Here is a 55,266-nt window from a genome sequence, read left to right as displayed (position 1 = left end):
TCAACGTGAGCTTTGCCGCCATGGACCCCTTCTTTGCCATGGTGCGCTTCGTCAGCACCAAGACCTTCCCGCCGGTGTCCAACAACTGGGGCTATTTCGGCAATGCCGAGATCGACAAGCTGGTGGCCGATGCCCGCACCAGCTTTGACGACAAGGCCCGCGACGCCGCCCTGGCCAAGCTGCATGCCCGCATCGTCGACGAAGCCCCGTTCGTGTGGATCGCCCATGACGTGGGCCCGCGCGCCCTGTCGGCCAAGGTGAAGAACGTGGTGCAGCCGCGCAGCTGGTTCATCGACATCGCCACCATGACGATGGACTGAGCCCCACCCACGCAAACACAGCCCACGCCACCAGAGCCCCGCCATGTTCACCTACCTGCTGCGTCGCCTGAGCTACGCCCTGCCCATCATGCTGGGCGTGTCCCTGGTGTGTTTTGCCCTGGTGCACCTGGCGCCGGGCGATCCGCTGGTGTCCATCCTGCCGCCCGACGCCTCGGCCGAGCTGGCGGCGCAGATGCGCCAGCTCTACGGCTTCGACCGCAGCTACCCCGAGCAGTTCGGGCTGTGGCTGTGGCGCGCCGCCCAGGGTGACCTGGGCACCTCGATCGAAACCGGCCGGCCGGTGGCGGCCGAGGTGATGAAGGCCGTGGGCAACACCTTGCGCCTGGCCGTCGTGGCCACCGCCATCGGCTTTGTGCTGGGCAGCCTGTTCGGCTTTGTGGCGGGCTTCTTCCGCAACTCCTGGGTCGACAAGCTGGCCTCGCTGCTGTCGGTGCTGGGCGTGAGCGTGCCGCACTACTGGCTGGGCATGGTGATGGTGATCATCTTCTCGTCGAGCCTGATGTGGCTGCCCGCCACCGGCGCCGGCCCCTCGGGCTCGGAGGGCTGGGCCTGGGACTGGGAGCACCTGCAGTTCCTGGTGCTGCCGGCCGTGACCATGTCGGTGATCCCGATGGGCATCATCTCGCGCACCGTGCGCGCCCTGGTGGCCGAGATCCTGGAGCAGGAGTTCATCGTCGGCCTGCGCGCCCGCGGCCTGACCCAGCTGGGCGTGTTCCGCCACCTGCTGAAGAACGCCGCCCCCACCGCGCTGGCGGTGATGGGCCTGCAACTGGGCTACCTGCTGGGCGGCTCGATCCTGATCGAGACCGTGTTCTCCTGGCCCGGCACGGGCTTTCTGCTGAACTCTGCCATCTTCCAGCGCGACCTGCCGCTGCTGCAGGGAACCATTCTGGTGCTGGCCCTGTTCTTCGTGCTGCTGAACCTGATCGTGGACCTGCTGCAAACCCTGCTCGACCCGCGCATTGCGCGGGCCTGATCCCTTGCCCCCCAGCCTCTGAAGGAAGCCCCATGTCTTCGACCCTGGCCCCCCGCCGGCGCGCGCTGCCCGTGACCGTGCAGCAATCCCCGGGCTACTGGCAATCGGTGCTGCACCGGCTGCTGCGCGACCGCGTGGCCATGGCCGCCGGTGCGGTCGTACTGCTGCTGTTGCTGATGGCCGCCCTGGGCCCCTGGATCACCCCGGCCGACCCCTATGCGGCCTCGATGCTCAAACGGCTCAAGCCCATGGGCACCCCGGGCTTTGTGCTGGGCACCGACGAGCTGGGGCGCGACCTGATGTCACGCCTGATGATCGGCGCGCGCCTGTCGCTGTTCATGGGCCTGGCCCCGGTGTTGTGCGCCTTTGTGTTCGGCTCGCTGATCGGGCTGGTGGCGGGCTATGCCGGCGGGCCGCTGAACACCGTGATCATGCGCACCATCGACGTGTTCTATGCCTTCCCCTCGGTGCTGCTGGCGATTGCGCTGTCGGGTGCGCTGGGCGCGGGCATCCTGAACTCGCTGGTGGCCCTGACCGTGGTCTTCGTGCCCCAGATCGCCCGCGTGGCCGAGGCCGTGACCACCCAGGTGCGCAACCGCGACTACGTGGACGCGGCCCGCGCCTCGGGGGCCAGCGCCTTCACCATCGTGCGTGTGCACGTGCTGGGCAATGTGCTGGGGCCGATCTTCGTGTACTCGACCAGCCTGATCTCGGTGTCGATGATCCTGGCCAGCGGCCTGAGCTTTCTGGGCCTGGGCGTGAAGCCGCCCGAGCCCGAGTGGGGCCTGATGCTGAACACCCTGCGCACCGCCATCTACACCCAGCCCGCCGTGGCGGCGCTGCCGGGGGTGATGATCTTCATCACCTCGGTGAGCTTCAACCTGCTGTCGGACGGCCTGCGTTCGGCCATGGACAACAAGGGGGCCGCATGAGCACCTGGCATTCACTCCCCAAGACCGGGGCTGAAGCCCCGCTGAGCGTCGTGGACGTGGGCGGCCCGGCCCAGCCGCTGCTGACCATCCGCGGCCTGGTCAAGCACTTTCCCCTCCAGGGCGGCCTGCTGGGACGCCGGCGCGGCGAGGTGCGCGCCGTCGACGGCGTGAGCTTCGAGGTGCTCAAGGGCGAGACCCTGGGCGTGGTGGGCGAATCGGGCTGCGGCAAGTCGACCACCGCCCGGCTGCTGATGCAGTTGCTTGAACCCACGGCCGGCCAGATCGTGTTCGATGGCCGCACCGTGGGCAGCCGCGACCTGCCGCTCAAGGAGTTCCGCCGCCAGGTGCAGATGGTGTTCCAGGACAGCTATGCCTCGCTCAACCCGCGCCTGACCCTGGAAGACTCGATCGCCTTCGGGCCCCGGGTGCACGGCGTGCCGGCCGCCGAAGCCATGAGCCGGGCACACGACCTGCTGGCCCGCGTGGGCCTGGAGCCGGCGCGCTTTGCCGGGCGCTACCCGCATGAGCTCTCGGGTGGCCAGCGCCAGCGCGTCAACATCGCGCGCGCCCTGGCGCTGCGCCCGCGCCTGCTGATCCTGGACGAGGCCGTGTCGGCCCTGGACAAGTCGGTGGAAAGCCAGGTGCTCAACCTGCTGCTGGACCTGAAGGCCGAGTTCGGCCTGACCTATGTCTTCATCAGCCACGACCTGAACGTGGTGCGCTACATGAGCGACCGGGTGCTGGTGATGTACCTGGGCGAGGTGGTGGAAGTGGGCCCGGCCGGCGCCCTGTTCGACAACCCGGCCCACCCCTACACCCGGGCCCTGCTGTCGTCCGTGCCCTCGATGGACCCGGACCACCGCACCGAGGCCCCGGCCCTGAGCGGCGACCCACCCAACCCGATCGACCCACCGGGCGGCTGCCGCTTTCACCCGCGCTGCCCGATGGCCGCGCCGGCCTGCGCCCGCCAGGTGCCCGAACGCAGCAACGTGAGCCCGCTGCACGAGGTGCGCTGCCTGGTGCATGAACGCGGCAGCGAGCACCCCAAAGCCTTGAACCGCTCGCTGCACGACCCGAGCAATCTGCTGCGCCCCCAAAACGCCCAGGAGGCCCTGGCATGAACAGCCCCCAACCTGCTTCCGCGCCGCTGGTGCAGATCGAAGACCTGTGCGTGACCTTCACCGGCGGCAAGCTGCCGGTGCAGGCCGTCAGCGGCGTGACGCTGAACGTGGCCCGCGGCCAGGTGATGGCCTTGATCGGCGAGTCGGGCTCGGGCAAGAGCGTGACCCTGCGCACCCTGCTGCGCCTGCACCCCGAGCGGCGCACCCAGATGCGCGGCAAGGTGCTGGTGGACGGGCGCGATGTGCTGGCGCTGAGCCCGCGCGAGCTCAACGACTACCGCGGCAAGACCACCTCGATGATCTTTCAGGAGCCGCTGCTGGCGCTCGACCCGGTGTACCCCCTGGGCCAGCAGATCGTGGAGGCCATCCGCCGCCACGAGCCGGTGAGCCGCGCCGAGGCCGAGCGCCGCGCCCTGGCCCTGTTCGAGCAGGTGCGCATCCCCAGCCCGGCACGCCGCCTGCTGGCCTACCCGCACGAGATGTCGGGCGGCATGCGCCAGCGCGCCATGATCGCCCTGGCCCTGGCCTGCAAGCCCCAGGTGCTGCTGGCCGACGAACCCACCACCGCACTCGATGCCACGGTGCAGATCCAGATCCTGCTGCTGCTGCGCGAGCTGCAGCGCGAACTGGGCCTGTCGGTGATCTTCGTCACCCACGACATCGGCGCGGCCGTCGAGGTGGCCGACCGCGTGGCCGTGATGTATGGCGGGCGCATTGTCGAAGAGGGCTCGGTGCGCGAGCTGATCCGCGCCCCCCGCCACCCCTACACCCAAGCCCTGCTGGGCAGCCGCTCGCACGGGGCCATGGTGCCCGGCCAGCGCCTGCAGACCATCAGCGGCTCCCCCCCCGACCTGGCCCGCCTGCCCCCGGGCTGCTCGTTTGCCGAGCGCTGCCCGCGCGCCAGCGACCTGTGCCGCAGCAGCCAGCCCCCGGTGGAGGCGGTGAGTGCCGACCATGCGGTACGCTGCTTCCAGTGGCAGGTGCCCGAGCGTGACACGGCCCCATCCGAACAACCCGTTGGAGACACCCATGCCCCTGCATGACCCCGCGCACGCCTTTGTGCCCTACCCCGACGCCCCCGTGCCGCATGCCGGCACCGGGCCCCTGTCGGGCCTGCGCTTTGGCGTGAAAGACCTGTTCGACGTGGCCGGCTACCCCACCGGCGGCGGCAACCCCATCGTGCTGGCCCTGTCGGGCCTGAAGACCCGCACGGCGCCCACGGTGCAGCGCCTGCTGGACGCCGGGGCCGCCTTTGCCGGCAAGACCGTCACCGACGAACTGGCCTTCTCCATGAACGGCAACAACGCGCACTTTGGCGCGCCCATCAACGGCGCGGCGCCGGATCGCATCACCGGCGGCTCGTCCTCGGGCTCGGCCTCGGCCGTGTCTTCGCGCCTGGTCGACTTTGCCCTGGGCACCGACACCGGTGGCTCGGTGCGCGCCCCGGCCAGCCACTGCGGGCTGTACGGCCTGCGCCCCAGCCATGGCCGCATCTCGCTGGCCAGCGCCCTGGACCTGGCGCCCAGCTTCGACACCTGCGGCTTCTTTGCGCGCGACGCACTGACCTTCTCGCGCGTGGCCGAGGTGCTGCTGGGCGAGGACCGTGTGGCCCTGCCCGACCGCCCCCGCCTGCTGCAACCCACCGACCTGTGGGCCTTTGCCCAGCCGGCCGCCGTGGCCGCCGTGCAACCGGTGCTGGCGCAGGCCGAGGGCCTGTGGGGGCCGGCGGCGGCTTGCACGGTGATGCTGGACTCGTTCGAGGCCATGTACTGGAACTTCCGCTATATCCAGGGCCGCGAGGCCTGGATGACCGATGGCCCGCTGATCGAACGCTACGCCCCGCCCCTGGGCCCGGGCGTGGCCGAGCGTTTTGCCTGGTCGCGCCAGGTGACAGATGCCCAGGTGGCGCAGGCCGAGAGCTTCCGCCGCCGCTTCCAGGCCCACATGCAAGCCCTGCTGGGGAGCGACGGCGTGCTGCTGCTGCCCACCATGCCCGACGTGGCCCCCCTGCGCAGCGAGCCCGAGTCGGCCCTGGAGGACTACCGCAACCGCGCCATCCACATGCTGTGCGTGGCCGGCCTGGGTGGCCTGCCCCAGGTCTCGCTGCCGCTGGCCCGCCAGACCCAGGCCGACGCCCCGCTGGGCGTGTCGCTGATCGGGCCGGTGGGCTCGGACGCCTCGCTGATCAGGCTGGGGGTGGCGCTGGCGGGGTGAGCTGGGCGAGCAGGCCGTCGCAAGCCTCTTCGATCAGGTCGAGCACCTGCTCGAAACCCGCGGCACCACCCTCATAGGGGTCAGGCACTTCAACCCGCCCCTGCTGCGGCCCGTACTCGGTCAGCAGGTGCAGCTTGGCCTGATGTTGCGCCGGACAGGCCTGGCGCAGGCGCGCCAGATTGGCCCGGTCCATGGCCAGAATCAGATCGTGACGGGCAAAGTCGGCCGGGGCGACCTGGCGGGCGCGCTGCCCGGCCATGTCGTATCCACGCCGGGCGGCATGCGCCTGTGAGCGAGGATCCGGCGCACTGCCCACGTGGTAGGCGTGGGTGCCTGCAGAATCCACCTGAACCTGCGACGCCAGGCCCAGGGCCTGCACCTTGTGGCGCATCACGCTCTCCGCCGTCGGGCTGCGGCAGATGTTGCCCATGCAGACAAAAAGAAGTGACAGGGGGTGGTTTTGGCTTGGCATGCAGCGAATTGTGCCGTGGCCTGCGCTCACCCCAGGGTCTGACAGGGGCATCCTGGATTCCGTGAAGTTTGTCACACACTGCCCGTATCATCGCGCGCTTGTTGACCGCCCGCGCCATGAACACCCGCCCTGCCCACCCCCTCCCGAACAACGCCCTGCCCCCCGCCCTGAGCCGCCGCGCCACCCTGGCGCTGCTGCTGGCCACGCCCTGGGGCCTGGCCCGGGCTGGTGAGACCCTGACGGGGGCCGGCTCCTCGGCCGCGGCACCGCTGTACCGCGCCTGGGCCGCGGCCTATGGCAAGACCCAGGACGTGCAACTGCAGTACGAGGCCAGTGGCTCGTCGGCCGGGCTGAAGAAGATCCGCGCCCAAGAGGTGGCCTTTGGCGCCTCGGATGTGGCGCCCACCGAGGCCGAACTGGGCCGTGACCAGCTGCTGCTGGTGCCCACCTTTGTGACCGGCGCGGTGCCGGTGGTGAACCTGCCGCGCGTGCCCCGGGGCCGGCTGCGCCTGACCGGCGAGGTGCTGGCGCAGATCTTCCTGGGCAGCATCACGCGCTGGTCGGCCCCCGAGATCGCGGCCCTGAACCCCGAGCTCAGCCTGCCCGACCTGGCCATCCGCCCGGTGGGCCGCAGCGACGGCTCGGGCACCACCTGGTACGTGGCCGACTACCTGGCCCGCCTGAGCCCGACCTGGAAGGAACGCCTGGGCGCCAAGACCAGCCTGGCCTGGGGTGAGCACGTGCTGGGCGCCAAGGGCAGCGACGGCGTGGTGCGCGCGGTGCAGGACACGGCGGGCGCCATTGGCTATGTCGACTTCAACTACGTAGGCGCGAACAGCCTGAGCCCCGTGCAACTGCGCAACGCCGCCGGTGAATTTGCCACGGCCGGCGTGGCCGGCTTCAAGGCCGCCCTGCGCGCCAGCGACTGGGCCGCCAAGGGCAACTTCCACGCCAGCCTGGCCAACCTGCCCGGGCCCGGGGTGTGGCCGATCACCATGGGCACCTTTGTGCTGCTGCCACGCGTGAGCAGCCAGCCGGCCGAGACGACACGGGCCCTGCGCTTTCTGATGTGGGCCCTGCTCAAGGGCGACTCGGTGGTCGAAGGCCTGAGCTTTGTGCGCCTGCCGGACGCACTGCAGGCCAGCGCCTTCAAGGCCCTGAGCAGCGTGGTCGACAAGCAGGGCCGCAAGCTGGGCACCGAGGCCTTCTCGGCGGTGGCCCAGGCCGGCTGAACCTGGGCGACAGCGCCCCGCGCCGGCGGGCTCCAAAATCGCGGCCTTTGTGCTGCGCCTCTGCGCAACAACGGTTTTTCTAGGAGCCCTCATGAGCAAACCCTTTGACATCGTGGTGCACGGCGCCACGGGTTTCACCGGCCGCCTGGTGGTCGAATACCTGCTGCGCCAATACCCGAACTCGAACCCGGCCGGCAGTGGCCTGCGTTGGGCCATGGGCGGGCGCAGCGCCGCCAAGCTGGCCGCCGTGCGCGACGAGCTGGGCGCCCCGGCCGACACCCCCCCTGGTGGTGACCGACAGCAGCGACCCGGCCAGCCTGCAGGCGCTGATGGCGCAAACCCGCCTGGTGCTGACCACGGTCGGCCCCTACCAGCTGTATGGCAACGAACTGGTGGCCGCCTGCGCCCAGGCCGGTGTGGACTACGTGGACCTGTGCGGCGAGCCCGCCTGGATGCGCCACATGATCGATGCCCACGAGGCCCAGGCGCGCGCCAGCGGCGCCCGCATCGTGTTCTCCTGCGGCTTCGACTCCATCCCCTTCGACCTGGGTGTGCTGCTGCTGCAGACCGAGATGAAGGCCCGCTTCGGCCAGCCCGCCCAGCGCGTGCGCGGCAGGGTGCGCAAGATGAAGGGCACCTTCTCGGGCGGCACGGCCGCCAGCCTGAAGGCCACCATGGCCGCCGCTGCCAGCGACCCCGGCGTGCTGGCCCTGCTGCGCAACCCCTTCTCGCTGACACCGGGCTTTGAAGGCCCGCGCCAGCCCTCGGGCAACAAGCCCGAACTCGACGAGGCCCTGGGCCTGTGGGTGGCCCCCTTTGTGATGGCGGCCATCAACACCCGCAATGTGCACCGCTCCAACTTTTTGCTGCAACAGGCCTACGGGGCCGATTTCGTGTACGACGAGATGCTGGTCACCGGCGCGGGCGAGAAAGGCCAGGCCATCGCCCAGGCCGTGGCCAATGACAAGTCCATGGGCTCGGACGCCGGCCCCCAACCGGGCGAAGGCCCCTCACGCGAAGAGCGTGAGGCGGGCTACTACGACGTGCTGTTCCTGGGCCACGACAGCGCCGGCCACAGCCTGAAAGTGGGCGTGACGGGCGACCGCGACCCGGGCTATGGCTCCACCTCCAAGATGATCAGCGAAGCCGCCGCCTGCCTGCTGCTCGACAGCGCCGCCACCCCGGGCGGCATCTGGACCCCGGCCTCGGCCATGGGTGACAGGCTCATCGCCCGCCTGCAGGCCCACGCGGGCCTGAGTTTCAAGGTGGAAGACTGAGATCGGGTGCTGGGGACTGAGCTCAGTCTCCGCGCGCCAGCAGCACCGCCACCTGCTCGCGCAGGCTCTCGGGGCTGAGGCCGGCCGGTGCCATCGGGGCCCCCACCTCCAAGCCCACGCGGTTGAACAGGCCGCGCCGGAACGGGCGCACCATGGCGTCGCCCTGCTCGATGCGGCTGAAGAACGAGCCCCACAGATGGGTCAGCGCCAGGGGCACCACCGGCACGCTCAGACCGTCGGCCTGGGCGCGCTGCAGGATCTTCACGATGCCGCCCTTGAAGGGCTGGAGCTGCCCGTCGCGGGTGATGCCGCCTTCGGGGAAGATGGCCAGCAGGTCGCCCTCGCGCAGCACCTGGGCGGCGCGCTCGAAGGCCGCCTCGTAGGCCGCGGGGTCTTCCTTCTGCGGCGCGATCGGGATCGCCTTGGCCAGGCGGAACAGCGTGCCCAGCAGCGGCGCACGGAAGATGCGGTGGTCCATCAGGAAGTAGATCGGGCGCGGGCTGGCCGCCATCAGCAGCACCGCATCGACAAAGCTCACGTGGTTGCAGGCCAGCACGGCGGCCCCCGTCACCGGCAGGTGCTCGTCGCCGCGCACCTTGAACCGGTACACAAAGCGTGACATCACCCAGGCCACGAAGCGCAGCAGATACTCGGGCACCAGCAGGAAGATGTAGCCGGCCACCACCGCATTGGCCAGGCCCACGAACAGGAACACCTGCGGGATGCTGAAGCCCGCGCCCAGCAGGGCGCCGGCGATCACCGAGCTGCCGATCATGAACAGCGCGTTGAGGATGTTGTTGGCCGCGATGATGCGGGCCCGGTGGGTGGGCTGGCTGCGCATCTGGATCAGGGCGTACATGGGCACGCTGTACAGGCCGGCGAACAGGCTCAGCAGCAGCAGGTCGGCCATCACATGCCAGTGCGCCGGCTGGGCCACGAAGGCGGCCAGGCCCATCTGCTCGGCCGGCGGCAGGCCGCGCGAGGCGAAGTACAGGTCGATGGCAAACACGCTCATGCCAATGGCGCCCAGCGGCACCAGGCCGATCTCGACATGGCGGCGCGACAGCACCTCGCACAGCAGCGAACCGATGCCGATGCCCACCGAGAACACCACCAGCAGCAGCGAGGCCACCTTTTCATCGCCGTGCAGCACCTCCTTGGCAAAGCTGGGGAACTGGCTCAGGAACACCGCGCCGAAGAACCACATCCAGCTGATGCCCAGCAGCGAGCGGAACACCACCACGTTCTCGCGCGCCAGGCGCAGGTTGCGCCAGGTTTCGCTGACCGGGTTCCAGTTGATCTTCAGCCCCGGGTCGGTGGCCGGCGTGGCCGGGATCGCCTGCGCCACGCCGCGCCCCAGCAGGGCCAGCAGCACGCAGGCCACGGCCACCTCGGCATGCCCCACGGCGGGCACGGCCACCAGCAGCCCGCCCGCCACCTGGCCCAGCAGAATGGCCACAAAGGTGCCCATCTCGACCATGCCATTGCCCCCAGTGAGCTCGCGCTCACTCAGCACCTGGGGCATGTAGGCAAACTTGACCGGCCCGAACAGGGTGCTGTGCAGCCCCATCAGGAAGGTGCACAGCAACAGCACCGGCACCAGGCCACTGACAAAGCCCCAGGCCGCGATCAGCATGATGGCGATCTCGAGCGACTTGACCAGGCGGATCAGCCGCGTCTTGTCCCACTTGTCGGCCAGCTGGCCCGAGGTGGCCGAGAACAGCACATAGGGCAGGATGAACAGCGCCCCGATCACCAGCCCGGCCAGCGAAGCCGGCAGCCAGCTGACCTGCAGCTGGTAGGTGACCATCACCGTGAAGGCAAACTTGAACAGGTTGTCGTTGGCCGCACCACAGAACTGGGTCCAGAAGAACGGTGCAAACCGACGCTGGCGCAGCAGGGCGAACTGGTTGGGGTGCTCGGAATGAGCGTCCTGGACGGAGGGGTTCATGGTGTGACAGAAATCGACGGTGGGCCGAGTTTAGAGGCAGGCGGGCCCGGTGACCTGAGCCCCGAGTGTCTGCAACCCCCTCGTGCAGCGACACGTTTTTGGCACCAGAATGCTCAAAATCACCTTTTAGTAGCCCAATCCGATACCCAACCCGCCGACAGCCCCCATGAGCAGCACCGCCGACCTGATCCGCATCCTCAAGCAGGAACTGAAATCCGCCCAGATGACCTATGCCGACCTGGCGCGTGCCCTGGGCATGGCCGAGTCCAGCGTCAAGCGCATGCTGGCCAAGGGTGATCTGTCGCTGTCGCGCATCGACGCCATCTGCCGCGCCCTGCGGCTCGACTTTGCCGACCTGGCGCGCCGGGTGGCCGATGCCCAGCCCCTGCTGGCCCAGCTGACCGAGGCGCAGGAGCGCGCCGTGGTGGCCGACAAGAAGCTGCTGCTGTGCGCCATCTGCGTGCTGAGCCAGTGGACGCTGGAGCAGATCACTCAGACCTACCGACTGAGCGAGGCCGAGGCGGTGAAGGCCCTGCTGCAACTGGACCGGGTCGGCATCATCGAGCTGCGCCCGCAGAACCGCTACCGGCTCAAGCTGGCCAAGACCTTTCGCTGGCGCCCGCACGGGCCGGTGATGAACTTCTTCCGCGAACACGCCTTGCTGGACTATTTTTCAGGGGCCTTCTCGGGCCCGGACGAAGGCCTGCTGCTGGTGCATGGCAGCATCAGCCGCAGCCTGGCGCCCATGTTCATGGAGCGACTGCAGCGCGTGGCGCAGGATTTTGCCCAGCAGCACCTGGCCGACCAGAAGCTGCCCGAAAGCCAGCGCGAGGGCTACACCCTGCTGCTGGCCCAGCGCAGCTGGGAGTTCGAGGCCTTCAGCGCCTTGCGGCGCATCCAGCTTAGGCCACCTGCACCTTGATGGCGTGGTCGAGCCAGCTGTTGTTGGCAAAACCGCCGGCATTGTCGGTGCGCAGGCGCGGCTGCTCGCGGCCCTCGGCATCGGTGACGCGGCAGGCCAGCACGTGGCTGCCGGTGCGCAGCTCGGTCTCGAAGACGAACTGGCGCCAGGCGAAGCGGCCCAGGTCGGGGCCGGAGAACTGGGCCACGCCCCAGCGCTGGCCGCCATCGACCGAGACCTCGACCTGGCGCACGGCGCGGGTGCCGCCAAAGGCCACGCCCAGCACGCGCACCAGCCCGGGCTTGAGCGCTCGCCCGCCCGGGGCGGGGCTGTTGATCCAGGATTTGAGGTCCATCTCCCACAGCGGAGCATCGCCCGGCCCGGGCTCGGCCCCCATGGGGGTGAGGCGGTAATCGCGGGCCATCATGCGGGCCGCGCTCTCCTGCTCGGTGAAGGCCAGGCGGCGGATGTACTTGATCTGGTTCTCGGCGTAGTAGCCGGGCACGATCAGGCGCAAGGGGCCACCATGGGCCAGCGGCAGCGGCTCGCCATTCATCTCCCAGGCCAACAGGGCGTCATCCAGGGCGAGCAAAGGCACAGAGCGCTCGGGCAGCAGGCTCAGCGGGTCGATGCCCTCGGGCAGCACCTCGGCACCGGTGGCGGTGATGAAGCGCGCCGCAGGGTCCAGCCCGCCCAGCGCGCTGACCACGCGGCGCAGCGGCACGCCGCTCCAGACCACGCAGCCGGCCGCGCCCACACCCCAGGGCAGGCCGTTGACCTTGCCCGGGATGAAGGCCCGGCCATTGCCCGCCGATTGCAGCACCGTGGCCACGGTCTCCAGGCCCAGATCGCGCAGTTCGCCCAGGGTGATGTCACGGGCCTGCTTCAGGCCGGCCGTCTGCAGCACCCAGGCGTCGCGGTCACTGAGGATGCGGGCCTCGGGTGGCGGCAGGTGGCTGCGCACGAACAACTGGCTGGCCGGGGTGATGACGCTGCTGCCCACGGCACTGCGCCGGGTTTCCAGGGCCAGGTGGCTGTGCTCTTCCAGGGCCGAGGCGTCTTTCCAGGCCACATAGCCGGGCAACACACGAGGCTCGGCAAACACCGGGGATTGCCAGCCTCCGAGCAGGCACAGGCCGGCCGCCCCCCCGAGCCAATGCCGGCGTGAGAGGTCAGAACGAGAGGCTGTCGGGAGGGATTCGGACATGGAACACCAGCAAGGAACAGGCCGCCGGACACGCCCGCACACAGGCGGGCGCATCGACGGGCCATGGAAGGTCTGCCCACGATTGTGGACCAAAGCCAGGGCCTGCCCGGGCTTGGCCGTGGGTAGACTTACCCCTATGGCGAACACCCTCTCCCACTCCATCACAGCGCAGCGCGAGACCGTGCCGGCGATGCCACTGGAGCGCACCCTGACCTACCGGCTGCACCTGCTGCACAAGCTGACCGACCTGGAAAGCCAGCGCGCCTACCCGGCCGAGGCGGGCCTGCCGATGAGCGACGGGCGCTGCCTGGCCTCGATCGGCGCCTTCGAGCCACTGTCGGTGAACGACCTGGCGCACCGGGCCAACCTGAACAAGGGCCAGGCCAGCCGGGCCGCGCAGTCGCTGGTCGATCAAGGCCTGGTGCTCAAGCAGGCCAGCCCCACCGATGGCCGGGGCGTGGTGCTGAGCCTGACCGAGGCCGGCCGCAGCCAGTGGCGCCGCACCATGGAAGTGATCGAGCGGCGCAACCAGGCCATCTTTGGCGCCTTGTCCGATTCAGACCAGGCCCGGCTCGGCGAGCTGTTCGACCAACTGATTGCCCATGCCCGCGGCCAGGATGGGCGCGAAGCCCAGGACGGCAGCTCGGGCGAGACGGCGGCAGCCGATCAATCCTCAGTGGTGAACACCGTCAGCACGCCGGTGTAGCCATACAGGTGGTGGCGGGCAATCTCGCCACCCGCAAAAAAGCCCACCAGGGGCACGTCTCCGAGCGCGTGGCGCACGATCTGCAGCTCGGCACTGGGCCCGCCGAAATGCGGGCCGCCGCGCCCCGAGCAACTCACGTACACCGCCCCGGCCATGCGGCGCCCGGCCACGGGGCCGGCCTCGGGCAAGCCCGCCGACAGGGCCGTGGCCTGGTCGACGGAGAGCATCTCGGGCTCCAGCTCTTCGCGGATCTCGGCGCAGATGCGCATCAGGTCGGCACGGGCGGCCTGCACATCGCGGCGGCAGAACGCCAGGCGCATGCCCACCTGCAGCGGGTGCGCCACGGCCACGCCCTGGCGCGCCGGGTCGAGCCCGATGATGTGGCGAACCAGCACATCGGCGCCGAAGCGGCCGTGCCGGTCCAGGCTGTCGTCGCCCGCCGCACTCAGGCCCACCAGGGTGGAGCGCAACACCTCCAGGGCCTGCTGCAAGGCGGGGCTGCGCTGGGGGCCGTCGAGGTCGAGCGTGACGCGCAGGTCGCGCAGCAGCACGGCCAGCGCCGGCTCGCCGTCCAGGGCCAGCACCACATGGCCGTCGGCGGCCGTCACCTCGTGCACCGGCGCCACCGGCAGGCAGCCCTGGGTCACGCGCGAGATCAGCGACACCTCTTCGGTGAAGGCCACCCCGCTCAGCCCGCCGCGGAACACGCCGCGCGCCGCGCCGTGGCCGCGGATGTTGCCATCCCCCCCGATGGCGAACTGCACGCTGCCGTGGCGGCTGGCGGCCAGGCCGCCAAACAGGTAGCCCGTGTCGGTGCGGGCAGCCATCTCGGCAATCAGCTCCGCCACATCGGGCGTGCCGGCATCGGCGTGCACCAGCGCGGCATGGGCCTGAAAACCCAGGCCCAGCGGTGCCACGCCCGAGAACACCCGGTACTGGTGTGCCGGGATGTCGCACAGCATCAGCGACAGGGCGGGTTCGTCAAAGTACTCGGCGTTGTTGGCGGCCACCCCGATGCCCACGGTGCCCGCCCAGTCGTTGATCTCGGGCAGCTCGGCCGACAGGAAGTCGAGCAGGTCCTGGGCCTCGGCGGCGTAATGGTCGGTGATGTAGAGCAGGCCCAGCGTGGGGTTGTGCGCATAGCCGGGCAAGGCCATCTGGGCCCGCAACTGGGCCAGCACCAGGCCGGCTGCCATGCGCCACTGGGGATGGGTGGCGTGGCCGTGAGGAAAAAGTGACATGAGGACTCCGCGATGGCGTGCCCCCATTCTGCCGCGTCAAAACCCCTTCAGAGGGAATCTGGCCCGCTGGAACCTGGGCCAGCCTGACTTCAGGAGGCGCGGCGCGGCGCCGCTTTCTTGGCCGGGGCGGCCTTCTTGGCCGCCGGGGCTTTGCGCGCGGCAGGCGCCTTCTTGACGGCGGCCTTTGCGGGAGCAGGCGCTTTGACTTCGGGGGTCGCCCTGGCCTTGGCGGCCTTGGCCACCTTGACGCCGGCCGTCACGGCTTCGGCCGTGGTCTTGAGGGCCTCGCGCGCCAGGCCGGTGGCCAGGTTGCGCGTGCTGTCCAGGGCCTGGGCCACCGCCGTGTCCTTGATGGCGTCGGTGGCGATCTGCTGGAACTGCTGGGTCAGCGCGCCCCACCATTGCAAGGGGTCGATCACACCGGGTGCGGCCGCGGCCTCGGCCTGCGGGGCGGGTTCAGGCGCGGGGGACGGTGCAGGCTCGGGCTCCGGCGCGGGCGCGGGGGCGGGGGCCGGTGCGGGGGGGGGCCGAGGCCGTGGTGGCGGCGGTGGCCGCGGCAGCCAGGTTGGCCGAGGCCTTCTGCATCTCCGACATCATGTCGGCCGTCTTGACCTGGAAGGCCTTGGCCACATCGCCCATGCTGAAGTTCATGCCCTTCAGGGTGGCCAGGGTCATCTTCTGGACTTCCAGGGCCTGGATGGTGGCGGCGAGGGCGCGGGCATTCTGATCGAGCCAGAACTGCACGGCCTTGAGTTCGGTGATGCGCTTGTCGATCTCTTCGACGCTCAGGGTGGGGGCCACCCAGCTGGAGAGGCTGGGCATGTTGGGCAGGCCCTGCTGAGCCCCTTTGACGGCCGAACTGGCCAGGTTCTGCAGGAAGTCGAAACCCGGCACAAGTTTGCCGAAGCCGAAGGGGGTGGTGTCCGTCATGTCTGCTCCATCTTCTGAAAATGAGATCGATGCCGCAGCTTACCGGAGGTCTCGCCACTGGAACAGGCGGAATTGCACCTGATCGGGGCGCTGCACACAAGGCTTGCCTTTGGTTGCAGCGCCCGGGGCTTCAGTGCTTGTGGTGCTCGTGGCCGGCCATGCCGCCCGCCGGCGGCGTGGCCGACACGGGCACGCTGATGTCAAGCTGGCTTTCGGCACCCTTGGCGTCGCGCAGCTTCAGCGTCAGGGGCACCTGGCTGTCCTTGGCCAGCGGGGCCTTGAGGTCGAGCAGCATGACGTGGTAGCCACCGGGCTTGAGCTCCACCGCCTGGCCGGCCGGCAAGGGCAGCGACGGCAGGGCGCGCATCTTCATCACATCGCCCTCCATCTTCATCTCATGCACCTCGGCCACGCCAGCCGCGGGCGAGCTGACGCCCACCAGGGTGGCGCCCGCCGGGGCGGTGAGGGTCATGAAGGCGCCGGTGGCCTTCTGGCCCGGCACGCTGGCGCGTGCCCAGGCGCCCTGCACCTGCACCACCTGGGCGCTGGCGGGCAAGGCGGCCAGCGCGAGGCTGGCGGCGGTGATCAGGGTCATGAATGCTTTTTGCATGGGGGGCTTTCTGGCAATGGAATCAATGGACATGGGCGGCCGGGGCGGCGGGGGTGGCCGGGACCGATGGGGCGACTGCAGCGGCCGGTGCCACCACCTCGAGCAGGGCGGCCGGGGCTTTCAGGCCCCGGGTGGAGCTGCCCGAGGCGGGCACCTCGGCCCAGTCGGACTGGCCGCCATCACAGCCCTGCAGCACCTTGAACCACAGCGGCCCGGCCGGGCCGGCCGGCGTGCCGCGCAGCACGAACTCATCATAGTAGGCGCCCGGCAAAGCGTTGGCGGGGCCCTGGGCCTGCCAGCGCACCTCGACCACGTCGTCCTTGACCAGGTGGCCGTGGGCCTCGTAGGGCTGGGCCAGCGCGGCGCGCTGGACGCTCAGGGTCCAGCCCGCCTTGGGCACCGGCTGGGCGCCGCGAAACCCCTCGGGCACACGCACGGTGATGGCGGTGGTGGATTGGCCTTCGCCGCAGGCATGGCCCACCTTGAAGACGGCCTTGTAGGCAGCCCCGGCCGTGGCCTGGGGCTGCTCCAGGGTGACGTGGGCCTGCGCGGCAGCGCTCAGTGCCAGGGCCAGGGCGGCCCATAGGGAAGTTGGCTTGATCATGGCGTTTCGCTTTCAGAAGTCAGCCCGCAGATTGGCCTGGTAGCTGCGCTGCGGGTAGGGGTGGAAGTTCCAGTACTGGTCATTGTTCAGGTTGTCGATGCCGAACGAGGCCGTCAGGGTCTTGTCGATGCGCCACAGCACCCGCAGGTCGGTGGTGAAGTAGCGGCTCACGCCCATGTAGGTGAAGCCATTGGTGTCTGCGTTGTTCAGCGTGCGGTACTGGGGGCCGCTGTAGCGCGCGCCCAGGCTGGCGCTCCACTGCGGGCTGAAGTGCCAGGTGGCCTGGGCCGTGGCGCGCCAGCGCGGGATGTTGGGCTGCTGGCGGCCCAGCGTATCGCCGGGGGTGCTGACGTAGCCTGCGTTCTCCTTGATGATGGAGTGCGCATAGGTCACGCTGCCCAGCACGTCGAGCTCGCGCCAGCCCACGCCCTGGCCATTGAAGGCGGCCTCCAGGCCCTGGGTGTCGATGCGGCCCACGTTCTGCACGCGGCTGATGTTCTTGTTGGCCGCGGCGTCGTACACGGTTTGCGAGTACAGCGCGTCGCGCGTGGTCTCTGCGAAGTAGGTCAGGCGCGCCAGGGCGTTGCCCAGGTCTTTTTCGGCACTCAACTCGGCCGTCCAGGAGCGCTCGGGCTTCAGGTTGGGGTCGTTGATGTACTGCGAGTTGGTGGTCGAGGTGGCGCCGTACAGCTCGGCCACGGTCGGGAAGCGCACAGCGCGGCCCAGCGAGGCCTTGAGCACGGTGTCGGGCTGCCACTGCCACGACAAAGCGGCCTTGGGCGAGGCAGCCTGCACCGAGCGCTCGGCAAACGCCAGCGCGCTGCTGGCCGAGAAGTTGGTCTGGCCCTGGGTGGCCGTCCAGTCTTCCAGGCGCAGGCCCAGCACGGCCTTCCAGCGCGGCGCGAAGGCCCACACGTCCTGGGCCCACAGGCTGCGCAACTGGGTGCGGCCCTTCACGCTGGAGGCCAGGCTGCCCGCCGCATCGCTGAGCCAGTTGTTGCTGAGGGTGCTGGTGACGTAGCTGAGCTTGTAGCTGTCTTGCTGCACGCCGAAGTCGACGATGTGCGCGCCCTGCAAACCGGTGGGGCGCCAGGTGCCCCGTGCGGCCAGGGTGTTCCAGCCGGTGCCGCCACCGTCGGCCAGGGTGCCGGCGCCGCCACTGGCGGCCGCTGGTGCGGGGTTGCTGGCCGCGTTCTGGCGCAGCAGGTCGCGGCTGTAGTCGTACAGGCTGGCGGCCAGCTCCCAGTCCCACTCGCCCTGGGTGTGGCTCTTGAGGGACAAGCCGTGCATGAAATGGGTGCTGGCCTGGCGCGTCAGCGCAAAGTCGGCGCCGCTCAGGGCCTGCGAGCCCGAGTAGGTGAGGCCGCCCGTGCTGAAAGCCCCGCTGTAGACCGTCTGCCCGGCCGCGTTGCGCAGGTAGGACACCGGGCTGCCCACCGAGGTGTTCTGCCAGACGCCCAGGGTGTAGCTGCCGCGCACGGTGGGCGTGAAGTCATAGGCCAGCTTGGCCTTCACATGGTCCTGCACCGTGTGGTACTGCGTGCCGGTGCCAAGCACGATCCACTTCTGGCCGGCGTTGTTGGCATTGGCCACGGCACCGGTCACGGCGGTGCCCGAGCCGGTGGCGCTGCCGGCACTGAGCAAGCGGGTGGCAAAGGTCAGGGGCTGGCCGTCGCTGTCGGTGTGGTTGAAATTGAGCCACCACGACAGATCCCCGTTCTTGTTGCCCAGCGAGGCGCTGGTCTGCCAGGCCTTGTAGGTGTCGCTGGTGTTGTACAGCTCGAAGGGCTGGGTGGTGAAACCGGCCGAGACATGGGCCTCGAAGCGGGTGGGCATGCGGGTCACGTAGTCGACCACGGCACCGGCCGAGTTGCCGGCGTAGGCCGCCGAGAAGGGACCGTACATCACGTCCACGCGCTCGATCTCTTCGGGCGTGACCAGGCCCCAGCGGGGCGGAAAGCTCAGGCCGCCGACCCCATTGCCCAGCAGGTTGGACAGCAGGATGCCGTCGGCATACACCATGGAGCGGGCGCTGTTGCCGGTGCCCGAGGCCCGGGTGGACAGGATGGCGTGGTTGTAGTCGCCGATGTATCGCTTGCGCACCAGCAGGCTGGGAAAGTACTTGAGCGCGTCTTCGCTGTCGGTGGCGTTGATGGTGGTCTCGATCTGCTCGCGGGTGGCCCCCTCCAGGGTGGTGGGGATCTGCGTGGGCAGCGAGCTCGGCTGACCGCTGCTGATGGTGACCACGCCCAGCGACTTGGTGGGCGTGCTGCTGTCGTCGGCCTGGGCCAGGGGCAGCAAAGACAGGGCCAGCACACCGGTCAGGACCGGAGCGACGACAGAAGAAGACGAGGAAACACGGGGAAAGGCGACGGCCAGGGCCGACGCCATGCGGCTTTTGCGCATGGGCACTCCAGAAAAGAACAGATCGGGGCGCACCGGCGGCTCACATCAGGAGAGCACAGGCGGTGGCCGGGAAGGCTGGATTTCAGGCGAGTGCGGGCGGGCCGCGCGGCGGCAGGGGCGCCGCCGTGAGGGCCGCGATGCGCGCGGCCGGGATGCTCTGCAGCACATGGCCCAGTGGCAGCACTGGGGGCAGCACCACGGTGTGCACCGGGGGTGGCGCGCCCAGGGCCGCGCACAGGGGGCAGTCGAGCGTGTGGCCGGTCTGGCTGGCCGTGCTGCCATCGGCCGACTTGACCAGCACCTTGATGGCGCCGGTGGAGGAGCACACCAACTCCATGTCGAGCGGCACGACCAGAGGCGACGCCACCGCCACGCCCAACGACAGCACAAACCACGCCACCATCAGGCGGGCGAGGTATCGGGCTTGGCGCAGGGTGTGCATGGCGGCTGATTATGCGGGAAAGCTCAAGCCAGCGCAGAGTCCAGCTTGCGCCGCGCCGGGCGCGCCCGGGTGCGGGGCGCCACCAGGCTACCCATGGCCCGGCACACGCTCTCGGGCGCCGAGTCCACGATGTGGGCGATGTCGCGCAGGTAGGGCAGATCGCAGTCGCGCACGCGCTGGGTGATCACCCCGGTGGCATGCGCCAGCGTGGTCAGGAAGTGGTCCACCCGGCTGGCCACGGTGCCGCTGCGCAGGCGCACGGCCTCGGCGGTGCGCGCCTGCTGCTGCAAAAAGGCATCGGCCAACACGCGGTGCCGGGCCGCCTCGTCGGCCAGGGCCAGCGGCACGGCCTCGCTGTCGACCACCGCGGTGGCCGAGAACGAATAGCGCTCACTGCACAAGGCCTCCACCCCAAGCAGATCCCCTGGCAAGGCCAACTGGACAAAGGCCACGCCCTCGTCACTGACACGCTCCAGGCGGAACACCCCCCGGGTGACGCGCCACACCGGGCCGATGGCGCCGGCTTCCAACAATGAATCGCCCATGCGCAAGGCCTTGGCCTCGCCGGGCAGCTGAATTTCTTGACAGGTCATCAAGACCCCCTTGATAAGACGAACGCCAGGGACAGGCAAAAAGCGTTCCCGGGCCTACATGACTGAGCCCGAGGCCGACGGCAAGGGTCGGCCCGGTCCGGAGCGGAATCAGGCCGATCCGGGTGGGCCACGCGCCGGCAGCGGGGCGCTGGTCGCCCGGGCCACAGGCCCTGCGCCACCGCCCGCACCGGGCGCCAGGGCCACTGTCCAGGTCGGTGCAGCCAGGGCCAAGCGGCCGGGGGCCGGCGCCAGGCCGGGCAGACAGGCCGGGCAGTCCAGGGTGTGGGCCAGCGCGCTCCAGAGGCCATCGGACTCGTCGGTGCTGTTGCCGCCGCTGGTGCCCACCACCAGGCGACGCGCCCCCGAGGAGGTGCACACCTCTTGCCAATCCACCGGATGGATCAGCGGCGAGGCCACCGACGCGCCGACGAACAGCACGAACCACGCCAGCATGGAGCGGGCGAAGAGTTGATGCGGGCGGATGAACGGCATGTCTGAATTATGTCGCACTGCAGCAAGTCAAGCGCGGGACGCCCGACTGCCCCGACAGGCCTTTACGATGGCAAGCGCCGGGGCCCAGCGCCGCCGGCGACCTGAACAACAAACTGGAGACCCCCGATGCTGAAACTGTGCGGATTTGCGGCAAGCAACTATTACAACAAGGTCAAACTGGCCCTGCTGGAGAAGGGCCTGCCCTTCGAGGAAGAACTCGCCTGGGTGGGCGAGGTGGACCTGCAGGCCAGCCCGCTGGGCAAGGTGCCCTACCTGAAGACCGAGCACGGCGCCCTGAGCGAGTCGGCCGTGATCTGCGAATACATCGAACAGACCCACCCGGCCCACCCGCTGCTGCCCAGCGACCCGTTTGCCGCCGCCAAGGTGCGCGAGCTGATCACCTACCTGGAGCTGCACCTGGAGCTGGTGGCCCGCAACCTGTACCCGCAGGCCTTTTTTGGTGGCCAGGTGAGCGAGGGCACGCGTGAGAAGATCAGCGCCCAGCTTGAGAAGAACATCGCGGCCTTTGCCAAGCTCGCCCGCTTTGACCAGCCCTTCATCGCAGGCGATCAATTCAGCCTGGCTGACTGCACCGCCATCGTGCACCTGCCGCTGATCAGCGGCGCCACCAAGATCGTCTACGGCCGCGACTACCTGGCCGAGCTGCCGGTGCGCGACTACCTCAAGCGCATGGGTGAGCGCCCCCATGTGCAGAAGATCAACGCCGACCGCAAGACCAACACCGAGCTGATGCTGAGCCGGCGCAAGTAAAGCCAGGCCCTCTGGGCGCTCAAAGCCCCTCAGAACCGGGCCGGGCGGCGCTCACGCAGGGCGCTGATGCCCTCGCGCACATCCGGGCCGGCAAAGCCCAAAAATTCGAGCGCCAGCGAGCTGTCGAACGTGGGCCCGGCCTGGCGCAGCCAGTTGTTGAGGGCGTACTTGGTCCAGCGGATGGCGCTCTGGCTGCCGGCGGCCAGGCGCTCGGCCACCTCGTAGGCGCGCGGCAGCAGCTCGGCCTCGTCCACCGCCAGCGACACCAGGCCGATGCGCTCGGCCTCCTCGCCCGACAGCGGCTCGCACAACAGCAGGTAGTACTTGGCCCGTGCCATGCCGCACAGCAGCGGCCAGACGATGGCCGCGTGGTCACCGGCGGCCACGCCCAGCTTGGTGTGGCCGTCCACAATGCGGGAATTGCGCGCGGCGATCGACACGTCGGCCAGCAGGCCGGCCACCAGGCCCGCCCCCACCGCCGGCCCGTGCATGGCGCTGACGATGGGCTTGTCGCAGTTGATCAGGTTGTAGACCAGGTCGCGCGCCTCTTTCCAGACCCGCACCCGGGTCTCGTGGCTGTCGCTCATCTCCTGCACCATGGCCAGATCGCCACCGCCCGAGAAGCCCCCGGCCTCGCCGCGCAGCACCGCCACCCGCACGCTGTCGTCGGCCGACACATCGCGCCAGATCTCGGCCAGCTCGCGGTGACCCGCATGGCCGGCTGTGGGCAACTTGCCGTTGAGGGCGCGCATCTGGATGTCCAGCACCTGCCCCTCGGGGCCGCGGCGGCTGATGGCCAGGGTGGTGTAGCGCGTGTAGTCGGGTGCCGGGGTGGCGTGGCTCGTCATGTCGGTCTCCTGGGTCTTGGGTTGGAATCGCGAGGATTGTGCGGCCCCCCACCCGGCGCGCGCTGTCACCTCCAGGGCCCTTGCGCGACCCCAGGCGCCCATGGCGGGCCCATGGACGCCCTTGAATGCCCTTCAATGCCCTTCAATGCCCTTCAATGCCTACAAGCGCCCTTGACCACGATCAAAGACGGCACCACGCACCAGGCAGATCATGAAGCCATGGCCCAGGAGACCGGGCCGAACCAGAAATCAGAAAGGCCACCATGCACCCCCACCTCACCCAACCCTTCCGCGAACAACTGCTGGCCCAGCGCACCTCGCTGATCGAGCAACTGGCCCAACAGCGCGGCGGCCTGGTCGACCGCGCCCAAGCCGATGGCCGCGCCCCGCAACCCGAAGATTCACACGCCCAATCGGCCACCGAGCGTGAACTGGCTTTCGCACTCGATGAACGCGAAACCGCCGAAGTGGCCGCCATCGATGCCGCCCTCAAGCGCATCGACGAGGGCCACTACGGCGAATGCCTGGACTGCGGCGTCGAGATCCCGGCGGCGCGGCTGCATGCCGCCCCCGAGGCCGAGCGCTGCATCCGATGCCAAGAAGCCCAGGAACACCCGCACGCGCACTGAGCCTGCCTGCGCAGCCCGTGCCTGCCCTTCATCACTCACCCACCTCAGAAAGAGAGACCTCATGACCACTTTTCACGCCGTTGTCTGGCTGGACCATTCCGAAGCCCATGTGCTGATGTTCGACCGAGAGCATGTGGAAGCCCAGCGCGTCAAGTCGCGCAGCCACCACAAACACCAGGGCAAGACCGTCGACGATGTGGCCTTCTACGCCACCATCGCCGAAGCCCTGGCGGGCACCCGCGAAGTGCTGCTGACCGGCCCCGGCCTGGCCCGCACCAACTTCCGTGACTGGTGCAACAGCCACCAGAAGGCCATTGCCGGTGTGATCGTCGACTCGATCGCCGCCGACCACCCCACCGACGCCCAACTGGTGGCCCTGGCCCGCCAGTACTTCAAGAAGTTCGACAACTTGGCCGCAGACCCCTCGGTGGCCTGAAACCCGCGCGGCCCGATGCGCTGCGCCCCTGACCCAGCCCCCGTCGCCCACCGGCCCGGGGGCTTTTTTCATTGAAACAATTTCTTTCAATTTCGATTTCTGCGCGGAATGTCACACTGGGCGCAGGAAGTTGCGAGCCTGAGGGGATCGAGACGCGGAGGGTGTTTCGATAATTCCCACTGCTCACTTCGGTCATCGCCGACATGCCTCCCAACACCCGCCCGACCCCCTTCCGATACACCGTGCTGCTGACCGCCGCGTGGGCTCTGAGCGCTTGCCAGAGCCCGCCCCCGGCCCCGGCGCCCACGCCCCTGGCACCCCGGGTCTACAGCGGCCCGACACTGGCCGTGGCGCAATCGCCACGCGGGGTTCAGATCTTCCTGCCCAGCTCAGCGCTGTTTCAGACCGGCCAGGCCAGCCTGAACCCAGCCGAGGCGGCCCCCTACCTGAGCCGTGTGGCCGATCTGCTGCTGCACAAGACCGAGCACCCGGTGGTGCTGGAAGGCCACACCGACAGCACCGGCTCGGACGCTACCAACCAGGCCCTGTCCGAAGCCCGCGCGCAAACCGTGCGGCGCGAACTGATCGCCCTGGGCGTGCCCGAGCAACGATTGAAGACCGAGGCTTATTCGTACAAGCGCCCGGTCGCGTCCAACGCCACCGAAGAGGGGCGGCGCCTGAACCGGCGCGTCGAGGTGCTGGTGCTGGACGAGCAACTCGACACCCTGACCCGAGGTGAGGCCCCCAACGCCTTCGAATCGGCCTGGGACCGGCTCAAATCCATGATCGACCAGGGCCTGGTGCGCCCGGCAGCCGCCTCATGATGCCGACCACCCCACGCGATCGCCTGCCCCGCCGCAGCCTGGGCACCGCGGTGCTGGGCCTGGCGCTCATGGCCCGCACGGCCAACGCCGCCCCCAAGCCTTCGACGCCGGCCCCCGCCACCACCCCAAGCAAACCCATCGGCAACCCCGTGCCCCGGGTGGCCCTGGCGCTGGGCGGTGGATCGGCGCGCGGCTTTGCCCACATCGGCGTGCTCAAGGCCCTGGACGAGGCGGGCTACCGCGCCGATGCCGTGGCAGGCACCAGCGCCGGAGCCCTGATCGGCGCCTGCTACGCCGCCGGCATGAGCCCCTGGCAGATCGAGGAGATTGCGCTCAAGGTGCGCGACCTGGACGTGGCCGACCTGAGCGCTGCCAACAAACGCGGCCTGTTTGCCGGCGAGGCCTTGCAAAAGCTGGTCAATGAGCAACTCCGCCAGCAGCCCATCGAGCGCTTTCGCATCCCCTTCTGTGCCGTGACCACCCAGTTGGTCAGCGGCGAGCTGCTGGCCCTGAAAAGCGGCGACGCCGGTTTGGCCGTGCGCGCCTCCTGTGCCATCCCGGGCGTGTTCGTGCCCGCCATGGTGAATGGTCAGGAGCTGGTCGACGGCGGCCTGGTCAGCCCGCTGCCGGTGCAGCAGGCGCGCCAACTGGGCGCCGATTTCGTGATTGCGGTGGACGTGAGCACACCACCGCGCAACAACACCGGCGCCGGCCTGTACGAGGTGATCCTGCAATCGTTCGAGATCATGGGCCGGGCCCTGATCCAACTGGAGGCCAGGCAGGCCGATCTGGTGATCCGGCCCGACACCAGCCGTTTCAGCAGCACCGACTTCCAGTCGCGGCGCGAGATGATCCAGGCCGGCTACGAGGCCGGTCGCCGGGCCCTGCCCGAGCTGGCCCGCCGCCTGCCGGGCAAGGCCCGGACGGGCTGAGCCGCACCGCCCGGCGCCGGGGCTGCTATCCTCCGGCGCCATGAAAAGCCTGTTCCACCTCGCCTACAACGTCACCGACCTGGACACGGCGCGTCGCTTCTATGGCGACGTGCTGGGTTGCCGCGAAGGGCGCAGCACCGCCACCTGGGTGGATTTCGATTTCTTCGGCCACCAGATCTCGCTGCACCTGGGCACCCCGTTTGCCACCGCACCCACCGGCCACGTGGGTGACAAGCTGGTGCCCATGCCACACCTGGGGGTGATCCTGGAAACCCCCGACTGGCAAGCCCTGGCCGCCCGGCTGCAGGCCGCAGGCACCGCGTTCGTGCTGCCGCCCCAGCTGCGCTTTGAAGGCCAGCCCGGACAGCAGTGGACGATGTTCTTCTGCGACCCCTTCGGCAACCCGATCGAGGTCAAGGGCTTCGACTCACTGGACTCGGTCTACGAAAGCTGAGCCGTGACCAGCTACACATTCACCTCGGCCACCATCTTGCTGCTGCTGATCACCGATCCGCTGGGCAACATCCCGATCTTCGCCAGCGCCCTGCGCAACGTGCCGCCCAGCCGCCGGCCCTGGGTCATCGTGCGCGAGGTGGCGATTGCCTTCGGCCTGCTGCTGAGCTTCATGTTCATGGGCGAGGGCTTTCTGCGCCAGATGAACCTGAGCGATCTGGCCCTGCAACTGGCCGGCGCGGTGGTGCTGTTCCTGATCGCGCTGCGCATGATCTTCCCCAGTGCCCGCGAGGCCGGCAGCCCGCTGCCCGAGGGCGAACCCCTGATCGTGCCGCTGGCCATCCCCGCCCTGGCCGGCCCCTCGGCCCTGGCCACCGTGCTGCTGCTGGTGTCACAGGCGCCCGAGCGGCGCCTGGAGTGGGTGGGCGCCCTGAGCGTGACCATGGCGGTGTGCGCCGTGGTGCTGGTGCTGGCCGACCGCATCCAGCGCCTGGTGGGCGAGCGGGTGGTGCTGGCTTTTGAGCGATTGATGGGGCTGATCCTGGTGGCGGTGTCGGTGGAGATGCTGCTGCGGGGGTTGAAGGTGTTGGTGCCGCAGCTGCTGCGGGGGTGAGGGTGCGGGGTGCTGTGCCTTCTCCACTCGTTGGGGGTTCTTTGCTGCCGCTGCGCTCTGTTCCTTTTGCTCTTTGTTGAAGGGCGGAGGCCGGGGGTTCGTCCCGGCGGCCGAGGCACTTTTCTTTGCTTCGCCAAAGAAAAGTACCCAAAAGAAAGGCGACCCGAAGTCAGGGCCACTTCGTGGTTCCCTGCGCTGCCCCACGGGGCAAACGGGATCGGGAGCGGGCGAGCTTGCGAGCGCACTGACGAAATCGGCAGTGCCGGTGCATTCAGCAACACTGGTAGGTAGTTGTGTGATTTGTCGGGCAGAGCACTGATGCCCCCGCGCTGCTACGCAGCCGCGCCCTCCGATTGAAACAACACGGCGCCGCTGCGCAGCAGCAGCCGTCGGTTCCCGATCCCCACCTCCCGTCGGGCACGGCGAGCAGCGCAGACTTGGGCGGAAAAAGGGCTCGCGTCTGTTTGAGCGCAGCGAGTTTAGCGAGACCCCGCCCAAGTTGAGCAGCGCAGCGGACCCTGCGCAGCAGGGCGTGCACGTCGGGTCGCCTTTCTTTGCTTACTTTCTTTGGCGAAGCAAAGAAAGTGAGGCGCCCGCCGGGGCGCAATCCCGGCCTCCGACCTCAAACGAAGAGCAGAACGAACAGAGCGCAGCGGCAACACAGAACCCACAACCAGTGGCCAAGGCACCAGCCCCAGGTTGGCCACCACCCATGCGCCCTGACCGCCAAGTCAGCCCTCCACCTCCACCACCTTCTGGTCAATAGCCCCAAACAAACTCACCCCATTGCGCCCCTTCATCTCGATGCGGATGGTGTCCCCATACTTCATGAACGCGGTGCTCGGCTTGCCGTTCTGAATCGTCTCAATGCAGCGCTTCTCGGCAATGCAGCTGTAGCCCTTAGGCCACTCGGTGCGACCCTGGGCGTCGGTCACGCCCTGGTTGCTCACCGTGCCGCTGCCCACGATCGTGCCGGCGCGCACGTTGCGGGTCTTGCAGATGTGGGCGATCAGCTGGCCGAAGTGGAAAGTCATCTCGGGGCCGGCCTCGCACTGGCCCACCTTGCGGCCGTTCCAGGTCGACTCCAGCGTCAGGTGCACACGGCCCTGGTCCCAGGCCTCGCCCAGTTCGTCGAGGGTGATGGCCACCGGGCTGAAGGCCGTGGCGGGCTTGCTCTGGAAGAAACCGAAGCCCTTGGCCAGCTCGGCCGGGATCAGGTTGCGCAGCGACACGTCGTTGGCCAGCATCACCAGGCGGATGCCGTCCAGCGCACGATCAGCCGGCGTGCCCATGGGCACGTCGCCGGTCACCACGGCGATCTCGGCCTCGAAATCGATGCCGAAGTCTTCGCTGGGCACCACCACATCGTCGCAGGGGCCGATGAAGTCATCGCTGCCGCCCTGGTACATCAAGGGGTCGGTGTAGAAGGTGGCCGGCACCTCGGCCTGGCGCGCCTTGCGCACCAGCTCAACGTGGTTGAGGTAGGCCGAGCCGTCGGCCCACTGGTAGGCGCGCGGCAGCGGGGCCATGCACTGCGCCGGGTCGAAGGGAAAGGCGTGGCGGGTCTTGCCCTGGTTGAGCTGCTCGTACAGGTCCTGCGACTGCGGGGCCAGGAAGTTCCAGTCGTCCAGCACCTGCTGCAGTCGCGTGGCGATGCCGGTCGCATAATGCGCGTTGCTCAGGTCACGCGACACGACGACCAGTTGGCCATCACGCGATCCGTCTTTGTAGGTGGCAAGTTTCATGGTGCGCGGGTCTCCGGCGTAGGGGTTGGCGGGGGCTGAGGGCCTTTTTGCGAGCACCCACCGCGCCGGCACAGGGCGCGTGGTTCAATCGGTTCAAGCCAAGGAAAGCAGCGGATTCTAGTGCGCACGGAACAGGAACAGGCCGGCCTTCAAGCCCATGCACGGCAGCGGCCCGAACGCAGCGGCCCCTCACGCCGGGCCCTGGTCGGCCTGACCGTGCTGGTGCTGGCCGTGCACGCCGCGCTGCTGTGGCAGGGCCGCAGCCTGTTGCCGGCGGGCGAAGGCCCGGGCACACGGGTGGCCGCCCTGCCCCTGCCCGTGTTCAGCACCCGGCGGGTGGAGGTGGCGGCCCCGGTCACGGCCGCGGGGGCCGTGGCCCATCCGACCCGGGTGATTCGGCGCCCGGCGCGCAGCATCCCGGCGCCCCAGGCCACCCGCCAAGCGGTCAACGACAGCCAGCCGGACCCGACCTCTGCGTTACCCGAATCCCCCAGCGATGCCCCGGCCTTGAGCGCCAGCCCGGACGCCACGGACCCGCCCCAGCCGCAGCCGGTGATCGGGCCGACGTCGGCCCCGGTGGCCAAGGCGCCCGAGGTCAGCCCGGCCACCGCAGAACACCGTACCCTGAGCGTCAAGGTGCCCCCGCCGATTCGCCTGAGCTATGCGGTCAAGGCCGAGGTCAAGCACCTGAACTACCAGGCCAACGGTGAAATGAGCTGGACCCACGATGGCAGCCAGTACGAGGCCCAGGCCTCGGTCAAGATGTTTCTGATCGGTGGGCGCAGCCAGACCAGCCGCGGCCGCATCACCGCGGCCGGCCTGGCCCCGACCCGCTTTGGCGACAAGGTGCGCAATGAACAGGCGGCCCACTTCGACGCGGAGCAGGGCAAGGTCACCTTCAGCGCCAACACCCCCGATGCGGTGCTGCTGCCCGGCATGCAGGACCGCCTGAGCGTGTTCATGCAACTGGCCTCGCTGGTGGCGGCCGAGCCGACCCAGTTCGGCCCCGGCACGCGCATCACCGTGCCCACGGTGGGCCCGCGCGACGCCGAGACCTGGGTGTTTGTGGTGGACGGCCCGGAAGAACTGGCCCTGGCGCAAGGCCCCTTGCCCACCCTCAAGATCACGCGCGCGCCGCGCACCGAGTTCGACACCCGCGTCGAGTTGTGGCTGGCACCCGGCATCCACTACCTGCCGGCACGCATCCGTATCACGCAGTCGCAGGGCGATTTCGTGGACCAGCAGCTGACCGGTGTGCTCACGCCCTGAGGCCAGCCCGGCCCTGTCCGGGTGTTGCTGAAAACCTGCAGTGCCCATGGATTTACGCAGATCTTGAAACTGGCACGGTCATTGCCATCTACCATGGGACTCAGAAGGAATCCATCTCATGCAAATGCTCTATGACTCCGACTCCTTTGTGGTGGTGCACCTGGTGCCCGACCTCGACCTGACCCCGGGCAGCGCCGAGGCACGGGAGCCCGCTGTGCCTCAATTGGCGCGGCATGGTTTCGAGATCGTGGACAAACGCTCGGGCAAAGAGGTGTACCTCGACGGCTCCTGGGCCGAGATGTTCCAGCAGATCATCCTGGGCTGGCAGCTCAACGCCCCCACCGAGGAAGAGGTGGAAAGCACGCTGGAGCGCTACTCCGGCCTGGCCCAGAACCCGGTGCTGGTGCACTGAACACCCCAGCATTCACCTGACCAGGCTCAGACCTGGCCGGGTTTCAGGCGCCGGTACAGGGCCCGGTACAGCGGCTCGACCAGCAGCAGCACGGCCACCAGGCGGCACACCTGGAAGGCGGTGACCACCGGCACGCCCAGTTGCAACACCTTGGCCGTGATCGACATCTCGGCAATGCCCCCAGGCGAGGTGCCCAGCACCATGGTGGCCGGGTGCAGGCCGGCGGCCCAGCCCAGCGCACAGGCAAAGCCGGCGCACAGCAGCACCATGGCGAAGGCGCCGAACACCACCGAGGCCATCCAGCGTGGCGCCGTGTGGATGAAGCCCGGCGTGAAGCGCACCCCCAGACTCACCCCGATCACCAGCTGCGCCGCATTCGACATCCACTGCGGCACCGCCGACAGCGTGTGCCCTGACATGGTGATGGCCGCAGACACCACCAGTGAGCCCAGAAACCAGGGGTTGGCGCGGCCCAGCCGGTGCATGACCAGCGCGCCCACACCGGTGGCCGCCCCCAGCAAGGCCAAACCAGCCCCATCAACGACCCGGGTGGTCGCAGGCATCTGATCCAGGCCATGCAGGCCGCTGAAGGTGAAGGCAAAAGGAATCAACACCGTGACGATCACCAGGCGCAGCGAATGGCTGGCGGCCACCAGTTCGGTGCGGGCCTGGGCGCGCTCGGCCAGCAAGGTCATCTCGGAAGCGCCCCCGATGGCCCCAGCAAAAAAGGTGGTGGCGCGCAAGGCCGGTTCATCCAGCCCGCTCAGCAAGGCGCGGTTGCGCAGGCAAAGCCACTGACCGAAGGCCCAGCCCAGGCCCAGCGCCCAGACAATGCCCAACACAATCGCCCACCACAGGCCCAGCACCAGGGCGGTGACCTCGGGCGTGAAATACAGGCCCAGCGCGGCGGCAATCGTCCACTGCCCCAGGTTGCGCAGCGGCGCCAGGCTCAGCGCCGGCGCCCCCAGCATGCTGGCCGCGGCCACCGACAAGAGGGGCCCCAGCATCCAGGGCAGGGGAATGTGCAGGGCCACAAAGGCCTGGGCAGTGAGCCAGGCCAGCAGCAGGGTCAGCGCGGCGCGCATGACGTCGTGGAGGCGGGTGGGCATACAGGCAGGCGAACAGAACAGAGACCAAACCCGGCCGGGCCAGAAGGCCATGCCTGTGGCATGCCGGAGTCGGGATAGTATGCGCGCATGCGTGTTTTCCCTTGTCTTGAACGCCCTCGCATCCGGGCATGGCTGGCGTGCTGCTTTGCCATGGCCGCCCTGCTGGGCTGTGCCAGCAGCTCGTCCGACCTGCCGGCGCGCCAGCTCTCCAGCCTGCTGCCGGCCGATGTGCTGCTGCTGGGCGAGCAGCACGATGCCCCGGCCCACCACCAATGGGAGCGCCAGGTGGTCGAAATCCTCGCGGTGCAGAACCGACTGTCCGCCCTGCTGCTCGAGATGGTCGATCAGGGCCACGACACCCGCGGCCTGCCCCGCAATGCCAAGGAGGCGCAGGTCAAGCAGGCGCTGCAATGGAACGACGCGGGCTGGCCCTGGGCCGACTACGCGCCAGCCATCATGGCGGCCGTAGAGGCCGGGGTGCCGGTGCTGGGCGCCAACCTGCCCCGCGAGCGCCAGCGGCACGCCATGAAAGACCTGAGCCTGGACCTGCGCCTGCTGCAGCCGGCGCTGGAGCGCCAGCGTGCCGCCATCCGCGACAGCCACTGCGGCCTGCTGGACGAGGCCCAGGTCGCCCCCATGACCCGCATCCAGATCGCGCGTGACCTGGCCATGGCCCAGGCCGTGATGAAGGCCCCGCGTCCGCCGAGCCGCACCGTGCTGCTGCTGGCCGGGGCGGGCCATGTGCTGCGCTCGGTGGGCATTCCGGCGCACCTGCCCGACGAGCTGAACACCCGCGTGCTGGTGGCCGCGGTGGAAGGCAGTGAGGTCGCGACGAGCTTGCGCCGCCCGGGCGGGTCGGCAGAGACCGATCTGCTGTGGGTCAGCCCACATCAGACCGAACGCGATCACTGCAGCGAGTTGCGCCAACGCATGCGACTGAACTGAGTCTCAAGCCGCGGGCGGATCCTCATAGCGCACCCGACCCACCACCCTGGGCGGGCGCAACCGGGTCTGCAGACGGTAAGTCCAAAGCCGTTGCGGCCAGGGTTTGTCGGCCAGGGCCTGGACCAGGGCCGGCTGGCCGTGGGGCACATCGTGCTCGCCCAGCGCCTGGCCCTGGGGCACCTGCGGAAACAGAGACACCAGATCGTTGCTCAGCGCCTGTCGCACGGCCAGCGGCGGATGACCACGCAGGCGTGCCGCCAGCACCGCCGCGAGACTGGGTTGATCGTCCCAGGCCAGGTGGGCCGACTGGGTGCAGCGCGGATTGAGTTCGATCAGCCAGGCGCGGTCGCTGCCCTTTTCGAGCATGAAATCCAGGCCATGCAAGCCCGTCAGCTGCAGATGGGCACAGAGCCGCTCCGCGGCGGCCGCCATGCCCGGATGACGGATGCGGCGCACCACCGTGGCATAGCCCGTGGAGCCGTGCGTCTCCACCGCCACCAGAGACAGCAGGGCCAGCACACGCCCCTGCTCACACAGCATCAAGGTGTTGGCGGGTTGTCCTTCGATGAAGCGCTGCACCAGCACTTGGCCACGCCCGGGCAGGCGCCGACTCCACCAGGCCAGGGGATCGCGCTCGACCACCAGTCGCCGCAGCAGGGCGCGCCAACTCAGCGAACGGGAGAAGGCCCGACAGGCCTGTTCCGCCTCAGCCAGGTCATTCACCACCCGCACACCAGCGCCGCCGAAGCTCAGGTCCCGTTTGAGCACGCTGCGGCCATGGCCTTCGCGGAACCAAAACAGCAGGTCCTGGGGCGAGTCAAGGTGGCGGTGCTCGGGCACGTCCAGCCCCAGCGACCGGGCCGTCACCAGCATTTGATGCCGCTGCAGCAGCGTGGCGTGTGCGGGGGCTGGGCCGATGGACTGCTCGATCAGGCTGCGCAGCACCGGCACCTGCTCATGCAGGGTGATCAGCTGAGCCACCACCTCGTCGTCGCAGGGCAGGATCATCCGGTAATCGTTCCCTGGCCCCAGCACAGCGCGCAGGCTGCCCAGGGAGTCGCGCATCGCGAAGTGCCAGCAGCGCCTCAGGCCCGGCACCTGCAGCACAGGATGGCCGGTTGGGCAGAGCACGTCAACCCGGCACCCCTGCTGAACCAAAGCCAGGGCGAGACGGGCCGCCGCGGGCCACCATTTGCCGGTGACCAGCAGGAGGGCAGGTTTTTTCAAGGTGACGAGGCTCCCCGGCGAAGATCGCCGGAGCCGGCGATGCATGCATGTTGGTGTAAGAATATGTTAATAAAATTATAAAGATGACCACCGGCCTTGACTGAGCCGGGGAACCAACTACCCATGGGAGTTCGATTGAGTTCAGTCACCGATGTCGATATCGCCGTCCTGGGTGCAGGCCCTTACGGTCTTTCACTGGCCGCCCACCTGCGCCCCACCCAACGGCGAATCAAGGTGTTCGGTCAGACCATGTCGTTCTGGCGGGATCACATGCCCCGGGGCATGTGCCTGAAGTCGGATGGTTTTGCTTCCAGCCTGTCGGCCCCGGGCGGGGGCTACCCCCTGCAGGCCTGGTGCCAGGCCCAGGGTGTGCCGTATGCCGACATGGGCCTGCCCGTCACGCTGGAAACGTTTTGTGACTATGCCGAAGCATTCCAGCGCAAGCTGGTGCCCGATGTCGACCCGACCCTGGTGCAATCGGTGACACAGCAGGGCGATCACTTCTCTCTGGCCCTCCCTGACGGAAGCACCGTGCAAGCGGGCCGCGTGGTGGTGGCCACCGGCATCAAGCCATTTGCTTACGTGCCGGAGGCCCTTCGCGGCTTGCCGGCCAGCCACCTGAGCCACAGCTCGCAGCACACCGACCTGAGCCTCTTCGCAGGTCGCCATGTGGCGGTGCTGGGTGGAGGGGCCTCCGCTGGCGACACGGCGGGGCTGTTGCAGATGGGCGGTGCCCGGGCCGAACTGGTGTCGCGCCACCCGGTTCGCTTTCACAACCCGCCAGCGGGCCCACGCTCGCTGGTGCAACGCCTGCGTCAGCCGGACTCGGGACTGGGCCCCGGGTGGAAATCGTTCATGTGCACGAACTTCCCGCTGGTCTTTCACGCCCTGCCAGAGTCCCTTCGACTGCGCGCGGTCGAGCGCCATCTGGGGCCTGCCCCGGGTTGGTTTGTGCGAGACCAGGTGCTGGGCAAACTGCCGGTGCACGAAGGCTGGCAGTTGCGCTCAGCCACCCTGGAGCAAGGCCAGGTGGTGCTGGAGTTTCTGGCAGCCGATGGCAGTCAACCCAGCTTGCGGGTCGATCATGTGATCGCGGCCACCGGCTACCGCAGCAACCTCGATCAACTGGCTTTTCTGGCCCCGTCGCTGCGCGAGCGCATCCGCACCGTGGCGCGTGCACCGGTGCTGGACCGCCATTTCCAATCGTCTGTTCCTGGCCTGTACTTTGCAGGGGCGATCGCAGCCAACAGCTTCGGCCCCTTGCTGCGGTTTGCCTACGGCGCAGACTTCGCCGCCCGCCGACTGGCTCGTGCCCTGGCCTGAGCGCCGCCTGGGCCTGCCCCCCCTTCAGTCCTTGAGGCGGGGCAGGATCTCGTGGCGGATCACATCAAGGGTGAGCGGCCCCGAAATCTGGAACACGATGCGCCCCTGAGGGTTCAGCACCCAGGTCTGGGGCGGTTTGCCACCGCCCAGGCGCCGCTGCAACTCGCCATCGGTATCGACCAGGGATGTCCAGTAAGGATTGCCGAAGTAAGCCAGGTAGTTGACGGCATCCTGGCTCTTGTCGCCGCCGTTCAGTCCGATCAACTGCTCAGCACGCCCATCGGCCCTGAGGGTGGCCGCCAGCGCCAGCATGTTGGGCGCCTCTTCGCGGCAAGACAGGCACCACGACGCCCACAGATGCACCACGCGCGACTGGCCACGCCACTGGGCCGGCCCCATGCGGGCTGCATCGGCCAGCTGCGGCAAGGCCAGCTCAGGCCAGGCTGGGGCCTGAGCTGATGACTCCTGCGCCTGCCAGGATTTGCGCAACTGGTAGCCCCCCGCCACCAGAAGCACCAACACCAGCAAACCAATGCCCCAGCGCACACGATGCGCCGTCGATGAAGTTCCCGAGTCCTTGCTCATGACATGTTCTCCTTTGCGGCGCCTTCTGGTAGGCCTGGCCCAGCCCGGTCACCCGGGGCCAGCTTCAGAGCCTGCAGCGCACTGGCAGGTATTTTGTATTTTCGGATCAGATCAAAGCAGTGGTCATCCCCTGACGCCATGAGCCCTCCCAGGCCGATCAATCACGTGGGCGTGCAAAGCCACGCCTACCCGCTCATCGATACCCGCTCGTCGTCGCGCCCGGTCGAGTGCTGCGACAATCCGGGGGTTATGACCAAAGCCTATATTCTCACCCTGTCCTGCCCCGACCGAACGGGGATTGTTCACGCCGTGTCCGGATTCCTGCTCGAACGGGGTGGCAACATCGAGGAAGCGGCGCAGTACAACGACCCGGCCACCGGCCTGTTCTTCATGCGCGTTCAGTTCGCCTGCGACACGTTGAACCACGACGAACTCAAGGCCCAGCTGACCCCGTTTGCCGACGGCTTCGCCATGAAATGGAGCCTGCACGCCACCTCCGAGCCCGTGCGCACCGTGCTGCTGGTGAGCAAGGAGGGCCACTGCCTGAACGACCTGCTGTTCCGCTGGAAGTCGGGCCTGCTGCCACTGGACATCCGCGCCATCATCAGCAACCACCGCGAGTTCTACCAGCTGGCCGCCAGCTACAACGTGCCCTTCCACCACATCCCCGTGACGGCCGCCACCAAGGCCCAGGCCGAGGCACGCCAGTTCGAGATCATCGAAGCCGAAGGCGCCGAACTGGTGGTGCTGGCGCGCTACATGCAGATCCTGAGCGACGACCTGTGCCGCAAGCTGGCCGGACGGGCGATCAACATCCACCACAGCTTCCTGCCCAGCTTCAAGGGTGCCAAGCCCTACTACCAGGCGCATGACCGTGGCGTGAAGCTGATCGGTGCCACCGCTCACTACGTGACGGCCGACCTCGACGAAGGCCCGATCATCGAACAGGACGTGGCCCGTGTGGACCACAGCCGCACGGTGGAAGACCTGACCGCCCTCGGCCGCGACACCGAGAGCCAGGTGCTGGCCCGTGCCGTGAAGTGGCACAGCGAACACCGCGTGTTGCTCAACGGTCACAAGACGGTGATCTTCAAGTAAACCGCCCGGCCCACTGGGCTGCTGACATGCGGCCCGCCAGGCCCAGGAACGACATGGACGAAGACAACCGCCCCAACGCCGGCAGCAACAAGGCCCAGCGGATCCCGCCCATCCAGTGCCTGCTCACCTTCGAGGCCCTGGCGCGCCTGCGCAGCGTGACCCAGGCCGCCGAAGAACTGTGCGTCACCCCGAGTGCGGTGAGCCACCGGGTGCGCCAGCTCGAACAGATCATCGGCACCAAGCTGTTCGGGCGGGCCGACTTCTCGCTGACCACAGAAGGCAGCGAATACCTGGCCCATGTGCGCGAAGGGCTGGACGCGCTGCAGAAGTTCCCGGGGGCCCCCGGGGTGAGCGGCAAGCGCAAGCTCAAGCTGGCGGTGACGCCCACATTTGCACGCTCCATCCTGATCCCGCGCCTGAAGCAGTTCACCGAGGCCTACCCTGAGATCGATCTGGCCCTGCACGTGTCGATCCCGCTGCTGGACGTGATTGCCGAGGACGCCGACCTGATCGTGCGCTTCGGCCCGGGGCGCTATGCCGACCTGGAGCACATCAAGCTGGCGGGTGACGACGTGACCCCCCTGGCCTCGCCCGCCTTTGTGCGCGAGCACGGCCCGTTCGACCGCCCCGAAGATCTGGAGGGCGTGCCCTTGCTGCGCAGCCCGCTGGAGCCCTGGCGCACCTGGTTCGCGGCCCACAACCTGGACTGGCCCGAGCCGGCCGAAGGCTCTCAATTCAACGACGTGGGCCTGATGTGCGACGCCGCCTCGGCCGGCATGGGCGTGGCCCTGGTGCGGCTCAAGCTGGGCCGTCCCTGGCTGGAGGCCGGCTCCCTGGTGCGGCTGTACGACCGCAACGTGACCAGCCCGCACGCGCACTACCTGTGCTGGCGCACCGGCTCGATGGACCGCTGGGAATGTTCTGCCTTTGCGGAGTGGTTGCGCAAAGCAATTCTGTGAATTGTTAGCCCCCACGGTCGTGCACTTCGTGTCACTCCCTGCCCCCCGAGGGGGCCGCAGGCCGCCTTGGGGCGGCCCGGCGCCGGCCTGGACTGTGAGCCCCCACGGTCGTGCATTCCGTGTCACTCCCTGCCCCCCGGAGGGGGCCGCAGGCCGCCTTGGGGCGGCCCGGCGCCGGCCTGACTCCTTCGTTGTAGGCTTGCTGGAGCCCCAAGGGGGCCTGTCGGCCCCCTCACTGCGTGTCACGCACGGCCCCCAGACGGGCCGCAGCCCACCTTCGGGCGGCCGGGCGGTGGGCTGGACTGTGCGCCCCCACGCTCCCCCACTTCGTGTGGTCGCTGCCCCCCCGGAGGGGCCGCAGGCCGCCTTGGGGCGGCCCGGCGCCGGCCTGGACTGTGAGCCCCCACGGTCGTGCACTCCGTGTCACTCCCTGCCCCCCGGGGGGCCGCAGGCCGCCTTGGGGCGGCCCGGCGCCGGCCTGACCTCTTCGTTGAAGGCTGGCTGAATTCAGAAGGGGGCCTGACGGCCCGCTCACTTTGTGTCGCTCCTGCTTGCGGCCGCGGGGCACGGACGCTCTTCGCTTCACGGGCTGGCTGACCAGCGGCGATGGGCGGTCAGGGGGGGCTTTCGCCTGCTGGGAGGTGAGCACGCAGACAGCAACAAAAAACACCTTGCGAATCTCCCAAACCCTGTTTGGGCACAAGGCTTACAGCCGAAGTACATGGCTGATTTTTTATTACTTTTCTCAGTTCTGTGCGCGACACGAAGGGCTGGGGTGGCTGTTGGAAATTGGGTGGCTGGCGTGGCCTGAGGAGGGCTGGCGCCATTCATCGACTTTCTCATGAGGTACCCCATGAAAGCATTTCCCTGGATCGCGTCCTACCCCGAAGGGGCCCGTTGGGACATGGCCCTGTCGCCGCGGCGCGTCGATCAACTGCTGAGCGATGCGGCCCGCCGCTGGCCCGCCCAGCCGGCGCTGGATTTCCAGGGCCGACGCATGAGCTACCAGGAGCTGGACCGCCGGGTGGATGAGCTGGCCGCCGGTCTGCAATACCTGGGCGTGGGGCCCGGCGTGCACGTGGGGCTGTACCTGCCCAACACCCCGCACTATGTGGTGAGCTTCTTTGCCGTGCTGCGCGCGGGCGGCACCGTGGTCAACTACTCGCCGCTGGACGCGCGCAACACCATTGCCCACAAGATCGAAGACAGCGAGACCGATCTGCTGTTCACGCTCGATCTGCCGGCCCTGTACGGACAGGTGCATGACCTGCCGGGCCAGACCCGGCTGCGCCACCTGCTGGTGGGCTCGCTGGACGACTTTGGCGCCGACGAGGCAACAGCCGACGCCCACCTGCGTCAAGATGCCCCCTATGTGCCCACGGCGGGGCCCCAGGTCTTGCGTTACGCCGCCTTGTTCCGCCAGGGCGCACGGCCGGTGCGCTCGGCCGGGGCCGGCGGGCTCGATGAGATCGCGGTGCTGCAATACACCGGCGGCACCACCGGCCACCCCAAGGGCGCAATGCTGAGCCACGCCAACCTGAGCGCGGCAACCGACCAGGTGAGCGAAGTCAGCTCGCTGAGCGGCGAACAGCTCAAGCCCGGCCAGGAACGGATGCTGGTGGCCCTGCCCCTGTTCCATGTGTACGCCATGGTGGTCAACCTGCTGATGGGCGTGAAACTGGGGGCCGAGCTGGTGCTGGTGCTCAAGTTCGACCCCGGCCAGATCCTGCACGACATCGCCACCAAGCGCATCAGCTGCTTTCCGGGCGTGCCCACCATGTTCACCGCCCTGGTCAACCACCCCGATGCCGCCCGCTACGACCTGCATTCGCTCAAGACCTGCGCCTCGGGTGGCGCCCCGCTGCCGGTCGAGCTGCTGCACCAGTTCGAGGCCATGAGCCACTGCATGCTGTCCGAGGGCTGGGGCATGACCGAGACCAGCTCGATCGGCACCTTCACCCCCACCACCGGCCTGCGCAAGCCCGGTGCCTGCGGCATCCCCTCGCCCCAGGTCGAGATCCGCATCCTGCGGCTGGGTGGCCACGATGAACCCGTGCCCGTGGGCGAGATCGGCGAGATCGTGATCGCCGGCCCCCAGGTGATGCAGGGCTACTGGAAGAACCCCCAGGCCACGCGCGACAGCTTCACCGCCGACGGCTTCTTCCGCACCGGTGACGTGGGTCGTCTGGACGCGGACGGCTTTCTGACCCTGGTCGACCGCAGCAAGGACATGCTGCTGTGCAGCGGCTTCAATGTCTACCCGCGGGTGATCGAAGAGGCCATCTACACCCACCCACGGGTGCGCGAAGTGATGGTGATCGGGCAGGACGACCCCTACCGCGGCCAGTCGCCCAAGGCCTACGTCAGCCTGCGCCAGGCCGGCGACACCTTGACGCTCGAAGAACTGCAGGCCTATCTGCGCGACCACCTGGGCAAGCACGAGATGGTGCAGGCCCTGGAGCTGCGCGCCGAACTGCCCAAGACCGCCGTGGGCAAGCTCTCCAAGCAGATGCTGCGCGAAGAGCTGACCCAGCGCCCCTAAGCCGATCCACCCCGGACTCCGGCCCCCCGCACAACCGGGGCAGCCGCCCTCCGCCCTCACTCACAGGAGCTCTTTTGCCCAATATCTTTTCCTGGCGTACCTCGCTCTCGCCCTGGTCACCCCAACCTGTTGATGGCCCGCCACCGGCCTGGCTGGCCATGATCGAAGGGCGCGCCTTCATCGAAGCCAGTACCATCCCGCTGGCCCTGCCCTGGCTGCTGCAGCGCGTGCCGCGTGGTGACGGCCACGCCGTGCTGGTGATGCCGGGCCTGATGGCCTCCGACGCCTCCACCCGCCCGCTGCGGCAGTTTCTGAAGCGCCTGGGCTACCAGGCGCGCGGCTGGGGCCAGGGTCGCAACCTGGGCCCACGCCCCGGCGTGCAGGAGGGCCTGTGCGAACGCCTGCAGCAGATGCACCGCGACAGCGGGGGCAAGGTCAGCCTGATCGGCTGGAGCCTGGGCGGCCTGTTCGCCCGCGAACTGGCCCGCCAGGAGCCCGAATTGACGCGCCAGGTGATGAGCCTGGGCAGCCCGCTGTATGGCACGCCCGGCGCCGACTCCAACCCCCTGGTGTGGCAGATCTACAAGCAGTTCAACGAAACCCGTCCGGAGCACATCAAGTCCTTCCGCGGCGACTGCGCCCCGCCCGTGCCCACCACCTCGATCTACTCGCGCGGCGACAGCGTGGTGGCCTGGGCGGCCTCGGTCGAGCACGACAGCGACGCCACCGACAACATCGAGATCAACAGCGCCAGCCACCTGGGCCTGGGCTTCAACCCCCTGGTCTGGTACGCGGTGGGCGACCGCCTGGCCCAGGCCGAAGACAACTGGCAGAAGTTCGACCCGCCGCCGCCCGAGCGCTGGCTGTTTCCACGCCGATTGCCCTCGCGCTGAAGCCGACCCGACCCCTCGCCAGCCTCCCCCAAAAAACCAAGCTCATCCCTCCAACCCATCCAACCGGAGACCCCCATGGATCACCTGAGCGGCCTAGACGCCACCTTTCTTCATGTTGAAAGTCCCGAAACCCCGATGCATGTGGCCTCGCTGCACGTCCTCGACCTGCCCGAGGGCTACCAGGGCGACTACTGCGAAGACGTGCGCCACCACCTGCAGGAGCGCCAGCACCTGGCCGACCTGCTGACCCGTCGGCTGGCCCTGATGCCCTTCGACATGTCCGACCCGGTGTGGGTGCGTGACGACGACATCGACTGGGACTACCACGTGCGCCCCATCACCCTGCCCTCACCGGGCAGCAACGCCCAGCTGCAGGCCCTGGTGGCCCGGCTGCATTCCTCGCTGCTGGACCGCAGCCGCCCGCTGTGGGAGGTGGCCGTGATCACCGGCCTCAAGAGCGGCCAGGTGGCGCTGTACCTCAAGGTGCACCACTGCGGCATCGACGGCCAGTCGGGCGTGGCCCTGGGCAACGCCCTGTTTGACCGGGTGGCCAGTGGCCGGGTGGTTCCCGCTCCGCTGCCGCGCCCGCCGGCACGCCAGCGCGACCTGGGGGTGGCCGAACTGGCCGCCGCGGCGCTCAAGAACACCGGGCGCCAGTACCTCAAGCTGCTGCGCATGACCCCCAGCATGGCCCGCGCCGCCAAGACCGTGCTGCTGCCCACCCCGGGCGAGGACGGCAAACGCAGTTGGCGTCTGCCAAAAAGCCTGCAACTGCTGGCGCCCCGTACCCCGTTCAACGTCACCATCACCAACCAGCGCTCTTTTGCCGCCCGCACCGTGCCGCTGGCCGAAGTCAAATACATGGCCAAGCACCTGGGGGGCTCGGTCAATGATGTGGTGATGGCCACCACCTCGGGCGCCCTGCGCCGCTACCTGACCGAGCTGGGCTGCCTGCCCGACAAGTCCCTCACCGCGGCCGTTCCGGTCAGCCTGCGCACACCGGGTGACAGCCGGGCCAACAACCAGGTCAGCATGATGGTGGTGCCGCTGTGCACCCAGGAAGGCGACCGCGCCCAGCGCTTCCATGCCATCCACGACGCGGCCCAGGCCAACAAGGGGGTGATGGGCCAGATCAAGGCGGCCATCCCCACCGACTACCCCATCTTCGCGGCACCCTGGCTGATCTCGGGCCTCAACACCATGCTGGCGCGCTCCAAGCTCATCAACCAATTGCCGCCCCTGGCCAATGTGGTGATCTCGAACGTGGCGGGCATCCAGGACCCCCTCTACTGCGCGGGCGCCCGCGTGGTCTGCTACTACCCCTTGTCCATCCCCACCCATGGCATGGCCCTGAACGTGACGGTGCAAAGCTACAACGGCCGGGTGGACTATGGGCTGATCGCCTGCCGCCAGGCCGTGCCCCAGATCCACGAGCTGGCCGACTTTGTGCTGGAGGAGCACCAGCAGCTGCTGGCGCTGGCCCGCCAGGCTGAAGCCAACGGCGGCAAGCCAGTGGTTTCAGCGGCACCCGCCAAAGCCACAGACAAGACCGCCTTGCCCCGCAAGAGCGCCTCGGCCGCCCCCACCGGCCCCAGTCAGGATGCGGCGCAAGCTGACGCAGCGAAGGCCTCGCCAGCGCCCGCCCCGCGGCGCAGCAGAACCACCGCCATCAGCAAGCCAGCGGCTGCATCCAGCCCGGCCCCCACGGCCGCACGCAGCCGCACGCCCCGCCCGGCCGCCAAGGCCCGCAGCCTGGCTGCAGTCGCTACGCCGGCCGCGGCCAAACGCCCGGCCAGCCCCCGCAGCCGTGCCGCAGCGGCAAAAACCACGGTGGCCCCAGGCACCACCACGGGCACCGCGACCAGCCCAGCCGTTGCAGACAGCGGCAGCAGCACCTCGCCCACCCCGGCGAGCGCCAGCGCCGCGACCAGCGCTGCCTGAAGCCCCTTCGCCCTTGCCTGAGTAGGCTGCGGGCGCCCTTGCGCGCCCTTTCGCGCCCTTTCGCGCCCTTTCGCCCCCTGCCAGCCCCCTGCCAGCCCCCTGGCAGCCCCCTGGCAGGGGGCATTTTCTTCACGCATTGCTGAAAGAAACTTCATGGCCGGCGCCCGCGGTTTGGGCTTAAATTACCGGCTCTTGCCGCCGGCCTGCGCTGGCGTGCACGCTGTTGTCCAGAAACCGTCCGGATCCATGCCATGAACGCCTCCTTGTCCGCGCCGACCACCGACCACCGCCACCGCGCCGAGCGCCAGGCCCAGGTGGTGGCGGCCCTGCAGGCCGTGCTGCCCGCCCATGCCCTGCTGTGGCACAACGAAGACACCGTGCCCTACGAGTGCGACGGCCTGACGGCCTACCGCGAGCGCCCGCTGGTCGTGGCTCTGCCCGAAACCGAAGACGAGGTGCAGGCCGTGCTGCAGGCCTGCCACGAACTGCAGGTGCCGGTGGTGGCCCGCGGGGCTGGCACCGGCCTGTCGGGGGGCGCCATGCCGCACAAGATGGGGGTCACGATGTCGCTGGCCAAGTTCAACCAGATCGTGCGCATCGACCCGGCCAGCCGCACCGCGGTGGTCCAGGGCGGCGTGCGCAACCTGGCCATCAGCGAGGCCGCGGCCCCCTTCGGCCTGTACTACGCGCCCGACCCCAGCAGCCAGATTGCCTGCACCATCGGCGGCAATGTGGCCGAAAACTCAGGCGGCGTGCACTGCCTGAAATACGGGCTGACGGTGCACAACGTGCTCAAGGTGCGCGGCTACACCATGGCCGGCGAAGCCGTCGAGTTCGGCAGCGATGCCCTGGACTGCCCGGGCCTGGACCTGCTGTCCATCGTGATCGGCAGCGAAGGCATGCTGGCCGTGACCACCGAGGTCACGGTGAAGCTGGTGCCCAAGCCGCAACTGGCGCGCTGCATCATGGCCAGCTTTGACGACATGCGCAAAGCCGGCGATGCGGTGGCTGAGGTGATTGCCGCCGGCATCATCCCGGCCGGCCTGGAGATGATGGACAAGCCCATGACCGCCGCCGTGGAAGACTTTGTGCACGCGGGCTACGACCTGAACGCCGAAGCCATTCTGCTGTGCGAGAGCGACGGCACGCCCGAAGAGGTCGAAGAAGAAATCGGCCGCATGAGCGAGGTGCTGCGCCGCTGCGGTGCCACCGCCATCGCGGTGAGCCGCGACGAGGGCGAGCGCCTGCGCTTCTGGAGCGGGCGCAAGAACGCCTTCCCGGCCAGCGGCCGCATCAGCCCCGACTACATGTGCATGGACTCGACCATCCCGCGCAAGCGCCTGGCCGACATCCTGCTGGCCATCAGCGAGATGGAGAAGAAGTACCAGCTGCGCTGCGCCAACGTGTTCCACGCCGGTGACGGCAACCTGCACCCGCTGATCCTGTTCGATGCCAACGACCCCGACCAGCTGCACCGCTGCGAGCTGTTCGGCGCCGACATCCTGGAAACCAGCGTGGCCATGGGCGGCACCGTGACCGGCGAGCACGGCGTGGGCGTGGAGAAGCTCAACAGCATGTGCGTGCAGTTCAGCCCCGAGGAGCGCGAGCAGATGCTGGGCGTGAAGCGCGCCTTCGACCCGCGCGGCCTGCTGAACCCGGGCAAGGTGATCCCGAGCAAGCACCGCTGCGCCGAGTACGGCAAGGAGCTGGTGCGCGGCGGGAAGATCAAGCATCCGGATCTACCTAGATTTTGACCCCCCTGAGTCGCCTTCGGCGCCATCCCCCAGGGGACGACACCAGCGGCCTGGCAAAGCCAGCTCCGCGGTGTCTGCTGGCGTGGCTTGCTCCGCAGCCTTTTGAACGGTGAAGCCCCTCTTGTTCAGATGCAGCGCCCAATGCCGATATCTGGGTAGGGCCCCAATTTGACGCCATCGCCCCCGAGGGGGACGACACCAGCGGCCTGGCAAAGCCAGCTCCGCGGTGTCTGCTGGTGTGGCTTGCTCCGCAGCCTTTTGAACGGTGCGGCCCCTATTCTTCAGATGCAGCGCCCAGTTGCATATGTCTGGGTAGTGCCCCAATTTGACGCCATCGCCCCCCAAGGGGACGACACCAGCGGCCTAGCAAAGCCAAAGCCGCGTTCATCTTGAACGTCCGGGCTGCGGCGGGGCTCAGGCGGCGACGGGTTCGCGGGCGGGGTGGCCGACCTGGTCGAGGGCGGCGGCCAGTTGGCCGACGGTGCGCTCCACGTTCTGCCATTTTTCGAGGCCGAACAGGCCGATGCGGAAGGTGCGGAAGTCGGCGCCCTCGTCGCATTGCAGCGGCACGCCGGCTGCGGTCTGCAGGCCCACGGCGGCGAATTTCTTGCTCGACTGGATGTCGGCGTCCTCGGTGTAGCTCACCACCACCCCGGGGGCCTGGAAGCCAGGCGCTGCCACGCTGGGGATGCCGCGCGACTCGAACAACTGGCGCACGCCGCGGCCCAGTGCCCATTGCGCTTCGCGCATGCGGGCAAAGCCCAGGGCCTGGGTTTCCTTCATGGTGTCACGCAGGCGCACCAGGGCGTCGGTGGGCATGGTGGTGTGGTAGGCGTGGCTGCCGTTTTCGTAGCTCTCGGTGATCTGCAGCCACTTTTTCAGATCGCAGGCAAAACTGGTGCTGGTGGTGCCTTCGATGGCCTGGCGGGCGCGCTCCGACATCATCACCATGGCGCAGGCCGGCGAGCTGCTCCAGCCCTTTTGCGGCGCCGAGATCAGCACGTCAACACCGGTGTCGCGCATGTTGACCCACACCGCCCCCGAGGCGATGCAATCCAGCACGAACAGGCCGCCCACCTCGTGCACGGCCTCGGCCACGCTGCGCAGGTAGTCGTCGGGCAGGATCATGCCCGAGGCGGTTTCAACGTGCGGGGCAAACACCACGGCGGGCTTTTCGGCGCGGATGGTGGCCACCACCTCGTCGATGGGGGCCGGGGCCCAGGGGGCCTGAGACCCGGGGGCCACGCGACGCGCCTTGAGCACCGTGACCTCTGACGTGATGGCGCCCATCTCCAGGATCTGCGACCAGCGGAAACTGAACCAGCCATTGCGCAGAATCAGCACCTTCTTGCCGCCGGCAAACTGACGCGCCACCGACTCCATGCCGAAGGTGCCGCTGCCGGGCACCAGCACGGCACTGTGGGCGCCATAGACCTCTTTGAGCATGTCGCCGATGTCGAGCATGACGCGGCGAAACCGCGCCGACATGTGGTTGAGCGCGCGATCGGTGTAGACCACCGAGAATTCGAGCAGACCGTCGGGGTCCACCTGGGGCAAGAGTCCGGGCATGTTGTGTCTCCGTCAGACGCCGGGTGAGAGGGCACGCCATCCGTGCCTGTTGACCACCCGGAACCGGATCACTTTAGCACGGCCCCTGCGGGCCCGCTGCCCCGCCTGCGGCCTGGGCCACGGAGCCCATCGAGCTTGCATTTGATGCAGCGCAAACACCCGTGCCGCCCCGTCAGAAAACCCCATTGAAGGCATGGAATTTGCGCCCGGAGCGCTCAGCCCCCACGAAGTGACACGGTGTGTCACAACCCGGCGCAAGCCGGGCCCCGCGGGGTGTTCCGCACCGTTCAACGACAAGGAGATGGACCATGTCTTTCAAAACCACCCTGATGCTCGGCGCCCTGCTGCTGGGCGCCCAGGCCGCACAGGCCGACGCCACGCTGGACGCCCAGATGAAGGCCCTGGCCCTGGGCAGCGGCTGCCTGACCTGCCACCACATCGAGTCCGGTGCCAAGAGCGCCGACGGCAGCAAGCCCATCGGCCCCAACTGGCAGGACGTGGCCCACAAGTACAAGGGCCAGGCCCAGGCGCTGGACACCCTGGTTCAGACCGTGATGCAGGGCTCCAACCCCTACAACAGCCACTGGAAGGGGCAGGCCAGCGGCCTGGCCATGCCGCCCAATGCCGTGGCCATCAGCCAGGCCGATGCGAGCAAGCTGGTGGGCTGGATCCTGAACCTGCCCTGATCAACCTCTGAGCACGCGCTGAAAGCACAACGCCGCCCCAGGGCAAACCCGGGGCGGCGCAGCACTGTCACTTTTTGGAACGCTCCAGGCCGAAGCAGGTGACAAGCGGTCTAAGCGCTTGTTCCCGTGCTCAAGGCGCCTGCCAGGGCACCTGGGCCGCGGCAAAGGCCTTGGCCAGCCGCCCGTCCGCCACCACGGCATTGAGCGCGGCCTGCAGGGCCTGCGCCAATTCAACCGAGGGCTTCTTGACGGCCATGCCCACGGCCCAACCGTCACGCGGGGCGCGGGGCATGGGCAGGGCCTCGATGAAGAAGCGCTTGTCGTCGCCCAGCACCGAGTACAGCTCGGAGGCCTGTCCCGCCGCCGCATCCACCTCGCCATCGCGCAGCAGCCGGGCTGCCGCCGTGCCATCGGGCAAATGGGTGGTCAACAGATCGCGGTAGGCCCCCTGGTCGGCGCCGATCAGCAACCAGCCGGCCAGCGATTGCCCGGCCACGGCCACCTTGTGGCCCTTGAGGGCGGCCAGGCTCTCCAGATCGGGCAGCCGGTCCAGCCGACGCGCCATCACCACCCGCTCGCGGTAATAGGGCCCGAAGATCAGCACCTGGCGCTCGGCGTCCATCAGGGGCTTGTCCACCGGCACATGCAGCAGCACATCGGCCGGGCCGTAGCCCAGGTAATGGCCTTTCCAGACCATGTTGCGCAGGTCGTCGCCCATTTTTTCGTCGGCGTCGAAAGGCAGCAGGTTCAGCTTGAGCCCCAGCTGGGCGGCCAGCAGGCGCGCCAACTCGGCATCGATGCCCTTGCCTTTGACGTTGAAGGGCGGGTTGTCGTTGTAGATCGCCACCGACAGCACCCCGCGCGCCTGGATGCGCGCCCAGGCGGATTCCTCCTGGGCCTGGGCCGGCCAGGCCAGCGGGGCGGCCGCCAGGGCCGCCGAGGCCTTCAACAGGCTGCGGCGGGCAATCACTTGGCCTCCGCCAGGGGTTTGACGCGCAACGATTCCAGGTAGGTCTTGATGGCCCAGGCCGCCTCCTGCGACAGGATGCCCTCAAAGCCCGGCATGTAGACCGCGCCATTGCGGGTCACACCATGGCGAAAATGCCCCACGAACCAGTCATTGACATCGCGCAGGCAGGCCTGCTGCTTCTTGGCGTCGCGGATGGAAGCGCAGTCGTCATCCAGATGCCGCAGGTCGGGCGCGATGCCGCCCGAGATGGCCTCCAGGCCATGGCAGCGGGCGCAGTTCTGGTTGAAGCCCGAGGCGCCGATGCGGATCGCCTCGGGGTTCTTGCTGTAGGGGTTGTCCACCCGCCACTCCTCACCCAGCTTGGGCAGGTTGCCGGTGTCCACCGCCTGGGGGGTGACATCGCCGTGGGCGTGCGCCAGGCTGCTCAAGGCCAGCAGCAGGGCACCGGCCCAGCGCAAAGGGCGGCAGAAAATGGAAGTCGGTTTCATGGTGTCTCCGGGTTTTTTGTTGATAAGCGGTAGGCACTTGTCAGCAAAGCGCATGCCAAGCCCCGTACCCTCGCACCGCCCCCTAGGACAACTCCGCATGACATGCACCCCCTTGCGCTATAGCGTGGCAGGCCGTTGCTCCAATCTGTGACGCTGGACCAGGATTTGCTAGCCAAGCCTCTTGAGCGAGTTGAACAACGACAAATGACAGCCCCCAGGGCTGCAGGAGACAAACGCGATGAAACCCCTTGTGCCCCACGAGCTGCGCAGCTTTGCCCCTGTGCGCGCCACGATGAGCAGCGACCTGGCCCCCCTGGCCGAACCCCACGAAAGCGTGATCCGTGATTCGCACGACCGCTGCCTGGAGCTGGGCCTCAACCCGCGTGACCACATCGACTACACGATGGAGACCCTGGCCGACTTCAAGCTGGCCCAGGAGCGCTGTGCCCGGCTGCAGGCCCAGGCCCTGCCAGTGATGGAGATGCTGCTGGAGCAGGTCAGCGGCACCGGCAACATCGTGTGCCTGGCCGACGACAAGGGCACCATCCTGATGTCGGCGGGCCACAGTGGCTCGGTCGATTTTGCCGAGCGCGTGGCGCTGCGCCCCGGGGTCAGCTGGTCCGAAGCCGCCAAGGGCACGAACGCGGTCGGCACCGCCCTGGTCACCGAGCGCGACATCTTTGTTCACGCCAACGAGCACTACATCCAGTCCAACCACGTGCTCACCTGCTCGGCCTCGCCCATCATGGACCACTCGGGCGGCGTGATCGGCGTGCTCGATGTCACCGGCGAACACTACAGCTTCCACCCCCACACCATGGCCCTGGTGCGGGTGGCCGCGCGCACCATCGAGAACTACTGGTTCTGCGACAACTTCAGCCGCAACCTGCGCCTGCACTTCCACTTCCGCCCCGAGCTGATCGGCACCATGGTCGAGGGCGTGATCGCGCTGAGCGCCGACGGCAAGATCCTGGGCGTGAACCGCGCCGGCCTGCAACTGCTGGGCACCAGCAGCGCGGCGGCCCGCATCCAGGGCGTGCGCGTGGTGTTCGGCATGGACTTCGGCGCCCTGATGGACCGCCTGCGCAGCCACAGCATGGCCCCCTTGCAGATGCGCCTGCCCGATGGCCGCATGCTCTATGCCCGGGCCCAGTGCAACGACGCCTCGCTGGGCCAGCACTTCCACTTCGGCCAGACCCGCGCCAGCGAAGCCCGCGCCCACGCCACGCCTGCCAGCCCGGCCCCCGAGGCCCCCGCTGCAACACCCTCTACACGCGCGGCCACGGCGGCACGCCACGCCCCCGACCTGAACGAACTGGCGCGCGGCGATGCCCGACTGGCCCAGGTGGTCGACCAGGTGCGGCGCGTGCTCGACCGCGACATCCCGATCCTGATCCTGGGCGAAACCGGCACCGGCAAAGAGGTGCTGGCCTCGGCCCTGCACGGCGCCAGCCAGCGCAAGGACCAGGCCTTTGTGGCCGTCAACTGCGCCTCCATCCCCGAGACGCTGATCGAGTCCGAGCTGTTCGGCTACGAAGAGGGCGCCTTCACCGGTGCCAAGCGCCGCGGCTCGGCCGGCAAGCTGCTGCAGGCCCATGGCGGCACGCTGTTCCTTGATGAGATCGGCGACATGCCGCTGTCGCTGCAGGCCCGCCTGCTGCGCGTGCTGCAAGAGCGCAAGGTGGTGCCGCTGGGCGGGCAGAAAGCCCACGACGTGGACATCAACCTGGTCTGCGCCACCCACCGCAACCTGCGCGAGATGATCGAGCGCGGCGAGTTCCGCGAAGACCTGTACTACCGCATCAACGGCCTGGCCGTGCGCCTGCCCCGCCTGTGCGAACGCACCGACCTGCGCGTGGTGTGCCGGCGCCTGATCAGCCAACTCTCGCCCCAACACCCCTTGGGCATCAGCGAAGAGCTGCTGGCCGAGTTCGAGGCCTACGCCTGGCCGGGCAACCTGCGTCAGCTGCACAACGTGCTGCGCACCGCCTGCGTGATGGCCGGCACCGACCGCGAGATCACCCGCGTGCACCTGCCCATGGACTTCCTCGAAGACCTGAGCAGCGCGCGCGGCCAACGTCAGACCGGCCAGGGTGCCCAGAGCGGCCAAGCCGCCGGGGCCACCCCCACCCTGCCGCTGCAGAGCGCGGGCGGAGACACCGCCTCGCTGGGCGAAGTGCTGCACGAACTCAAGCTCAGCACCATCCGCCAGACCCTGGCCGCCTGCAACGGCAATGTGACCGAGGCCGCCAAGCGCCTCAACATCAGCCGCAACACCATCTACCGCAAGCTCAAGGCCGTGGGCGACCGGCCCGCCTGACCCCCTGGGGAAAACCAGGGCCCGGCGTGACACCGATGGAGCACCGGTGTCACACCTCGGAGATGCAACACCGTTGCACAACACCACGCCGCCTGCTCTGTTCCGCCTCACCCGCACCGATGGCCCTGCGTCCCGGGGGCTGAGGCGCCCCCCCGGCACCAACGCCCCCCTGAAAACCCCTACAAGCCCCCCTTCGCGGGGCTTTCGGCACGGGCTTTGCAGAACACCCAGCCTCTGCAACCCGCCAGCCAAGACACCCACCCCGCCATGCTCTCCGTGCGCCACCTCAGCAAAAGCTATGGCTCTCGCCAAGCCCTCCAACAACTGGGGCTGACGCTGGCCGGCGGCCAGTTCTGCGTGCTGCTGGGGCCCAATGGCGCCGGCAAGTCGACCCTGTTCCAGTTGCTCACCGGCCTGTTCATGCCCGACAGCGGCGACATCGAGGTCGATGGTCTGAACCTGCGCCACGCCGCCGCGCGCGCCCTGGCCCGCATCGGCGTGGTGTTCCAGCAGCAGTCGCTCGACCTGGACCTGAGCGTGCGCCAGAACCTGCTGTTCCATGGCGACCTGCATGGCCTGCCGCGCGCCCTGTGCCGTGAGCGCATCGCCAGCGATGCGCCCGGCCTGGGCCTGGACAAAGACCTGGACCGCCCGGTGCGCGAGCTCTCGGGCGGCACCCGGCGCAAGGTGGAGCTGGTGCGTGCCCTGCTGCACCGCCCCGGCCTGCTGCTGATGGACGAGGCCACCGTGGGCCTGGACCCACCCTCGCGCCACGACCTGCTGCGCACCGTGCGCCAGGACGTGGCCCAGCGCGGCACCAGCGTGCTGTGGGCCACCCACTGGGTCGAGGAAGCCGCCCAGGCCGACCGCGTGCTGGTGCTGCACCAGGGCCAGTTGGTGGCCGACGGCAGCCCGGCCGAGGTCACCCAGGCCCTGGGCGCCGACACCCTGGAAGCCGGCTTCATCCGGCGCACCGCCGCCCGCGGCTGAACGCCGCACCGCTCTAGCCCCTTGAACGCCATGCCCCACGCTCTGTTTTCCCCCACCCGCTGGCTGTCAGCCCTGGCCCTGGCCGGGCTGCTGCACGGCGCCGCCCAGGCCCAGACCCTGGCCCTGGTGTCCAGCGAGAAGGACAACGCCATCACCGTCATCCGCCTGGCCGACCTGCAGCTGCAGGCGCCCATCCCCACCTGCAAGCGCCCGCGCCACATGCAGCTCAGCGCCAACCGGCAGCAGTTGCTGGTGGCCTGCAGCGACAGCGCCGCGGCCGACGTGATCGACCTGCGCAGCCTGACATCGGTGGACCGCATCCCCCTGAGCGACGACCCCGAGATCTTCGACCTCTCACCCGACGGCCGCACCTTCTACGTGTCCAACGAAGACGATGCGGCGCTCAGCATCATCGACGCGGCCAGCCGCAAGATCGTGGCCAGCGTGCCGGTGGGCCGCGAGCCCGAGGGGGTGAAGGTGTCGGCCGACGGCAGGACGGTGTATGTCACCTCCGAGGTGGCCAACAGCGTGCACGTGATCGACACCGCCAGCCGCAAGCTGGTCAAGACCATTGCCGTGGGCCAGCGCCCGCGCCGCATGGCCCTGAGCCCGGACGGCAAGGAGCTGTGGGTCAGCAACGAGCTGGGCGCCAGCATCAGCATCATCTCGACCGCCGAGCAAAAGGTCGTGCACACCCTGACACTGGACCTGAAGGGCGCCCGCGCCAGCGACATCACCCCGGTGGGCCTGCTGATCGGGCGCGACGGAAAGCGCGCCTACGTGGCCATGGGCCGGGCCAACCATGTGGCCTTCATCGATGTGGCGAGCCGCCAGATCACCGAGCGCGTGCTGGTGGGCCGGCGCGCCTGGGGCCTGGCCTTGAGCCAGGACGAATCGCGCCTGTACGTGGTCAACGGCCTGTCGGACGACCTCACCGTGGTCGACGTGAAGGCCGCACGGGCCTTGAAGAGCGTGCCCGTCGGGCGCGTGCCCCACACCGTGGTGCTGTACTGATGCGCGCCGCCTTTCACCGAAGCCTGATCGCCACGGCACTGGCCCTGGCCGCCACGGCCAGCCAGGCCGCCGCCTGGAAGCTCACCCTGATCGAACAGGCCGACCCGCCGGCCTGGCAGCGACAACAGTTGGAACGCGCCTACCCGGGCCACAGCGGCGGCTCGCTCAAGGCCGCCATCGCCCTGGGCCTGGAAGACGCCCAGTTCGAAACCCAGGCCGCCCAGACCACGCTCAAGCTGCAGACCGAAGCCAGCCCCAGCCTGGAGGCCGCCCGCGAGGCCGCCCGCCAGGCCGAGAAGGCCGGCGCCCAGGCCCTGCTGCTCGACCTGCCGGCCGACTGGGTGCGCGCCGTGGCCGGCGCCGTCAAGCTGCCGGTGCTCAACCTCGGCGCGCGCGACCAGGCCCTGCGCGAGCGCGACTGCCTGCCCCAGCTGTTCCACCTGATCGCCAGCGAGCGCATGCGCGCCGACGCCCTGGCCCAGGCCCTGGCCAGCCGCAAGTGGGGCCAGGTGCTGCTGCTCAGCGGCAGCGCCCCGGACGACGCCGCACGCAGCCAGATCGCCCAGCAGGCCCTCCAGCGCTACGGCCTGAAGCTGGTGGCCCAGCGCCCCTTCAAGCTCTCCACCGACCCGCGCGAGCGCCAACTGGCCAACCCCTTGCTGCTCACCGGTGGCCTGGCCTACGACGTGGTCTGGGTGGTGGACAGCGAGGGCGAGTTCGCCCGCAGCCTGCCCTTCAACAGCGCCAGCCCACGCCCGGTGGTGGGCGATGGTGGCGTGGTGGCCCTGGAATGGCAGGCCCAGTACGAACGCTATGGCGCACCGCAACTGTCGCGCCGCTTCCAGAAGGCCACCGGGCGCGCCATGCAGGCCACCGACTGGGCAGGCTGGGTGGCCGGCCGGGCCCTGGCCAACGCCGCCCTCACGCAACGCCAGACCGACGCCCAGGCGCTGCGCCAGGCCCTGGGCTCGGTCAGCGTGGACGGCGCCAAGGGCGTGGCCCTGCAGTTCCGGCCCTGGGACCGGCAGCTGCGCCAGCCCCTGCTGCTCAGCGACGGCCAGGGTGTGCAGGCGCTGGCCCCGGCCGAGGGCGTGCTGCACCCGCGCAATGCGCTCGACACCCTGGGCGCCGACGAGCCCGAAAAGCTCTGCAAGGGGCAGCCATGAGCCTGTCGCTGCATCACCTGCTGCAGGCCATGCGCGCCATCGTCTGGCGCGAGCTGCTCAAGTTCTCGCGCCAGCGCGGGCGCCTGGCCTCGGCCCTGGTGCGGCCGCTGCTGTGGCTGGCGGTGTTTGCCGCGGGCTTTCGCAATGTGTTCGGGGTGGCCATCGTCGAGCCCTATTCCACCTACATCCCGTACGACGTCTACATCGCCCCCGGCCTGATCGGGATGGTGATGCTGTTCAACGGCATGCAGTCCTCGCTGGCCATGGTCTACGACCGCGAAATGGGCCTGATGCGCCTGCTGCTGGTGGCCCCGCTGCCCCGCTGGTGGGTGCTGGCCTGCAAGCTGGCCGCCACCGCCGTGCTGTCGCTGCTGCAGGCCCTGTGCTTTGTGCTGATCGCCTGGGCCCTGGGCACGCCGCTGCCGCTGTGGGGCCCGCAGCTGCCCGCCGTGCTGCTGGCCAGCAGCAGCGCCGCCCTGATGCTGGGTGCGCTGGGCCTGCTGCTGAGCGTGCACATCAAGCAGCTCGAGAACTTCGCCGGCACCATGAACTTCGTCATCTTCCCGATGTATTTCATGTCCACCGCGCTGTACCCGATGTGGAAGCTGCAGGAGTCGGGCGCCGAATGGGTGTACCAGGTGGCGCGCTTCAACCCCTTCACCCACGCCGTGGAGTGGATCCGCTTCGCCTTCTACGGCCAGGACGCGGGCGCCTCGCCCTGGGTGGTGCTGGGCACCGGCGCGCTGTGCTTTGTGCTGGCCTGCTGGGGCTACGACCCGCAGCGCGGCTTTGGCGCGCTCAGCAAGCGCGGGGGGGGCGCATGAGCCCGTGGCGCCCTCTGCGCCGCAGCCCGGCCCTGGCCGAGCCCCTGTGGCTCGAATGGCTGGCCCTGGGTGGCCTGCTGGTGTTCGGCACCTGGCTGCTCGGGGTGCGCGGCGTGTGGGCCCTGCTGCTGCATGCCGACCCCACCGGCCTGACCCTGGTCATCTTGGCGGTGTTCGCCTGCAGCACCGCCTGGTGCGGCAGCCGCGCCAAGGCCTTGCAGGCGCAGCGCCAGGCCCTGGAGGCCAGCCTGCGCCCCGGCAGCCCCGGCCAGGGCTGGGCCCATGACTACTGGCTGGCCTGCCGGCAACCCGGCGGCGATGCCGCCACCGCGCTGGAGGTGCTGCTGGAGCACAGCCATGGCCCGCATGGCACGGCCTGGTGGGTCAACGGCATCCAGCTCAAGCTGGGCCTGCTGGGCAAGGTGATCGGCTTTTGCATCCTGGCGCTGAACATCGGCCAGTTGCAAAGCCTGGACGCCAGCCAGTCCAGCGAGTTGCTCAAAAGCCTGACCACCGGCCTGGGCGTGGCCCTGCTGACCACCATGGTGGGGCTGGTGGCCAACATCCTGCTGGGTCTGCAGCTGACCCGGCTCGACCGCTACGCCGACAGGCTGGTGGCCGATTGCCAGCGCCACGGGCTGAGCCGCCACCCGCAGCATCACCAGGCGGGCGTGCCATGAGCCTGCGCCACCGGCGCCGCGCGCGCGAGCAAGAGGTCGACCCGTTCTACGACATGTTGTTCAACATGCTGATCGCCTTCGTGTTCTGCTTTCTGATCGCCTTGCTGGTCATGAACCCCAAGGCCCTGAAGGCCGGCGACATCCCCTCCAAGGCCGAGTACGTGATCACCGTGTCGTGGCCCGACCTGAACCCCAACGACCTCGACACCTGGGTGCAGGATCCGGGCGGCAAGCTGGTCTGGTTCCGCAACCGCGAGGCCGGCCTGATGCACCTGGACCGCGATGACCGCGGCATGTCCAACGACGTCATCACCGTCAATGGCCGCCAGGTGGTCAACCCGCTGAACCAGGAGGTGGTCACCCTGCGCGGCATCGCCCCGGGCGAGTACACGGTCAACCTGCAGTACTACGAAACCCGCAACGGCCAGCCGGTGGATGCGACGGTCTCGGTGCTCAAGGTCAACCCGCGCGCCGAGGTGGTGTTCTACGGCAGCCTGAAGCTCATGCGCCCCGGCGACGAGGTGACCGCCGTGCGCTTCACCCTGCTGCCCGACGGCAGCGTGGCCCACATCAACAACCTGCCCAAGACCCTGGTGGAACGCC

At 68.9% G+C, this 55,266-nt stretch carries 54 protein-coding genes and 1 pseudogene (2 of these 55 cut by a window edge); 35 read left to right on the top strand and 20 right to left on the bottom strand.

Annotated elements, in window-relative coordinates; translation table 11 throughout:
• The 6 genes in view from F624_RS0118575 to F624_RS0118550 are tightly spaced (at most 43 nt apart) and all read left to right on the top strand, a layout consistent with a single transcriptional unit that may run on beyond the window.
• Positions 1–320, top strand: partial view of an ABC transporter substrate-binding protein gene (locus F624_RS0118575; RefSeq protein WP_019575844.1) — the final stretch only. Its footprint begins 1,327 nt before the window's first position; only the last 320 of its 1,647 coding nucleotides appear in the window; the start codon falls outside the window, past its left edge; its stop codon occupies positions 318–320.
• Positions 321–363: 43 nt separating this feature from the next.
• Positions 364–1,317: an ABC transporter permease gene (locus F624_RS0118570; protein WP_019575843.1), complete on the top strand. Its 954-nt coding sequence runs from the start codon at positions 364–366 to the stop codon at positions 1,315–1,317.
• A 32-nt stretch (positions 1,318–1,349) separates the two neighbouring features.
• Positions 1,350–2,249: an ABC transporter permease gene (locus tag F624_RS0118565; protein ID WP_019575842.1), complete on the top strand. Its 900-nt coding sequence runs from the start codon at positions 1,350–1,352 to the stop codon at positions 2,247–2,249.
• Positions 2,246–3,370, top strand: a complete 1,125-nt coding sequence (locus F624_RS0118560; RefSeq protein ID WP_019575841.1) for an ABC transporter ATP-binding protein — start codon at positions 2,246–2,248, stop codon at positions 3,368–3,370. The genes F624_RS0118565 and F624_RS0118560 overlap by 4 nt, the downstream gene beginning before the upstream one ends.
• On the top strand, positions 3,367–4,413 hold the full coding sequence (locus tag F624_RS0118555; protein WP_019575840.1) for an ABC transporter ATP-binding protein: 1,047 nt from the start codon (positions 3,367–3,369) through the stop codon (positions 4,411–4,413). The genes F624_RS0118560 and F624_RS0118555 overlap by 4 nt, the downstream gene beginning before the upstream one ends.
• A complete protein-coding gene (locus tag F624_RS0118550; protein ID WP_019575839.1) occupies positions 4,400–5,584 on the top strand; it encodes an amidase in 1,185 nt (394 codons plus the stop codon). The genes F624_RS0118555 and F624_RS0118550 overlap by 14 nt, the downstream gene beginning before the upstream one ends.
• On the opposite strand, the gene F624_RS0118545 is transcribed toward F624_RS0118550, so the two are convergent.
• Positions 5,556–6,056: a low molecular weight protein-tyrosine-phosphatase gene (locus F624_RS0118545; RefSeq protein ID WP_043426205.1), complete on the bottom strand. Its 501-nt coding sequence runs from the start codon at positions 6,054–6,056 to the stop codon at positions 5,556–5,558. The two genes, F624_RS0118550 and F624_RS0118545, sit on opposite strands and share 29 nt — an antisense overlap.
• A 116-nt stretch (positions 6,057–6,172) precedes the next feature.
• Here F624_RS0118545 and pstS point away from each other — a divergent pair, with 116 nt between their 5' ends.
• Entirely contained in the window at positions 6,173–7,288 is a 1,116-nt protein-coding gene (gene pstS, locus F624_RS0118540; protein WP_157443513.1) for a phosphate ABC transporter substrate-binding protein PstS, read from the top strand.
• 91 nt (positions 7,289–7,379) lie between these two features.
• Positions 7,380–8,565, top strand: a pseudogene (locus tag F624_RS32650) (saccharopine dehydrogenase family protein).
• A gap of 22 nt (positions 8,566–8,587) precedes the next feature.
• Here F624_RS32650 and F624_RS0118530 read toward each other — a convergent pair.
• Positions 8,588–10,516 (bottom strand): MFS transporter, encoded by a 1,929-nt coding sequence (locus tag F624_RS0118530; protein ID WP_019575835.1) that lies wholly within the window; start codon positions 10,514–10,516, stop codon positions 8,588–8,590.
• Positions 10,517–10,682: 166 nt separating this feature from the next.
• On the opposite strand from F624_RS0118530, the gene F624_RS0118525 reads away from it, so the two are divergent.
• On the top strand, positions 10,683–11,438 hold the full coding sequence (locus F624_RS0118525; protein ID WP_019575834.1) for a helix-turn-helix domain-containing protein: 756 nt from the start codon (positions 10,683–10,685) through the stop codon (positions 11,436–11,438).
• Here F624_RS0118525 and F624_RS0118520 read toward each other — a convergent pair.
• Entirely contained in the window at positions 11,419–12,624 is a 1,206-nt protein-coding gene (locus F624_RS0118520) for a sulfite oxidase (protein WP_031255479.1), read from the bottom strand. The two genes, F624_RS0118525 and F624_RS0118520, sit on opposite strands and share 20 nt — an antisense overlap.
• A 136-nt stretch (positions 12,625–12,760) precedes the next feature.
• Between F624_RS0118520 and F624_RS32645 the strand changes: the two genes are divergently transcribed.
• Positions 12,761–13,330 (top strand): MarR family transcriptional regulator, encoded by a 570-nt coding sequence (locus tag F624_RS32645; RefSeq protein ID WP_019575832.1) that lies wholly within the window; start codon positions 12,761–12,763, stop codon positions 13,328–13,330.
• Here F624_RS32645 and F624_RS0118510 read toward each other — a convergent pair.
• The 9 genes from F624_RS0118510 to F624_RS0118475 form a co-directional block, all read right to left on the bottom strand.
• Positions 13,291–14,571 (bottom strand): FIST signal transduction protein, encoded by a 1,281-nt coding sequence (locus F624_RS0118510; protein ID WP_031255478.1) that lies wholly within the window; start codon positions 14,569–14,571, stop codon positions 13,291–13,293. The genes F624_RS32645 and F624_RS0118510 overlap by 40 nt on opposite strands.
• Before the next feature lie 89 nt (positions 14,572–14,660).
• Positions 14,661–14,990 carry a hypothetical protein gene (locus F624_RS35885; RefSeq protein WP_245573676.1) on the bottom strand — a complete coding sequence of 110 codons (330 nt, stop codon included), beginning with the start codon at positions 14,988–14,990 and terminating at the stop codon, positions 14,661–14,663.
• Positions 14,991–15,027: 37 nt separating this feature from the next.
• Positions 15,028–15,501, bottom strand: coding sequence for a PhaM family polyhydroxyalkanoate granule multifunctional regulatory protein (locus F624_RS35880; protein ID WP_245573675.1), 474 nt, complete (start codon positions 15,499–15,501; stop codon positions 15,028–15,030).
• A 130-nt stretch (positions 15,502–15,631) separates the two neighbouring features.
• A complete protein-coding gene (locus F624_RS0118500; RefSeq protein WP_019575830.1) occupies positions 15,632–16,111 on the bottom strand; it encodes a copper chaperone PCu(A)C in 480 nt (159 codons plus the stop codon).
• Positions 16,112–16,133: 22 nt separating this feature from the next.
• Complete coding sequence (locus tag F624_RS0118495) at positions 16,134–16,715, bottom strand: YcnI family protein (RefSeq protein WP_019575829.1); 582 nt, start codon at positions 16,713–16,715, stop codon at positions 16,134–16,136.
• A gap of 12 nt (positions 16,716–16,727) precedes the next feature.
• Entirely contained in the window at positions 16,728–19,121 is a 2,394-nt protein-coding gene (locus F624_RS0118490; protein ID WP_019575828.1) for a TonB-dependent receptor, read from the bottom strand.
• 82 nt (positions 19,122–19,203) lie between these two features.
• On the bottom strand, positions 19,204–19,563 hold the full coding sequence (locus F624_RS0118485; RefSeq protein WP_019575827.1) for a DUF2946 family protein: 360 nt from the start codon (positions 19,561–19,563) through the stop codon (positions 19,204–19,206).
• Between the two features lie 23 nt (positions 19,564–19,586).
• Positions 19,587–20,156 carry a Crp/Fnr family transcriptional regulator gene (locus F624_RS0118480; protein ID WP_019575826.1) on the bottom strand — a complete coding sequence of 190 codons (570 nt, stop codon included), beginning with the start codon at positions 20,154–20,156 and terminating at the stop codon, positions 19,587–19,589.
• A gap of 108 nt (positions 20,157–20,264) precedes the next feature.
• Complete coding sequence (locus tag F624_RS0118475; RefSeq protein WP_019575825.1) at positions 20,265–20,648, bottom strand: hypothetical protein; 384 nt, start codon at positions 20,646–20,648, stop codon at positions 20,265–20,267.
• A 126-nt stretch (positions 20,649–20,774) separates the two neighbouring features.
• Between F624_RS0118475 and F624_RS0118470 the strand changes: the two genes are divergently transcribed.
• Complete coding sequence (locus F624_RS0118470; protein ID WP_019575824.1) at positions 20,775–21,419, top strand: glutathione S-transferase; 645 nt, start codon at positions 20,775–20,777, stop codon at positions 21,417–21,419.
• A gap of 29 nt (positions 21,420–21,448) precedes the next feature.
• Here F624_RS0118470 and F624_RS0118465 read toward each other — a convergent pair whose 3' ends face one another.
• Entirely contained in the window at positions 21,449–22,267 is an 819-nt protein-coding gene (locus F624_RS0118465; protein WP_019575823.1) for an enoyl-CoA hydratase/isomerase family protein, read from the bottom strand.
• A 263-nt stretch (positions 22,268–22,530) separates the two neighbouring features.
• On the opposite strand from F624_RS0118465, the gene F624_RS0118460 reads away from it, so the two are divergent.
• The 6 genes from F624_RS0118460 to F624_RS0118435 all read left to right on the top strand — a co-directional run bounded on the left by F624_RS0118460 (position 22,531) and on the right by F624_RS0118435 (position 26,154).
• Positions 22,531–22,896: a TraR/DksA family transcriptional regulator gene (locus F624_RS0118460; RefSeq protein ID WP_019575822.1), complete on the top strand. Its 366-nt coding sequence runs from the start codon at positions 22,531–22,533 to the stop codon at positions 22,894–22,896.
• A gap of 61 nt (positions 22,897–22,957) precedes the next feature.
• Positions 22,958–23,332: a hypothetical protein gene (locus F624_RS0118455; protein ID WP_019575821.1), complete on the top strand. Its 375-nt coding sequence runs from the start codon at positions 22,958–22,960 to the stop codon at positions 23,330–23,332.
• A 203-nt stretch (positions 23,333–23,535) separates the two neighbouring features.
• A complete protein-coding gene (locus tag F624_RS33510; RefSeq protein WP_019575820.1) occupies positions 23,536–24,156 on the top strand; it encodes an OmpA family protein in 621 nt (206 codons plus the stop codon).
• Positions 24,153–25,088: a patatin-like phospholipase family protein gene (locus F624_RS0118445; protein ID WP_019575819.1), complete on the top strand. Its 936-nt coding sequence runs from the start codon at positions 24,153–24,155 to the stop codon at positions 25,086–25,088. Before F624_RS33510 ends, F624_RS0118445 begins: the two co-directional genes overlap by 4 nt.
• 40 nt (positions 25,089–25,128) lie before the next feature.
• Entirely contained in the window at positions 25,129–25,542 is a 414-nt protein-coding gene (locus tag F624_RS0118440; RefSeq protein WP_019575818.1) for a VOC family protein, read from the top strand.
• A gap of 3 nt (positions 25,543–25,545) precedes the next feature.
• A complete protein-coding gene (locus tag F624_RS0118435) occupies positions 25,546–26,154 on the top strand; it encodes a MarC family protein (RefSeq protein WP_019575817.1) in 609 nt (202 codons plus the stop codon).
• Positions 26,155–26,885: 731 nt separating this feature from the next.
• Here the strand turns inward: F624_RS0118435 and F624_RS0118430 are convergent.
• Positions 26,886–27,899, bottom strand: coding sequence for a fumarylacetoacetate hydrolase family protein (locus F624_RS0118430; protein WP_019575816.1), 1,014 nt, complete (start codon positions 27,897–27,899; stop codon positions 26,886–26,888).
• Between the two features lie 120 nt (positions 27,900–28,019).
• On the opposite strand from F624_RS0118430, the gene F624_RS32635 reads away from it, so the two are divergent.
• Positions 28,020–29,168 carry a DUF3108 domain-containing protein gene (locus F624_RS32635; protein WP_019575815.1) on the top strand — a complete coding sequence of 383 codons (1,149 nt, stop codon included), beginning with the start codon at positions 28,020–28,022 and terminating at the stop codon, positions 29,166–29,168.
• 118 nt (positions 29,169–29,286) lie between these two features.
• Positions 29,287–29,580 carry a BTH_I0359 family protein gene (locus tag F624_RS0118420; protein WP_019575814.1) on the top strand — a complete coding sequence of 98 codons (294 nt, stop codon included), beginning with the start codon at positions 29,287–29,289 and terminating at the stop codon, positions 29,578–29,580.
• Positions 29,581–29,606: 26 nt separating this feature from the next.
• On the opposite strand, the gene F624_RS0118415 is transcribed toward F624_RS0118420, so the two are convergent.
• The gene (locus tag F624_RS0118415; protein ID WP_019575813.1) at positions 29,607–30,689 is read right to left on the bottom strand and encodes an AbrB family transcriptional regulator; all 1,083 of its coding nucleotides are present in this window, start codon (positions 30,687–30,689) and stop codon (positions 29,607–29,609) included.
• Positions 30,690–30,839: 150 nt separating this feature from the next.
• On the opposite strand from F624_RS0118415, the gene F624_RS0118410 reads away from it, so the two are divergent.
• A complete protein-coding gene (locus F624_RS0118410; RefSeq protein ID WP_019575812.1) occupies positions 30,840–31,634 on the top strand; it encodes a ChaN family lipoprotein in 795 nt (264 codons plus the stop codon).
• Between the two features lie 3 nt (positions 31,635–31,637).
• Here the strand turns inward: F624_RS0118410 and F624_RS0118405 are convergent, their stop codons facing one another.
• Positions 31,638–32,699: an ATP-grasp domain-containing protein gene (locus F624_RS0118405; RefSeq protein ID WP_169426631.1), complete on the bottom strand. Its 1,062-nt coding sequence runs from the start codon at positions 32,697–32,699 to the stop codon at positions 31,638–31,640.
• Between the two features lie 297 nt (positions 32,700–32,996).
• Between F624_RS0118405 and F624_RS0118400 the strand changes: the two genes are divergently transcribed.
• A complete protein-coding gene (locus F624_RS0118400) occupies positions 32,997–34,184 on the top strand; it encodes an NAD(P)-binding domain-containing protein (RefSeq protein ID WP_019575810.1) in 1,188 nt (395 codons plus the stop codon).
• 24 nt (positions 34,185–34,208) lie between these two features.
• Here the strand turns inward: F624_RS0118400 and F624_RS0118395 are convergent, their stop codons facing one another.
• Positions 34,209–34,769 (bottom strand): thioredoxin domain-containing protein, encoded by a 561-nt coding sequence (locus F624_RS0118395; protein ID WP_157443512.1) that lies wholly within the window; start codon positions 34,767–34,769, stop codon positions 34,209–34,211.
• A gap of 249 nt (positions 34,770–35,018) precedes the next feature.
• On the opposite strand from F624_RS0118395, the gene purU reads away from it, so the two are divergent.
• The 6 genes from purU (at position 35,019) to F624_RS0118365 (ending at position 43,956) form a co-directional block, all read left to right on the top strand.
• The gene (purU, locus tag F624_RS0118390; RefSeq protein WP_031255468.1) at positions 35,019–35,867 is read left to right on the top strand and encodes a formyltetrahydrofolate deformylase; all 849 of its coding nucleotides are present in this window, start codon (positions 35,019–35,021) and stop codon (positions 35,865–35,867) included.
• Positions 35,868–35,920: 53 nt separating this feature from the next.
• The gene (locus F624_RS0118385) at positions 35,921–36,826 is read left to right on the top strand and encodes a LysR substrate-binding domain-containing protein (RefSeq protein WP_019575807.1); all 906 of its coding nucleotides are present in this window, start codon (positions 35,921–35,923) and stop codon (positions 36,824–36,826) included.
• 853 nt (positions 36,827–37,679) lie between these two features.
• Positions 37,680–39,368 carry a long-chain-fatty-acid--CoA ligase gene (locus tag F624_RS0118380; protein ID WP_019575806.1) on the top strand — a complete coding sequence of 563 codons (1,689 nt, stop codon included), beginning with the start codon at positions 37,680–37,682 and terminating at the stop codon, positions 39,366–39,368.
• Between the two features lie 74 nt (positions 39,369–39,442).
• Positions 39,443–40,261, top strand: coding sequence for an esterase/lipase family protein (locus F624_RS0118375; RefSeq protein WP_245573674.1), 819 nt, complete (start codon positions 39,443–39,445; stop codon positions 40,259–40,261).
• Positions 40,262–40,336: 75 nt separating this feature from the next.
• A complete protein-coding gene (locus F624_RS32630) occupies positions 40,337–42,202 on the top strand; it encodes a WS/DGAT/MGAT family O-acyltransferase (protein WP_084679556.1) in 1,866 nt (621 codons plus the stop codon).
• Between the two features lie 251 nt (positions 42,203–42,453).
• Positions 42,454–43,956 (top strand): FAD-linked oxidase C-terminal domain-containing protein, encoded by a 1,503-nt coding sequence (locus tag F624_RS0118365; RefSeq protein ID WP_019575803.1) that lies wholly within the window; start codon positions 42,454–42,456, stop codon positions 43,954–43,956.
• 414 nt (positions 43,957–44,370) lie between these two features.
• Here F624_RS0118365 and F624_RS0118360 read toward each other — a convergent pair whose 3' ends face one another.
• Positions 44,371–45,525, bottom strand: coding sequence for a pyridoxal-phosphate-dependent aminotransferase family protein (locus F624_RS0118360; protein WP_031255465.1), 1,155 nt, complete (start codon positions 45,523–45,525; stop codon positions 44,371–44,373).
• Between the two features lie 308 nt (positions 45,526–45,833).
• On the opposite strand from F624_RS0118360, the gene F624_RS0118355 reads away from it, so the two are divergent.
• Positions 45,834–46,211, top strand: a complete 378-nt coding sequence (locus tag F624_RS0118355; RefSeq protein ID WP_019575801.1) for a c-type cytochrome — start codon at positions 45,834–45,836, stop codon at positions 46,209–46,211.
• Between the two features lie 130 nt (positions 46,212–46,341).
• Here F624_RS0118355 and F624_RS0118350 read toward each other — a convergent pair whose 3' ends face one another.
• Positions 46,342–47,181, bottom strand: coding sequence for a substrate-binding periplasmic protein (locus F624_RS0118350; protein ID WP_019575800.1), 840 nt, complete (start codon positions 47,179–47,181; stop codon positions 46,342–46,344).
• The gene (pedF, locus tag F624_RS0118345) at positions 47,178–47,669 is read right to left on the bottom strand and encodes a cytochrome c-550 PedF (RefSeq protein WP_043426201.1); all 492 of its coding nucleotides are present in this window, start codon (positions 47,667–47,669) and stop codon (positions 47,178–47,180) included. The genes F624_RS0118350 and pedF overlap by 4 nt, the downstream gene beginning before the upstream one ends.
• Before the next feature lie 238 nt (positions 47,670–47,907).
• On the opposite strand from pedF, the gene F624_RS0118340 reads away from it, so the two are divergent.
• The 7 genes from F624_RS0118340 to F624_RS0118310 all read left to right on the top strand — a co-directional run.
• Complete coding sequence (locus F624_RS0118340) at positions 47,908–49,989, top strand: sigma-54-dependent Fis family transcriptional regulator (protein ID WP_019575798.1); 2,082 nt, start codon at positions 47,908–47,910, stop codon at positions 49,987–49,989.
• A 267-nt stretch (positions 49,990–50,256) separates the two neighbouring features.
• Complete coding sequence (locus F624_RS0118335; protein ID WP_031255459.1) at positions 50,257–50,979, top strand: ATP-binding cassette domain-containing protein; 723 nt, start codon at positions 50,257–50,259, stop codon at positions 50,977–50,979.
• A 30-nt stretch (positions 50,980–51,009) separates the two neighbouring features.
• Positions 51,010–51,993 carry a PQQ-dependent catabolism-associated beta-propeller protein gene (locus F624_RS0118330; RefSeq protein ID WP_019575796.1) on the top strand — a complete coding sequence of 328 codons (984 nt, stop codon included), beginning with the start codon at positions 51,010–51,012 and terminating at the stop codon, positions 51,991–51,993.
• A complete protein-coding gene (locus F624_RS0118325) occupies positions 51,993–53,159 on the top strand; it encodes a type 1 periplasmic-binding domain-containing protein (protein ID WP_019575795.1) in 1,167 nt (388 codons plus the stop codon). The genes F624_RS0118330 and F624_RS0118325 overlap by 1 nt, the downstream gene beginning before the upstream one ends.
• Positions 53,156–53,983, top strand: coding sequence for an ABC transporter permease (locus F624_RS0118320; RefSeq protein WP_019575794.1), 828 nt, complete (start codon positions 53,156–53,158; stop codon positions 53,981–53,983). Before F624_RS0118325 ends, F624_RS0118320 begins: the two co-directional genes overlap by 4 nt.
• Positions 53,980–54,663 (top strand): MotA/TolQ/ExbB proton channel family protein, encoded by a 684-nt coding sequence (locus F624_RS0118315; protein WP_019575793.1) that lies wholly within the window; start codon positions 53,980–53,982, stop codon positions 54,661–54,663. Before F624_RS0118320 ends, F624_RS0118315 begins: the two co-directional genes overlap by 4 nt.
• Positions 54,660–55,266: the 5' portion of a hypothetical protein gene (locus F624_RS0118310; RefSeq protein ID WP_019575792.1), read on the top strand. 5 nt of this gene lie beyond the right edge of the window; only the first 607 of its 612 coding nucleotides appear in the window; its start codon is at positions 54,660–54,662; its stop codon lies beyond the right edge, outside the window. The genes F624_RS0118315 and F624_RS0118310 overlap by 4 nt, the downstream gene beginning before the upstream one ends.

This window comes from Curvibacter lanceolatus ATCC 14669, assembly GCF_000381265.1.
Classification (GTDB): domain Bacteria; phylum Pseudomonadota; class Gammaproteobacteria; order Burkholderiales; family Burkholderiaceae_C; genus Curvibacter; species Curvibacter lanceolatus.
The sequence above is the reverse complement of the archived record's forward strand: the minus strand, read 5'-3'. Positions and strand labels throughout refer to the sequence as shown.

Excerpts from the sequence above, each read along its gene's own strand:
- F624_RS0118570 (WP_019575843.1), top strand. The coding sequence starts at position 364 with ATGTTCACCTACCTGCTGCGTCGCCTGAGCTACGCCCTGCCCATCATG.
- F624_RS0118565 (WP_019575842.1), top strand. The coding sequence starts at position 1,350 with ATGTCTTCGACCCTGGCCCCCCGCCGGCGCGCGCTGCCCGTGACCGTG.
- F624_RS0118560 (WP_019575841.1), top strand. The coding sequence starts at position 2,246 with ATGAGCACCTGGCATTCACTCCCCAAGACCGGGGCTGAAGCCCCGCTG.
- F624_RS0118555 (WP_019575840.1), top strand. The coding sequence starts at position 3,367 with ATGAACAGCCCCCAACCTGCTTCCGCGCCGCTGGTGCAGATCGAAGAC.
- F624_RS0118550 (WP_019575839.1), top strand. The coding sequence starts at position 4,400 with ATGCCCCTGCATGACCCCGCGCACGCCTTTGTGCCCTACCCCGACGCC.
- F624_RS0118545 (WP_043426205.1), bottom strand. The coding sequence starts at position 6,056 with ATGCCAAGCCAAAACCACCCCCTGTCACTTCTTTTTGTCTGCATGGGC.
- pstS (WP_157443513.1), top strand. The coding sequence starts at position 6,173 with ATGAACACCCGCCCTGCCCACCCCCTCCCGAACAACGCCCTGCCCCCC.
- F624_RS0118530 (WP_019575835.1), bottom strand. The coding sequence starts at position 10,516 with ATGAACCCCTCCGTCCAGGACGCTCATTCCGAGCACCCCAACCAGTTC.
- F624_RS0118525 (WP_019575834.1), top strand. The coding sequence starts at position 10,683 with ATGAGCAGCACCGCCGACCTGATCCGCATCCTCAAGCAGGAACTGAAA.
- F624_RS0118520 (WP_031255479.1), bottom strand. The coding sequence starts at position 12,624 with ATGTCCGAATCCCTCCCGACAGCCTCTCGTTCTGACCTCTCACGCCGG.
- F624_RS32645 (WP_019575832.1), top strand. The coding sequence starts at position 12,761 with ATGGCGAACACCCTCTCCCACTCCATCACAGCGCAGCGCGAGACCGTG.
- F624_RS0118510 (WP_031255478.1), bottom strand. The coding sequence starts at position 14,571 with ATGTCACTTTTTCCTCACGGCCACGCCACCCATCCCCAGTGGCGCATG.
- F624_RS35880 (WP_245573675.1), bottom strand. The coding sequence starts at position 15,501 with ATGACGGACACCACCCCCTTCGGCTTCGGCAAACTTGTGCCGGGTTTC.
- F624_RS0118500 (WP_019575830.1), bottom strand. The coding sequence starts at position 16,111 with ATGCAAAAAGCATTCATGACCCTGATCACCGCCGCCAGCCTCGCGCTG.
- F624_RS0118495 (WP_019575829.1), bottom strand. The coding sequence starts at position 16,715 with ATGATCAAGCCAACTTCCCTATGGGCCGCCCTGGCCCTGGCACTGAGC.
- F624_RS0118490 (WP_019575828.1), bottom strand. The coding sequence starts at position 19,121 with ATGCGCAAAAGCCGCATGGCGTCGGCCCTGGCCGTCGCCTTTCCCCGT.
- F624_RS0118485 (WP_019575827.1), bottom strand. The coding sequence starts at position 19,563 with ATGCACACCCTGCGCCAAGCCCGATACCTCGCCCGCCTGATGGTGGCG.
- F624_RS0118480 (WP_019575826.1), bottom strand. The coding sequence starts at position 20,156 with ATGACCTGTCAAGAAATTCAGCTGCCCGGCGAGGCCAAGGCCTTGCGC.
- F624_RS0118475 (WP_019575825.1), bottom strand. The coding sequence starts at position 20,648 with ATGCCGTTCATCCGCCCGCATCAACTCTTCGCCCGCTCCATGCTGGCG.
- F624_RS0118470 (WP_019575824.1), top strand. The coding sequence starts at position 20,775 with ATGCTGAAACTGTGCGGATTTGCGGCAAGCAACTATTACAACAAGGTC.
- F624_RS0118465 (WP_019575823.1), bottom strand. The coding sequence starts at position 22,267 with ATGACGAGCCACGCCACCCCGGCACCCGACTACACGCGCTACACCACC.
- F624_RS0118460 (WP_019575822.1), top strand. The coding sequence starts at position 22,531 with ATGCACCCCCACCTCACCCAACCCTTCCGCGAACAACTGCTGGCCCAG.
- F624_RS0118455 (WP_019575821.1), top strand. The coding sequence starts at position 22,958 with ATGACCACTTTTCACGCCGTTGTCTGGCTGGACCATTCCGAAGCCCAT.
- F624_RS33510 (WP_019575820.1), top strand. The coding sequence starts at position 23,536 with ATGCCTCCCAACACCCGCCCGACCCCCTTCCGATACACCGTGCTGCTG.
- F624_RS0118445 (WP_019575819.1), top strand. The coding sequence starts at position 24,153 with ATGATGCCGACCACCCCACGCGATCGCCTGCCCCGCCGCAGCCTGGGC.
- F624_RS0118440 (WP_019575818.1), top strand. The coding sequence starts at position 25,129 with ATGAAAAGCCTGTTCCACCTCGCCTACAACGTCACCGACCTGGACACG.
- F624_RS0118430 (WP_019575816.1), bottom strand. The coding sequence starts at position 27,899 with ATGAAACTTGCCACCTACAAAGACGGATCGCGTGATGGCCAACTGGTC.
- F624_RS0118420 (WP_019575814.1), top strand. The coding sequence starts at position 29,287 with ATGCAAATGCTCTATGACTCCGACTCCTTTGTGGTGGTGCACCTGGTG.
- F624_RS0118415 (WP_019575813.1), bottom strand. The coding sequence starts at position 30,689 with ATGCCCACCCGCCTCCACGACGTCATGCGCGCCGCGCTGACCCTGCTG.
- F624_RS0118410 (WP_019575812.1), top strand. The coding sequence starts at position 30,840 with ATGGCCGCCCTGCTGGGCTGTGCCAGCAGCTCGTCCGACCTGCCGGCG.
- F624_RS0118405 (WP_169426631.1), bottom strand. The coding sequence starts at position 32,699 with ATGCGCGACTCCCTGGGCAGCCTGCGCGCTGTGCTGGGGCCAGGGAAC.
- F624_RS0118395 (WP_157443512.1), bottom strand. The coding sequence starts at position 34,769 with ATGAGCAAGGACTCGGGAACTTCATCGACGGCGCATCGTGTGCGCTGG.
- purU (WP_031255468.1), top strand. The coding sequence starts at position 35,019 with ATGACCAAAGCCTATATTCTCACCCTGTCCTGCCCCGACCGAACGGGG.
- F624_RS0118385 (WP_019575807.1), top strand. The coding sequence starts at position 35,921 with ATGGACGAAGACAACCGCCCCAACGCCGGCAGCAACAAGGCCCAGCGG.
- F624_RS0118380 (WP_019575806.1), top strand. The coding sequence starts at position 37,680 with ATGAAAGCATTTCCCTGGATCGCGTCCTACCCCGAAGGGGCCCGTTGG.
- F624_RS32630 (WP_084679556.1), top strand. The coding sequence starts at position 40,337 with ATGGATCACCTGAGCGGCCTAGACGCCACCTTTCTTCATGTTGAAAGT.
- F624_RS0118365 (WP_019575803.1), top strand. The coding sequence starts at position 42,454 with ATGAACGCCTCCTTGTCCGCGCCGACCACCGACCACCGCCACCGCGCC.
- F624_RS0118360 (WP_031255465.1), bottom strand. The coding sequence starts at position 45,525 with ATGCCCGGACTCTTGCCCCAGGTGGACCCCGACGGTCTGCTCGAATTC.
- F624_RS0118355 (WP_019575801.1), top strand. The coding sequence starts at position 45,834 with ATGTCTTTCAAAACCACCCTGATGCTCGGCGCCCTGCTGCTGGGCGCC.
- pedF (WP_043426201.1), bottom strand. The coding sequence starts at position 47,669 with ATGAAACCGACTTCCATTTTCTGCCGCCCTTTGCGCTGGGCCGGTGCC.
- F624_RS0118340 (WP_019575798.1), top strand. The coding sequence starts at position 47,908 with ATGAAACCCCTTGTGCCCCACGAGCTGCGCAGCTTTGCCCCTGTGCGC.
- F624_RS0118335 (WP_031255459.1), top strand. The coding sequence starts at position 50,257 with ATGCTCTCCGTGCGCCACCTCAGCAAAAGCTATGGCTCTCGCCAAGCC.
- F624_RS0118330 (WP_019575796.1), top strand. The coding sequence starts at position 51,010 with ATGCCCCACGCTCTGTTTTCCCCCACCCGCTGGCTGTCAGCCCTGGCC.
- F624_RS0118325 (WP_019575795.1), top strand. The coding sequence starts at position 51,993 with ATGCGCGCCGCCTTTCACCGAAGCCTGATCGCCACGGCACTGGCCCTG.
- F624_RS0118320 (WP_019575794.1), top strand. The coding sequence starts at position 53,156 with ATGAGCCTGTCGCTGCATCACCTGCTGCAGGCCATGCGCGCCATCGTC.
- F624_RS0118315 (WP_019575793.1), top strand. The coding sequence starts at position 53,980 with ATGAGCCCGTGGCGCCCTCTGCGCCGCAGCCCGGCCCTGGCCGAGCCC.